Below are 55,384 nucleotides of genomic sequence, written 5' to 3'. Positions count from 1 at the left end.
ATGCTCGGCGACGGGGGCGTCCTGCCGTTGCATCGGGCGCTGTCGGTGCTCGGTGCCGCCGCGCTGCCGGTAGCGGCCGTCCTGTGGCACGTGCTGCCGTGGCGCGCGGGAGCACCGCTCCCGCGCCGGGCGGCGACCGCGGCGTTCCTGGTGCTGACCCTGCTGCTCATGCCGGGCGGCGGGCTCGTCTGCCTGCTGATCGTGAGCCTGGCCGTGGGGAACGCGCTCGTGGTCTTCGGGCTGCGCGGCGCCCTGGCGTACGCGGGCCTCGCGGGCCTGTACTCCTTCGCGCTCGGGGCGCTCAACCCGGCCAGGTCGGTGCTCGCGGCGGCCGTCGACGGCGCGCTCCTGCTGCTGCTCTGCCTGGTGATCCTCGTGGTCGTCGTCGCCATGGTCGACTCCCACGACCGCGCCGAGGAGACCCGCCGCCTGCTGGCCGAGCTCGAGCAGGCCCACGCCGAGCTGGAACGGTACGCGGCCCGCTCCCGCGAACTGGCCGTCGCCGAGGAACGCGCCCGGCTGGCCCGCGACATGCACGACTCGGTGGGCCACTACCTCACCGTCATCAACGTGGGCCTGCAGAACGCCCAGCGCTACCGCGTCATCCGCCCCGACGCCGCCTGGGACGAGGTGTGCCAGGCCCAGGCGCTCACCCTCGAAGCGCTCACCGACACCCGCCGCTGGGTCCGGGCGCTCAAACCCCTGCGCATGGACGGCCGCGCCGGCGTCGCCGGCCTGCGCGCCCTGGCGGAGTCGTTCGGTTCGGCCGACACCGGCGTCGTCTTCACCGTCACCGGCGCCTGGCCAGGGGTGGACGAGGCCAGGGAGCTGGTCTGCTACCGGGTCGTCCAGGAGGGGCTGACCAACGCCCTGCGCCACGCGCGCGCCCGCCGCATCGAGGTCGCGCTCGACTGCACCCCGCAACGGGTGCGGGTGACGGTCCGCGACGACGGCGAGGGCGCGCCGCCGGAAGCGCTGGACGGCGGGTTCGGATTGCGCGGATTGCGGGAACGCCTGGCGGCCGTGGACGGCGTGCTGGACGTCGTCCCGGCCCCCGGGTTCACCCTGCGGGCGATGGTGCCGGTGTGATGGGCGTGATCCGCGTCCTGCTGGTGGACGACCACATCCTCATGCGCGAGGGCCTGCGCAAACTCCTGGAGATCGAGCCCGGCATCGAGATCGCCGCGACCGCCGCCGGCGGCGAGGACGCCCTCGCCTGGCTGGCCGCGGCCGCCGAGCCGCCCCACGTCGCCCTCGTCGACGCCCGCATGCCGGGCATGGACGGCGTGGAGCTCGTCAGGCGGCTGCGCGCGGGGTTCCCCGAGATCGCGCCGGTGATCCTGACGACGTTCGACGACGACGACTACATCTTCGGCGGCCTGCGCGCGGGCGCGCGGGGCTACCTGCTGAAGGACACCCCGCCGGACGAGCTGGTGGACGCCATCAGACGGGGCGCCCGGGGCGAGACCGTGCTGGGCCGCGCGGCCACCGAACGGCTGGTGAGCGCCCTGCGCGAGGAGCCCGCCCCCGCGCCGCGCACGGGCCCGCCCTGCGGCCTGTCGGAACGCGAGTACGAGATCGCGCTGCTCATCGGCTCGGGCGCGTCCAACCGGGAGATCGCGCGGCGGCTGCACATCACTGAGGGCACGGCCAAGAACCACATCTCCAGCTGCCTGCGCAAACTCGGCCTGCGCGACCGCACCCAGCTCGCGGTCTGGGTCTCCAGGAACCCCTAGGTCTTCGCGCCGCCGCGCAGCCGGCGGGCGAGGCCGTACCAGGCCGGTATCTCGCGCTCGTCGTCGAACCAGCGGGCGACCACGATGTCGGTCGAGGAGTGCAGCAGGATCGACAACACGATCGTCACCGCGACGATCTGGAAGACCTGCTGCCCGGCCGCGATGCCGGAGGCCAGCACGATCAGCCCGTACACGACCGAGGCGAACCCCTTGGGGCCGAACCACGCCACCGCCGCCTGCTCGCGTACCGACAGGCCGGAGCCGAGGAAGGACAGCCAGATCGCCAGCGGGCGGGCCAGCACGAGGGCGAGGATCGCGAACGCCCAGCCCTGCCAGCCCACCGAGCCGAGCAGCGACGGCGTGATCAGCGCGCCGAACAGCAGCAGCGCCGCCAGCTTGAACAGCTCGGCGATCAGCTCGCCGAAGTGCTCGAACGACTCGCGCTGCCGCGCCCCGAACGTGGCCACCGTGATGCCCGCCGAGAACGCCGCCAGGAACAGGTTGCCGTGCGTGGCCTTGCCCAGCGCCAGCACGAGCAGCCCGATCGCCAGGGCGTTGAGCGGCTCGTACTGGGTGGAGGCGGAGAACAGGCGGGTCTGCTCCAGCTTGATCGCCAGCCACGGCACCGCGACGCCGATCAGCACGCCGAGGCCCAGCTCCAGCCCGAGCGCACCCAGATGCAGGTCGTCGGAGCCGGCCGCGACGGCCAGGAACACCATCACGAACGGCAGCGCCAGGCCGTCGTTGACACCCGACTCGACGTTCAGCAGCTGCCGCAGCCGCGGCGGCACCTTCTCGTTGCCGACGAGCGCCGAGGCGAACACCGGGTCGGTCGGCGCCAGGATCGCGCCGACCAGCAGTGACTCGACCCAGCCGAGGCCGAGCAGGAAGTGAGCGCCGGACGCGGTGACCGCGAGCGTCAGCGGCAACCCCCAGCCCAGCGCCCGGCCCGGCAGCCGCCACGCGGTGCGCAGGTCCGTCCAGCCGACGCGCATGCCGTCGGTGAACAGCACCGCGAACAGCGCCAGCTCGGCCAGCGTGCCCACCAGCTCGTCGCCGGGCCGTACCGACAGCACGCCGAGCGCGCCGTCGCCCAGTACGAACCCGGCCACCAGGAACAGCGCCGCGGTGGACAGGATCGTACGGTTGGCGAGGCTGGAGACGAGAACGGCGAGCAGCAGCACGCTCGCGAAGGCCGTCAGCAGGGCCATGGGGGGAGCCTCCTCCTCGACCCGCCCGATCGGCGGGTGACGGGATTACAGGTAACGCAGCCAGAGGTACGGCACGCACAACGCGATCGTGACCGAGGCGACCACCAGGCCGTACTTGGTGAACTGCCAGAAGCTGATCGGCGTGCCGTTGCGGGCCGCGATGCCGAGCACGACGACGTTGGCCGCCGCGCCCACGGCCGTGGCGTTGCCGCCCAGGTCGGCGCCGAAGGCCAGCGCCCACCACAGCACCTGCGCCGCGTCGTTGCCGCCGTTGGCCTGGACGAGCTCGGCGACGATGGGGCTCATCGTGGCGACGTACGGGATGTTGTCCACGATCGCCGACAGGACGCCGGACGCGCCCAGCAGCAGCATCGTGGTCAGCCCGAGCTGCCCCTGGGTGGCGTTCGCCGCCGCCTCGGAGATCTGGCCGATGACGCCGGTCTCGACGAGGGCGCCGACCATGACGAACAGGCCGGCGAAGAACACCAGGGTCGGCCACTCGACCTCGCGGATGGCGTCCTGGGTCGTCACCTTCGTGGCCGCGACCAGCACCCCGGCGCCCAGCAGGGCGACCACGGAGGGCTCGTAGTGCAGCACCGGGTGCAGCACGAACGCCGCCATCACCAGCGCCAGCACGGCCAGCGACTGCCACAGCAGCCGCCGGTCGGCGATGGCCTCGCGCTCGTTCAGCGCCATGACCTCCGCGGCCCGCTCGGGGTCGTACCGGAACGACTTGCGGAACAGCCACCGGCACATCCCGATGAACACCACCATCAGGATGACGACCATCGGCGCCATGTGGACGAGGAAGTCGTTGAAGCTGAGCCCGGCGCGGCTGGCGATGATGATGTTCGGCGGATCGCCGACCAGCGTCGCCGCGCCGCCGATGTTGGAGGCGAGGGCTTCGGCGATGAGGAACGGCGCCGCGGACAGCGCCAGCCGTTCGCACACCAGGAACGTCACCGGCGCGATGAGCAGCACGGTCGTGACGTTGTCCAGCAGCGCCGAGGCGAACGCCGTGATGACCACCAGCAGCACCATGAGCCGGTAGGGATGACCCTTGGCGCGTTTGGCGGCCCAGATCGCGAGGTATTCGAACACCCCGGTCTGCTTGAGCACGCCGACGATGACCATCATGCCGAGCAGCAGGAAGATGACGTTCCAGTCGATGCCGGAGTGCTCGTTGAAGAACGCCGCGCCCGAGTCGGTGGCGTGGATCAGCAGCATGATCCCCGCCCCGCCGAGCGCCGCCGCGACGCGGTGGACCTTCTCCGTGGCGATCAGGGCGTACGCCGCCAGGAAGACCGCCACCGCGATCCATGCGGTGACGCTCACGTGCCCACCCTCCGGTACGGCGAGGGCAGGGCGGCGGAGCCGAGGGGGAGATCCGGCGCAGCGAAGCACGCACGCATGGCGGGGGCCTCTTTCGAGATCGACAACAGGGACCGCCGACCAGACTTCCCGGCACACCTGTCAACAACCTATCAACGATCGTCAAAACGCCCAATGGGCGCATGAGCCACACGGGTCGTATCGTGACCTCATGGCTGACGCGATCTTCGAACACCCCCGCCTCGCGGCCGTCTACGACCCCCTCGACCCCGACCGCGGCGACCTGGACGTGTACGCGGCCATCGCCGAGGAGCTGGGCGCGCGCCGCGTGCTGGACGTCGGCTGCGGCACGGGCACGTTCGCGCTCCTGCTGGCCGGGCGCGGCATCGAGGTGACCGGGGTCGACCCGGCCGCGGCCTCGCTCGACGTCGCCCGCGCCAAGCCCGGGGCCGAGCGGGTGCGCTGGATCCACGGCGACGCCCGAGCCGTGCCGCCGATGGAGGCCGACCTCGCCACCATGACCGCGAACGTCGCCCAGGCCGTCGTGGAGCCGGACGACTGGCGGGCCACGCTGAGCGCCGTCCGCGACGCGCTGCGGCCCGGGGGACACCTGGTGTTCGAGACCCGCGATCCGGCCCGCCGCGCCTGGCTGGAGTGGAACAGGGAGAGCACCTACCAGGTCAGGGACCTCCCGGGCGTCGGCCGGGTGGAGACCTGGACCGACCTGCTCGACGCCCGCCTTCCGCTGGTGACCTTCCGCGGCACATGGGTGTTCGCCTCCGACGGCCAGGTGCTGACGTCGGAGTCCACGCTGCGCTTCCGCGAGCGGGACGAGGTCGAGGCGGACCTGGCGGCGCACGGCTACGTCCTGCGGGAGGTCCGCGACGCCCCCGACCGGCCTGGCCGGGAGTTCGTCTTCCTCGCCGCCCGGCCCGAGGAGTGACCGTGCGGCGGCTTTGGGGATGTCTTGACGGCCGAGGGCTTCCCGCGCGGCGCCGGTCGCTGGTGAAGTGGCTCCATGAGCAGAGGCCACCGTACGATCCCGCACACCGCCGACATCGCGCTGGAGGCGTGGGCCGACAGCCGCGAGGCGTGCCTGGCCGAGGTCGTCAAGGCGCTGGTGGAGAGCTTCGCCGACGCCGGCTCGGCGGCCCCCGGTGAGAGCGTCGCCTTCACGGCCCCGGAGGAGGGCGACGAGGAGCTGCTCGCCGCTCTCCTGGAAGAGGTGATCTACCAGCTGGAGGTGCACGGACGCCTGACGGTGGACGTGCTCCCCGGCCCCGCGGGGACCGGGCTCCGGCTGGTCACCGTCCCGGCCGAGGCCGCCGAGCAGGTCGGCGCCACCCCCAAGGCCGTCACCGGGCACGACGTCCGCTTCGGCCAGGAGAACGGCCGCTGGCACGCCCGCGTCGTCGTGGACGTCTGATCAGCCCTTGACCACGCCGATGGGCACGAGCCGCGCCACCTTGCGGGCCAGCCCGGCCTGGTGGCACGCCTCCACCACGGCCCCCACGTCCTTGTACGCCTGCGGCGTCTCCTCCGTCAGCCCCCGCGCCGAGGCGCCGCGCACCGCGATCCCGGCCCGCTCCATCTCCTTGCGCAGCGCGGCCGCCGAGGTGGTCTTGACGGCCTGGTGCCGGCTCAGCCGCCGCCCGGCCCCGTGGCAGGCCGACGCGAACGCCGGCGCCCCCGGCACACCGGCCAGCACGTACGACCCGACGCCCATCGACCCCGGCACCAGCACCGGCTGCCCGACCGGGCGCAGGTCGGGTGGCAGGTCCTCGTGGCCGGGCGGCAGCGCCGGGGTGGCGCCCTTGCGGTGCACACACAGACGCCGCTCGCGCCCGTCCACCCGATGGGTCTCGATCTTGGCCAGGTTGTGCGAGACGTCGTACAGCAGGGCAAGGTCGCCGTCGCCGGTGGCCTGTTCGAAGGCGCGGCGGGCCGCCTCGCCGAGCAGCTGCCGGTTGGCCCGCCCGTAGTTGGCCGCGGCGGCCATCGCCCTCAGGTACGCCCGCCCCTCGGGCGAGCCGACGGGCGCGCAGGCCAGCTGCCGATCGGGGACGCTGATGCCGTACCTGCTCATGGCCGCCCGCATCGCCCGCACCGCGTCCGTGCACACCTGGTGGCCCAGCCCCCTGGAGCCGGTGTGGATGAGCACGCACACCCGTCCCGGCCACAGCCCGTACGCCCGCGCCGCCTCCTCGTCGTACACCTCGGCGACCGCCTCCACCTCCAGGAAGTGGTTGCCGGAGCCGAGGCTGCCGACCTGGCCGAGCCCGCGTTCCCTGGCCCGCTCGCCGATCACGGCCGGGTCGGCGTCGGCGACGGCGCCGCGGTCCTCGCAGCGCTCCAGGTCGCGGGGCTCGCCGTGGCCGCGCTCGACGGCGTACCGCGCGCCGCCCGACAGGATCTGCTCCAGCTCGCCCCTGTCGTGCAGCCGCCACACCGCGCCCTTGCTCATGCCACGCGGGACGGCCGCGTCGAGGGCGTCCATGAGCCGGTTCAGGAACGGCCGCAGCCGGTCGACGTCGAGCCCGGACATCAGCAGCCGGACGCCGCACGAGATGTCGAACCCCACCCCGCCCGGCGACACCACCCCGTCCTCGTCGACGTCGGTCGCCGCCACCCCGCCGATGGGGAACCCGTAACCCCAGTGCATGTCGGGCATCGCGTACGACGCCTCGACGATTCCCGGCAGCGTGGCCACCGCCGCGACCTGGCCGAGAGCCTGGTCCTCGGCGGGGTCGGGCAGCAGCTCCCGGCTCGCGAACACGATCCCGGGCACCCGCATCGCCCCCTCCGGCTCGATCCGCCACCGGTAGGGACTCTCCTCGACCAGCTTCGTCATCCCCTCAGCCACCTCTCGCCCTGCGCCTACCCCACCCACCCGCACCGAATCCGGGCGCCGGGACGCGCCGGGACGCCGCAGGACGTGCGGCGGGGGCGGGTGGCGTCTAGGGTCTCGGGAAAGGCCGCTCCTCGCCGGGCGGCCTCGGGCGGGCGGGAGGAGGGTGACGTGCGGGCTCGCTGGTCTGCCGCCTTCCTGCTCCTTCTGTCCTGGTTCCTGCCGGCCGGCGCACAGGCCCAGGTCGTCCCGCAGGTCGTCCGCCAGATCTCCGTCGCGCAGGCCGGTCCGCAGACCGCCGCGCGGCCGGCGCCGCAGACGGCCGGCCTGCCGGACGCCGCCCGGCAGCAGGCGCAGTCCGGGGTGCGGCAGGCGCCGCACCAGGCGCCCGACGCCCGTGCCTGGGCGGGCGCGTACGGGCCGGCCGGGCCTGGGACGGCGGGGGTGCTCGGGAGCGGGGCCACCGGGTTCCGGGCGGCTTGGGTGGTGGTCGTACCGGCGGTGGCCGGTGACGAGCCTCCGGTGCGGGCGCCGTCGTCGGCGGCGGCGCGGGCTCCTCCCTCCACAGGGTTCTGACGACTCTTTTCGCACGTTCCAGCCTGTGGAGGCTTTCCCATGTTCCGTGCGCCCTTCTGGCGTGCGGTGGCGGCGTGTGCCGTCACCGCGATCTCGATCATCGTGACACTTTCCGCGGCTCCCCGGCTCGGCCTGGACCTGCGGGGCGGCACCCAGCTCGTCTTCGAGACGAGAGACGCACCGACCGTCAAGGCCGACGCGGCCGCCACCGACCGCGCCCTCAGCGTGCTGCGCCAGCGGGCGGACGCCCTCGGCGTGGTCGATCCCACCCTGGTCCGCTCCGGCGAGCGGCGGATCATCGTCGAGCTGCCCGGCGTGCTCGACCCGCGGCAGGCGGCCGAGATCATCGGCCGTACCGCCCAGCTCACGTTCCATTCCGTGCTCGGCGCCGCCGGGGAGGGGGACGAGGGCGCCGTACGCGACGACATGGGCGGCTGGGTGCGGCTCGGCCCGGCCGTCATCACCGGCGACGGCGTCCGCGACGCCGCCGAACGCAGCGACCCCCAGCGCGGTCCCGGCTGGTGGGTGGGCCTCGACTTCCGCGAGGAAGGGCCCTGGCGGAAGCTCACCGCCGAGGCGGCCTGCCACCCGTACGACGACCCGCGCCGCCGCGTCGCCATCGTGCTCGACCAGGAGGTCATCTCCTCGCCGCCGGTCGACCCGTCCATCCCCTGCGGCAGCGGGATCCCGGGCGGCAGCTCCGAGATCACCGGCTCCTTCACCCACGAGGAGGCCCGCGACCTGGCGGTGCTGATCAAGGGCGGCGCGCTGCCGGTGCCGCTCGACCTGGTCTCGCAGCGTACGGTCGGCCCGACCCTCGGCGAGGCGGCCATCGAGGCCAGCGCCAAGGCGGCGGTCGCGGGGCTGATCCTGACCGCCGTGTTCATCGTCGCCGTCTACCGCCTGGCCGGGCTGCTGTCGGTGATCGCGCTCGTCTGCTACGGCCTCATCTCGTACGCGGCCCTGGTGGCCATGGGCGCGACGTTCACGCTGCCGGGACTGGCCGGGTTCGTGCTGGCGATCGGCATGGCGATCGACGCCAACGTCCTGGTCTACGAACGCACCAGGGAGGAGTACGGACGGGCGCCCCGGCGCGGCCTGCGGGCCGCGCTCCGCCAGGGGTTCAGGAAGGCGTGGAGCGCCGTCGCCGACTCCAACGTCACCACCCTGATCGCCGCCGGGCTGCTGTTCTGGCTGGCGTCCGGCCCGGTCAAGGGGTTCGGTGTGACGCTGGCCGTCGGCGTGCTCGCCTCGCTCGTGTCGGCCATGCTGATCACCCGGGTGCTCACGCACGCCGTCATGGGCCGGGTCGGGCCGCGCCTGTCCGGTCTCGCCACGACCGGAACCGTCAGGACGTGGCTGGCGCGCAGGAACCCGCAGCTCATGCGGCGCCGCACGCTGTGGCTGGCGATCGCCGGCGGGCTGGCCGCGGTGGCCGTGGCCGGTCTGCTCGTCCGCGGGCTGAACTTCGGTGTCGAGTTCACCGGCGGGCGGCTCGTGGAGTTCGGCACCGCCCGGCCCGTCGCCGCCGACGCCGCGAGCCAGGCCGTCACGCGGGCCGGGGTGCCGGCGGCGGTCGTGCAGTCCACCGGCGACGGCGTCTCCGTACGCGCCGCCGGTCTCGGGCTGGAGGAGGTGGCCAGGATCGAGCAGGAGCTCGAACGCCAGGCGGGTGAGGTGACGAAGCGGCGCGAGGAGTTCATCGGCCCCAGCCTCGGCGAGGAGCTGCGCCGCAACGCGCTCATCGCGCTCGGCGTGGCGGTGGCGATGCAGCTGCTGTACCTGGCCGTGCGCTTCCGGTGGACGTTCGGCGCCGCGGCCGTCCTCGCGCTGGTCGTGGACGCGACGCTGGTGGTGGGGATGTTCGCCTGGTTGGGCAAGCCCGTCGACGGCGTGTTCCTGGCCGCGATGCTGACCGTGGTCGGTTACTCGGTCAACGACAAGGTGGTGGTGTTCGACCGGGTCAGGGAGCTGTGGGCGGCCCGCCGCCGGGAGCCGTTCGCGGCGGCGGTGAACGGCGCGATCCTGGAGACCATGCCGCGTACCGTCAACACCGGCCTCGGCGCGCTGTTCATCCTGCTCGCGCTGACCGTCTTCGGTGGCGACTCGCTGCGCGACTTCGCGATCGCGCTGGTGGCGGGCATCGTGTTCGGCACGCTGTCGTCGGCGTTCGTGGCCGGTCCGCTGGCGATCTGGCTGGGCCGCTTCGACCGTCGCCCGCCGCCCGAGCCCGCCCGGCCCCGTACCGACCGCGCTCCTCGCGGCACGGGCGCGGTCGTGTGATCACGTGACGGTCGGTCGCCGCGCTTGCGGCGATCGACCGGCTGCGGTACCTGTGCTTGAGTGATCACATGGCGCCGGGTCGGCGAGCCGGACTTCCCGCTGCTGCGCACGTGGCTGGAGCAGCCGCACGTGGCGCGGTGGTGGAACCACGAGACCTCGCCGGAGGCGGTGGCGCGCGACTTCGGGCCCGCCGCCAGGGGCGAGGAACCGTCGGAGGACTTCCTCGCCCTCCTCGACGGTGAGCCGCTCGGCCTCCTCCAGCGGTCCCGGCTGGACGACTACCCCGAAGAGCGCGACGAGCTGGCGGCCATCGTCCCCGTGCCGTCGGGCGCGGTCACCATCGACTACCTGATCGGTGACCCGCGGCGGGCCGGGCGCGGCCTCGGCACGCTGATGATCTCCTCGATGATCGAGCGGACCTGGGACGACCTGCCGTCCGCGCCGTGCGTCATCGTCCCGGTCGCCGCGGGCAACCCCGCCTCGTGGAACGCGCTGCGCAAGGCTGGGCTGCGCCGGGTCGCGCAGGGCGAGCTGGAGCCCGACAACCCGATCGACGGCCGCGAGCACTACGTCTACCGCATCGACCGGCCGCGCTGATTCCCCGTTAGGGGGCCGGGGAACAGGTCCGGCATGGAAGTGCTGAGCAGCCGTGTGTTGCTGCGTCCCCGTGACCCGGCGCGCAGCCGCCGCTTCTACGCCGACACGCTGGGCCTCGCCGTCTACCGCGAGTTCGGCCCGCCGGAGCAACCGGGCGTGGTCTTCTTCCTCGGGCACGGGTTCCTGGAGCTGTCCGGGCGGTCCGACGACGGGCCCGCCGCCGCGGTGCCACTCTGGCTGCAGGTACGCGACGTGGCCGCCGAGGAGGAACGGCTCACCAAGGCCGGCGTCACCGTGCTGCGCGAGGCCCGCACGGAGCCGTGGGGCCTGGTGGAGCTCTGGATCACCGACCCCGACGGCCACCGGATCGTCCTCGTCCAGATCCCGGACGACCACCCCCTGCGCCGCGACACCCGCTGAACCGGCAGGCTGATCGACTTACAATCCCCATAAGTCGGACATAGTGGGGCCGCGCCCCCGCCTGAGGAGCCCGCCATGACCGCGTACCGGATCCTCGCCGTGGACGACGACCAGACGATCCAGCGCGCGTTGTGGCGCGGGCTGCGGCTGGAAGGCTTCGCCGTCGACACCGCCGGGTCGGGGCCGCTCGCCCTGGAGAGCTTCGACCGGATACGGCCGGACGCGCTCGTGCTGGACCTCTCTATGCCCGGCATGTCGGGCATAGAGGTCTGCCGGCGATTACGCGCGGCCGGCACGCAGGCGCCGGTGCTCATCCTGTCCGACCGCGACGAGGTGGACGAACGCGTCGCCGCGCTCGCCGCCGGCGCCGACGACTACGTGGTCAAACCGTTCGACCTGTACGAGCTGGCCCTGCGGCTGCGCGCCCTCCTGCGCCGCAACGGCCCCGCCTCCGGCGCCGCGGTCAGCGTCGGGCCGCTGACCGTCGACCCCGCCGCACGCCGGATCACCCTCGACGGGCGGGAGATCGACGTGACGCGGCGGGAGTTCCGCCTGCTGGAGGAGCTGGCGCGCAACGCCGGCATCGTGATGTCCCGGCCGCTGCTGCTGGAACGCGTGTGGGGCTACGACTTCGAGGTCACCGCGAACGCTGTGGACGCGCTGGCCGGCCACCTGCGGCGCAAGCTGGAGGCCGGCGGACGGCCCCGCATGCTGCACGCCGTACGCGGGGCCGGGTTCGTGCTGCGCGAGCCGCCGCCCTGAGCCTCATGGGCCGTCCTCCAGCAGCTCGAGGTCGGGCGGGACGAGCGTCGTCGACTCCACCAGCCCCCGCAGCAGGTTGTGCAGGAGGTCGCCGGAGGGGCCGCCCGCCGACTTGTCGTGCGTCAGCGGGTACGGGAAGCCGCCGGCGTGCAGGCGGCGGCGTACGGCCTCGATCCGGTGCTCGATCCGGCGCTCCCGCCAGTCGTCGCCGGGCCTGAGGTAGGCGAGCTGCTCGGCGGCCTGACGGTACGACAGCGGGCGCGGCACCTCCTCGTACAGCAGGTAGCGCTGGCCGAGGACCACCAGCAGGAGGCGTTCGTCGTCGTCGAGCGGCCACCTGCGCGGCGGCAGCGTGACGGCGCGCCGACGGGGGACACGTTCGTCGTCGTGGCCCGTGACGTACAGCTCGACCAGGTGCTCGCGGAAGCCCGAGCCGCGGACGAACACCGGCGTGTACCCCACCGCCAGCGGCACCGGCTCGGTCGTCGCGTGCATCAGCCGGTCGCGCGGCAGGCGCAGGAGCTGGCGGCCGGTGTTCCGCAGCCACCAGCGGCGCCTGCGGTAGAAGAGCTCGCCGTGCCTGCGGCTCACCCAGAGGTCGTCCTCGCCCACGCACACGTCCACGCCGGGCCGCCGGCCGCGCCCGAACCTGATCGTCACGCCGAGCTCCGGGCGCGCCTCGACGCCGCCGTAGACCGTGCGCACGTGCAACGTGCCCGCGGGGGTGGGCGCGACGACGCGCGCACGGCTGTCAGTGCCGGTCATCGTCGCTCACGGGCGGGGCAGCCGGGCGGCGGCCGAACCGGCCAGACCGGCCGCCATCCGGCACAGCTCCTCCTCCGCCGCCGAACCGCTCGCCACCAGGCGCAACGACTCGGCCGCGGTCTGGCCTGTGCGCCCGGCGTACGCACGGTAGGGCACCTCCACCAGGCACGTCTCGTCACCGTCGCCGCCCGGGCGGACGAAGGCGCGCAAGCCGTTGACCTGCGTGGACGCGCCGCCCGCCGCGTCGGGCGGCGGCCCCCGGTGGAACCGGAGGCCGACCCGGACGTCGCCGGTGGTGCTCGCCCAGTCGCAGCCCCACCCGCCGAAGCCGCGGTCGGCGGCTGCGGCGTCGACGCCGGGGACGACCTCCAGCGCCTTCGCGTCGAGCAGGGTGCAGGCGTCCCGGTGCGCCAGCGAGTGGGACGGGGGAGGGGGGCGGCGGGCGATCACGCCCTGGTTGAGGGTGTTCGCGGCGTCGCCGGTCGCCGCGTCGGCGATCTCGCAGAGCGGGGCGGTGCCCGTACTGTCGCGTTCGGCGGTGATGGTGACGGTGGTGCCGATGACGCCGGCCACGGTGAGCGTACGGGTGCAGGCGTGGCTCTGGGCGGGGCCCTCCACGACGGCGACGTCGCCCGTCACCCGGGCCGGGGGCGCCTGCTCGGGCGGGGGGTCGAGGTCGAAGCCGACCTCGACGTCCACGACCGGGCCGCCCGGGGGTCGGACGAGGGCGTGGCAGCGGTCGAAGTTGCCGAGGTCGGGGTCGAGCTCGGCGGGACCGAACCGGCCCAGCGTGGCGGGTCTCAGCAGGGCGCACGGGTCAGCCGTACGCCGGTCGCCGATCACGTCGGCGCCTCGTCGCGCCTCGTCGCTCGGCGGCGCCGTCCGCTCGCGGTAGCCGTCCTCCCAGGCGAACAGGGGGTCTCCCTCGTCGGAGGTGGCGAAGCCGCCGTCCCCCCAGCTCGGCATGGGGCCGCTGCCGTCCCAGGCCGCCGTGGTGCCCTCGTCACGCCACGCCACCAGACCGAGGGGAACGAGGATGGCCAGCACCACGACGCTCACCGCCACGGCCACCCGCCCCCGCCCCCACGCCCCGAACCACCCTGCCCCGCCCCCACCACCGACGCCATGAACGGTGGGGGCGCCGGGACCGGCCGGCGTACCGGGAACGGCGACCCCATCCGGGGCGGCTGTGTGGTCCGGGGCGGCCTGTGCGTCCAGGACGGCCCTCGTGTCCTGGCCGGCCGTGACGCTCGAATCGACGGTCGTGCCCGGCATGGACGCTGTGCTCTGGTCGGTCGTGTCAGGAGGAGACGTCTTCTTCGCAGTGGCCGCCGGGTCTGTGGCGGGTGTGCTGTCGGTGGTGGGTGCTGCCGGGTCTGTGGCGGGTGTGCTGTCGGTGGTGGGTGCCGCTGGGTCTGCGGGGGGTGCGCTGTCGGTGGTGGGTGCCGCTGGGTCAACGGCGGACGCGCCGTCCGTGGTGGGTGCCGCCGGGTCCGCGACCGACGCGCCGTTCGCGGCGAACCCGGGATGCGAGGTGGCCGCCCTTGGGGCCGGCACGCCCTCGGCGACCGCCGCGGCATCTGAAACGGATGCGTCCTCCAGTGCCGCCGCTCGCGAAACGGGTGCCGGGTACGCCGTGGCGTCCGGGGCGATCGGCGCGCTGGCCGCCTCCGGGGCGGGGGCGGGGGCGGGGATGGTCCACGGGATGGAGGGCGGGCGGGGGGCCGGCCTTGTCGCCGCTCCATCGAGGAGGCGTCGGGTCTCTGCCGCGTCTGGGCGGTCGGCGGGATTCCGCCGCAGCATGGCGGCCAGGACCTCACGCAGCGGGCCGCCGTCGGCGTCCAGGGTGCGGCTCAGCCGGGCGTCAGCGTCAGCGGCGTCCAGGGTGCGGCTGGACCGGGCGTCAGCGTCAGCGGCGTCCAGGGTGCGGCTGGGCCGGGCGTCAGCGTCGCCGGCGGTGGGAAGGTGCGGGGTGTCGGTCGGGTTGCCGATGAGGAGGGTGTGGAGGGTCGCGCCCAGGGAGAAGACGTCGGACCTCGGTTCAGGCCGGCCGCGTACGACCTCGGGGGCGGCGTAGTCGGGGGTGTAACTGACGGCGCCGTTCGGGGTGAGCGTGTCGGAGCCGCCCACGCGGTACGCGGCCCCGAAGTCGGTCAGCTTCGCCGTGCCGTCGCCGGTGAGGACGACGTTGCCCGGCTTGACGTCGCAGTGCACGATGCCCTCGGCGTGCAGGGCGGCCAGCGCGCCCGCGATCTGGGCTCCGATTCGGGCCGCCACCACGGGGGACATCGCCGGGCACCCCTCCAGGCTCCCGCCCGGCGCATGCTCCATGACCAGCCACGACAGGCCGCCACGCGGCCGGCTCGCGCGTACGGCGTGGTAGAGCGTGACCACGTGGGGATGGCTGAACCGGGCCAGTGCCCGGGCCTCCGCCCACGCCCGCTCGGCGTCGGCCGCGTCACGAGGGACGGGCCGCTTGAGCACGACCTCACGGTCGAGCTCCACGTCACGCGCCAGCCACACCTCCCCTGACCAGCCCCTCGCGAGGCTGCTCACCAGCCGGTAACGCCCGTCCACGGTCATGCCCGGGCGTACCGTCACTCCCTTCACCTGTGGGTCGGAACGCAGTTGCAGGAAGCGCACCACCCGAATGTATCCAGTGACAGATCGGTCACGCAGCGTTTCCGCGGGACCGGTCCCCGGGCCGCGTACGCAGACTGGGCGGCGGCCGCCACCACCACGAAGTCCACGAGTCACGAAAGCAGGGAGGACCATGCCCCGCACCATCGCCACCGCCCTCGCGCTGGCCGCCTCCGTCGCCGTCATCCCCGTCGCCGCCCCGCCGGCCGTCGCGAAGCCCGCCGCCGTCAAGGCGTGTCACGACGGGCGGTGCAGGCTCACCCTCACCAGGTCGGCGACGTTCCCGGTCGATCCCCGGTTCGGCATCACCCGGCTGACCGTCGACTTCACCGCCGACATCGTGCGGGTCACCGGCACCGGCACCCGCGTGACGTCGCGGACGCAGATCGGCAAGGGCGCGTCCGGGTCGGTCAACGGCATCGGCGTACGGGTGGAGTCGCTGTCGGCGAGCAAGGCGGTGGTCGTCCTGACGCCCGAACGGTGATCAGGTGAGGGCCTCGCGCAGGAGGAGCACCGCGATGTCGTCCGAGCGTTTGTCCAGGGTGGCCGGCTCGATCAGCGAGTCGGCCAGCTCGAGCAGGGGGAGCCCGCAGGAGGGGTTGAACCGGCGGGCCAGGCGGTCGATGGCCTCGTCCAGCGGCAGCCCCGGCTCCTCGATGAGCCCGTCGGTGTAGAGGGCGAGGACGGACCCGGGCGGCAGCCGCATGTTCGTGGTGGCGTACTCCGCGTCGGCGTCGACACCCAGCAGCAGCCCGGGTGAGGTCTCGATGACGCGGGCCGGCCCGCCCGGCATGCCGAGCACCGGCGGCAGGTGCCCGGCACTGGCCAGGCACGCGACGCGCCGGCGCAGGTCCAGGCTGACGTACAGACAGCTGGTGAAGCGGTCGGGGGCGAGCTCGGTGAGCAGCCGGTTGGTGTGCGCGAGCACCTCGCCCGGGCTGGCCCCGGCGGCGGCGTGCGCGCGGACGGCGGTGCGCACCTGTCCCATGAGGGCGGCGGCCGTCATGTCATGGCCCTGTACGTCGCCGATGACCGCCGCGACCATGCTGTCGTTGAGCCGGATGAGATCGTAGAAGTCGCCGCCGATGTCCATCCCGGGAGTGGCGGGTACGTACCGCGCGGCCACGTCCAGTCCGGGCATGCGGGGCAGGGTGTGCGGCAGCAGGCTCGACTGGAGGCACTTGGCGAGCTGGTGCTTGGTGTCGTAGAGCCGGGCGCGCTCGAACGCCTGGGCGATCAGCCCGGCGAGCGCGGTGAGCGAGGCCCGCTCCTCGGCGCCGAACGTGTGCGGGTGGTCGTAGCCGAGCACGCACGTGCCGATGGGCCGCCCCGAGGTGACCAGTGGCAGGAACGCCCACGCCTGCATGCTGCCGCGCACCGCGTCGGGGTACGCCTGCCGCATCTCCTCCCAGGTGGAGAAGAACCCCGTCCTGCCGCGGCGGATCAGGTCCGCCGAGACGGGCGCGGCCGGGACGCGGCCTTCGAGCTCGTCGATGACCTCGCGGCTGTAGCCGCGCGAGCCGCTCACCCGCAGCCGGCCGCCCTCGACGGTGATGAGGGCCAGGGCCTGCGCGTCGTACACGGGCATGACATGGTCGGCGACCAGGTCGACGACGTCCTGGGCGGTGACCGCGCGGGCGAGCGTGGTGGCCAGCTGCAGCGTCTCGTGCACCGCGATCAGCCGCAGCGGCCGGCTCTGGCGGGCGGTCGGGCAGGAGCGGGGCTCGCGCGACATCGTGCCGGAGGTGATGCGCAGGGTGATGCCCGACAGCCCCGGATACATCCAGAACGACAGCTGCCGGCCCGCCGGGTTGCGGGCGATGAAGTGGGTGACCTGGCTGCCGACGATCGCGGCCCGGTAGCGGTCCTCGTACGCGGGGTCGGACAGCCACGGGAGCGCCTCCCACAGCCGCCGGCCGACGAGGTCGCGCGGGTGGCCGAGCAGGTCGGCGGCGGGCGCGCTGATCAGGGTCACGCGGCCTTCGGTGTCGAGCGAGCAGTAGCCCTCGGGCAGGCGGTTGAGGCTGTCCAGGGCCACCATGTCGGCGCGCGGGTTCCCGCTCGGGGACGGCGGGACGAGGATGCGGGGCCGCGGCGCGGGGCTGATCGGCTGCCCGCGCTCGGCCGCGCACCGCAGCACCTCGCCGATCTCGGCGCAGGTCTTGCTGAGGACGTCGAGCTGGCGCGGCGTGGGCTCGGTGAAACGCCCGGCCGGCCACACGAGCATGAACCCGCCCCAGGCCGCTTCGCCGACGCAGATGGGGGCCAGGGCGATGGAGAAGTGGTACGGCACCGCTATCGCCGCCCCCGGGAACGAGTGCGCCAGATGCTCCCGGTCGGCGATCCAGACGAGCCGCTGTTCGCGTACCGCCGTGGCGATCGGCACGGGGTCCTTCGTCCTGACCAGGGCCCAGGCGTTGGCGATGGGGGCCGGCATGCCGTACGCGCTCTCCATCCGGAGCACGTCTCCGCCCTCGTCGACCAGGTAGGTGGCGCCTATGTGCGCTCCCGCGTCGGACACGGCGCCGATCAGCAGCTCGTCGAGGCGAGACGAGCCGTTCACCGCACCGGGGGCCGGGACGCCCTCCTGCCACACGTCAGGACGTCCCGTTCACAGAAGGTGGAGGGGCAAACCACCCATCGCCTGTCATACGGGCAGAATACACGTACAAGTGAAACGGATCGTTTACGAAGGGTAATCGAATGGTCAGGGGGCGGCCAGCGGGGGCCGGGCCCGCCACTGGGGGAGCATCGGTTCGAGCATCCGGGACAGCTCCGGCATCCGTGGCGTGACCGCCAGGGCGGCCACCACCTGGAGCAGCCTGGCCCCTTCCATGAAATCCAGCAGCGCGGGGTCCGGCCGCCGCCCGCCGGCTCGTACGTACGTCTCGATCGCCTGCGGGCCCGCTCCGGCGAGGTCCCACTCCACGGGGGCGAGTGTCACGTCCTCGAAGTCGGAGAACAGGTACCCCTGCTCGATCCGCAGCACGTTGTAGTGCGGCGCGTCACCGTGCACGGCCTGGACGCGGGCTCCGGGGAAGGCGCCCGGCAGGTCGGCGGCCACGGCCTCGGCCACGGCGCACTCGTGTTCCATCCGGTCCAGGTCGGACGGGGTGAGTGGCCCCGGTCGCAGGCGCAGCTCGGCCAGGGCCTGCCGCGCGGCCGGCACCACCGGGGCCAGCGGCGTCAGCTCGCCGGGATAGCCGGCCATCGCCTGATGCAGCCCGGGCACCCAGCCGGCCTGCTCGGTGAGGCGCGCCTCCAGCGACTCCGGGGGAGCCGCGGCGATGGGGTCGCGCTCGTCGACGTACTGCCACAAGGTCAGCGAGGCGTCCTCGCACGTGACGGGCTCGGGCGGCACGAGTGGGCTGGGCGGCACGACGGGAGCGCCGCGCCCGGCCAGCCAGCTCACCACGGCGAGTTCGCGGCGCTGCCGTTCGGCCTGCTCCTCGGCCGAGTCGATGGTCAGGCTCGGCACGCGCGCCACCACCGGGTCGGGCGCGAGATGGACGAGCACGTTGAACACGTCGTGCAGGACGCGCGGCTCGGTGGCGCGCAGCCCGAGCCGCCGCCCGGCGGTCACCGCCAGCCGCACGGCCCGCCGCGCGCGCTCGGACCCGGTCACAGGGCCTCCGCCCGGCCGCCGGACAGGCCGGGCGCGCGGTCGAAGAGCAGGTGCAACTGCGCGCGGGAACGCCGCAGCTGCTCGGGGTCGGCCACGCCGCGCCGACGTCGGTCCACCAGTGTGAACCCGGGCATGCACCAGGCCGTCGTGTGCCTGGCGTACAGCGGGTCGGCGCCCGCCGGGGGCGCCGGCGCGGCGAGGTCGCCGGGGGTCTCGTCGATCAGCGGCTGCATGTGGCGTGACTCTACTTCCTGGATGTCACTGGCGTCCGCGGGCACCTCCGGATGCCGGCTGACTGCGGAGAAGAGCCTGGTCGCCGCCCGCAGGATCGACTCCCTGGCGCCGTCTTCATGAGATCCCATGAACGCGGCCTCAGGCGCGAGCGACCGGCAGACGTACGACGGGTAAAAGCCCCGCCCGATGGCGGTTTGTAGTAGTTCATCCGGTACGGTGCCGATGATCTGCGATGTTGGGAGGATCCATGGGTTGGGTCACCACCTGGACCGCGGCTCCTCAGCTCACCGAACCCGGAAACATGCCGCCCCCGCCGTACGCCGGGCAGGGCCGGGTCCTGGCCGGCGCCACACTGCGCCAGACCCTGCGGATCACGGCCGGCGGGCCCAGGATCAGGCTGCGGCTGTCGAACGCGTTCGGCGGCGCGCCGCTGCCTGTCACCCGCGCGGCCGTGGCGCTGCCGCGGGGCGGGGCGGTGGGAGTGAGCGGGATCCTGCCGGAGACCTCGCGGCCGGTGACGTTCTCCGGGCGGGGGTCGGCGGTCGTGCCCAAGGGAGCGCACGTCGTGTGCGATCCGCTGGACTTCGAGGTGGCCCCGGGCTCGGTGCTGACCGTGAGCGTCCACCTCGCCGAAGGGACGGCCTCCGGCGACCTCACCTCGCACCCCGGTTCCAGGACCACCTCGTACCTGGCCGCCGGCGACCTGGTCGAGGCCGCCGGCTTAGCCGGCGCGACCGCCGTCGACCACTGGTACCTGCTCAGCGGCGTCGAGGTGGCGGCCGGGCCCGGCACGGCCGCGATCGCCGTGCTGGGCGACTCCCTGACCGACGGCAGGGGATCCACGACGAACGGCAACGACCGCTGGCCGGACCAGCTCTTCGACCGGCTCCCGCCCGGCGTCGCCGTCGCCAACCAGGGCTTAGGCGGCAACCGGGTGCTCGCCGACGGCCTCGGCCCCAGCGCGCTCGCCCGGCTCGACCGCGACGTGCTCGCGCAGAGCGGCGTGCGCCGGCTCGTGGTCTTCGAGGGCGTCAACGATCTCGGCACCGCGGAGCCGGACGCCCGGTCGCGGGTCGCCGCCGACCTCGTCGCCGCCTACGAGCAGATCGTCGTCCGCGCCCAGGCCCGTGACCTGCTCGTGTACGGCGCCACCCTCACCCCCTTCGGCGGCCACGACTACGACGACCCCGAGGGCTGCCGCGAGGCCGCCCGGCAGCAGGTCAACGACTGGATCCGCACCGCCGGCCGGTTCGACGCCGTGATCGACTTCGACCGCGCCGTACGCGACCCGGCGGACCCGCGGCGGCTGCTGCCCGCCTACGACGAGGGCGATCACCTGCACCTGAGCCCGGCGGGCTACCGGGCGCTGGCCGAGGCCGTCCCGCTGGAGCTGTTCCGATAGGCGGCGACGCGCACAACGATAACGATTGGCTGTGAAACCAGGCCGCCGATGTGCCCGCGTTCGTTGACCCATGGAACGCTACGGTGCGGCATCGACACAACAAGGGGGAGAATCGGGTGTCATCGAGGATCGGGGGATCGATGTGGCGGCGGCTCGGCCGGCTGACCGCCACAGTGGCGGGGATCACCGTCACGGCGCTGACCGTGGCGAGCTGCGGCCCCGCCGAGCAGGCCGCGCAGCAGGCTCCACCGCCGCAGGAGACCTCCACGGCACGGGGGGAGCAGGCAAGCCCGATGGCCGCGCCGCCCAAGGTGGAGGCCGGGTGGCCGCGCTGGGGGTTCACCCACACGGGCGTCAGCGCCAACAACGTCACCCCGGAGTTCGAGCAGGCCGTGGCGGGCTCGCTGGCCCGTACGCCGATGCTGCAGAACCAGCACATCATGGGCTTCGGCGCGCTCAACCCCGAGCCGTACCCGGGGCGGTTCTACTGGGAGGACCTCGACAGCCGGCTCAACCTCATGAAGCAGTCGGGCGCCACGCCGGTCATCACGCTGTGCTGCGCACCCGACTGGATGAAGGGCGGCCCCCAGGGCCCCACGGAGGACTCCGCCTGGGACGAGCACCTGGAGGACGCGCCCTACCCGAAGCACTTCGACGACTTCGCCCGGCTGGCGGCGGAGGTCGCCAGGCGCTACGGCGACGTCAAGTACTTCATGGTGTGGAACGAGTTCAAGGGCTTCTGGCCCGACCACGCCAAGCCGGCCGACTACAAGGGCTACACCGAGATGTACAACAAGGTGTACGACGCGGTGAAGCAGGTCCGGCCGGACGCCCAGGTCGGCGGCCCGTACCTCGGGTTCGACAGCAACCGCGACGGGAAGACGGAGCTGCGCGGCGACTGGGGGGTCGTCAACCAGAACGTCCTCGACGCCTTCGACTACTGGTACGAGCACAAGAAGGGCGCCGACTTCGTCGTCGTCGACGGCGCCTCGCCCACCGACGCCCACGAGCTGGTGCCGGACGAGTTCGGCGCGCTGAGCAAGTTCGCCGACGTCACCGAGTGGTTGCGCAAGAAGACCGGCGACCTGCCGATCTGGTGGTCGGAGTGGTACTTCCAGCCCGAGGACGGCACCGAGTGGGCCGAACCCCACCGCCTGGCCGTGCAGGCCGCCTCGATGATGGAGTTCGCCCGCAGCGGCGCCGCCACCGCGCTCTACTGGAACCCGCAGGTGAAGGACGGCCCCTGCCAGGGCTGCCTGTGGGACCCGCGGACGGGGGCCGAGATGCCGACCGGGCGGCTGGTCGCCGAGTTCACGAAGTGGTTCCCCGCCGGGGTGCGGCTCGACCCGGTGACGTCCTCCGACCCGAAGGTACGGGTGCTGGCGCAGCCGGAGCAGCTGCTGCTGGTCAACACCACCGACGGCGCCGTCACGACCACCGTGGACGGCCAGGAGTTCGCCCTGCAGCCGTACGAGATCAGGTGGAGCGGCCGCTGATCCCGTCGATGCCCGCCAGCCGGTCGAAGGCCGCCTCGACGGCCGCCGGCAGCTCTTCCGGCCGGTCACCCGTGATCGTCCTGGCCGCGTGAAAGGCGGCGAGCGCCACCTCCGCGGCCAGGGCGGCGATCTCGTGACCGGCCCCCTTGCTCTCCAGCAGCCGTCGTAGCACCTCGGCGTGCCCGCGCTGCTTGATCAGGCTGCGCGCCCGCAGCTCCGGGTGGCTCTCCACGAGGCGTTCGTGCCGGTTGTAGGCCGCGGGGTCGGCGGTTACCCGCGTGATGTAGGACACCGCGACCGCCCGGCTGAACGCCAGCGCGGCCGGCAGCGAGTCGCCGATCGGGTCGTCCGCCCGCGGCCCGCCCGCCTCGGCCAGCACCTCGTCGAACGCGCCGCCGTCGGCGAAGACGACCTCCTGCTTGTCGCCGAAGTAGCGGAAGAACGTCGCCCGACCGATCTGGGCCCGCTCGGCGATGTCGGTGACCGTCACCTTCTCGAACCCGCGCTCGTCGAACAGCGCGAGCGCCGCCTCGGTGATCGCCTCCCGGGCGAGCCGCTGCTTGCGTTCGCGGAGTGAGCCCTCGGGTGCCTCGCGCCGATCCATGCCCCCGAGTGTATTGAGTTTCCCGTCGCCACTGAGTGATACTGAATCTCATCTGATATCCAGTATCTAAGGATGGCTCATGGAAACCCTGCTGAACGGCGTCGCCGAGACGGAGCGGCGCACGCGGGCGTTGATCGGCGCGTTCGAGCGCAAGGACCTCGCGGGAGTCTCGGCGCTGCTCGCCGACGACAGCACGCTGACGCTGCCGCTGTCGTTCTCCGGCAGGACGGAGGACGCCGCCCGCTTCACCGGCCGGGAGGAGGTGCTCGGCTATGCCCGCAACGCGTTCACGACCATGGGCAGGATCCGGTTCGCGAACGTCCGGATCAGCGTGGCGGACGGCGGGCGCACGTCGTTCGTCCGCGCCGACGGCGACTTCACCACCGCCGACGGCCGGCCGTACCGCAACGTGTACGTCTACAGCTTCGAGTGGCGCGGCGGCCGCATGGTCGACGGAGCCGAGTACGGCAACCCGGTCACCTTCAGCGCGACCTTCGCGCCGCCCGGGTCCGGGTGAACACCTGGTGATGAGCGGGACGGCCGGCGCCCGCGACTGCCAAGCTGGATCAGCGCCTCACGCCGGAACTCCGCTCAGGAGCTGATCGTTGAGGCGGTCGTCACATCATCGATCTTCGACAGGGAGAACAGAGCCGTGGTCTTCAAACGGATGCTGGGCGCGTTCGGTGTCGGCGCGCCCTCGGTGGACACCGTGCTGTCCACGCCGCGGACCCAGCCGGGCGGCACGGTGGAAGGAGAGGTGCGCCTCAAGGGCGGCGACTTCGACGCCGAGATCGAGCATGTCACGCTCGGCCTCGTAGCCCGGGTGGAGGTCGAGCACGGCGACGGCGAGCACGCCGGAGTCAGCGAGTTCTCCCGTGCCCAGGTCTCCGGCCCCTTCGCGCTGCGCAAGGGCGAGGAGCGCGTCCTCACCTTCCGCATCCCCGTGCCGTGGGAGGCCCCGATCAGTGAGATCGGCGGGCAGCCGCTGCGCGGCATGGCGGTGGGCGTCCGCACCGAGCTGGCCATCGCCAAGGCCGTCGACAAGGGCGACCTCGACATGGTCGCGGTGCAGCCGCTGCCGTCGCAGCTGCGCATCCTGGAGGCGTTCCTCGCGCTCGGGTTCGGCTTCAGGTCGGCCGACCTCGAGGCGGGCCGGCTCTACGGCGTCGACCAGTCGCTGCCGTTCTACCAGGAGATCGAGTTCCACCCGACCGGCCGGTACGCCGGCCAGGTGGGCGAGGTCGAGGTCACCTTCGTGGCCGACCCGAACGGGCTCACGGTGGTCCTGGAGGCCGACAAGCGCACCGGCCGCTACTCCTCCAGCGACGCCATCGGCCGCTTCCAGGTCAGCCACGACGACGCCCTGCGCACCGACTGGTCCGCCGAGCTCGGCCGCTGGCTCGACAACCTGTCCCAGCACTCCCACCCGGGCGCCCACCACGGCGGGCACGGGGGGCACCACGGAGGCCACCACGGGGGGCACCACGGCGCCGGCATGGGGGCGATGGCCGCCGGTGTCGCCGCGGGCGTGGTCGGAGGGCTCGTGGCGGGCGAGATCGTCGAGGAGATCTTCGAGGGAGACGAGGAGGACGGCGGCGAGTGGTGAGCGACCGCTGATTCCGCCCGGCCGCGGCGCTTCGGCGCGCGGCCGGGCGCCGCCCCCGCGTGACCTCTGCCGAAGGCCGGAGGCGCACGGGTTGACACCGCCCCGCGAACCCCCACAAACTCTGCCGGAACAACAGGCGCGTGAGGCGCGTACGGTAAACGTTTACAGGAGTGGCACATGCCCTTACCTCGATGGATCGCCGTCGGCGCGCCGGCCGTGCTGGTGTCACTGTCCCTGCTGAGCGGGCCGCTCACCGGGCCCGCCGAGACGGAGGTGCGGGCGGAGGGCACGATCACCACCGGCTCCGCGCCGTCGCCCGCGCTGGGGGAGGAGATCGCCTACAACGTCTACGTGCCGGCCGGCTACGAGCGGGGCGCCGACCGCCACCCCGTGCTCTACCTGCTGCACGGCCGCGGCGACACCATGCAGGCCTGGACGCGGGTCAAGACGGTGCTCGACGACATGATCGCCGCCAAGCGCATCCCGCCCGTCATCGCCGTCATGCCGGACGCTCCCTGGAGCGAGCGCGGCAGCTGGTACGTCGACTCCCGCTACACCGGCGACGGCTCGCCGGGACGCCCGGTCGAGACGGCGCTGACCCGCGACCTGGTGGCGCACGTGGACGCGACGTACCGGACGGCGCCCATCAGGCAGGCCAGGCTGGTCGGCGGGTACTCGATGGGCGGCGCGGGGGCGCTGCGGTTCGCGCTCGCGCACCAGGACCTCTTCGGCGCCGCCGCGGTGCTCAGCCCCGCCGTCTACACGCCGCTGCCGCCGTCCGACTCCTCGGCCCGCGACCACGGCGCGTTCGGCGACGGCGACGACACGTTCTCGGACGGGGTCTACCGCGATCTCAACTATCCGGCGCTGCTGCCCGAGCTCGACCCCGACCTGCCGGTGCGGCTGTTCGTGGCGGTCGGCGACGACGAGTACGCCAACCCCGACCCGGCCGACGCCCGCCACGACCTCGACTTCGAGTCCGCCGCCCTGTACAACGCCGCCCGCCGCTCGCCCGCGATCTCCGCGCAACTGCGCGTCCTCGACGGCGGCCACGACTGGACGGTGTGGACGCCCGCCTTCGAGCAGGCCATGTCCGACCTCGGCCCCGGGTTGAGCGTCACCCCGCCGGCCGGGCTGCCCGCTCCGTTGCACGGCACGGAGGCCACCGACTGGGCGGGCGGCGTCGCGGCCCATGCCGACGGCTCCCTCACCATCGGGTACGCGGCCGGCGGCCCCGTGAACGGTCAGGAGCACCAGGGCCGACTCGACGCCGTGGTCACCCGTACCGGCGGCTGGACCAGGCAGTTCGGCACGGAGGCCGACGAACGGCTGTACGGCGTCGCGGCGCTGCCCGACGGCGGCGTGCTGGCGGCCGGCTACACCAAGGGCGACCTCGACGGGAAACACGCGGGCAACGCGGCCGACGACGCGTTCGTGGCCCGGCTCGACGCGGCGGGCGACATCCGGTGGATCACCCAGTTCGGCGCCCCGGACGCCGCCGACCGCCTGTACGGCCTGACGGCCGCCCCCGACGGCGGCGCGTACGTGACGGGCTACACCAGAGGCGCGCTGGACGGCCCGAACCAGGGCGACAAGGACGCGATCCTCGCCCGGCTCACCTCGGCCGGCGAGCTGACCTGGGTCCGCCAGTACGGCGGCCCCGGCGAGGACAAGGCGTACGGCGTGGCCGTCTCCGGCTCCGCCCTCCACGTGGCCGGCAGCGCCACCGCGGCCATGCCCGGCACGACCCCGCTCGGCGGCCTGGACGCCTGGATCGCCGCGTACACCGCCGACGGCGCCAGGACGTGGGCCGCCACGGCGGGCGGCGCCGGCGACGACCGGTTCACCGCGGTCGCCGTCACCACCACCGGCCTCGCCGTCGCGACCGGCGCCTCGGACGGCGACGCGCTCACCGTCGCCTACACCGGCCGGGGCAAGCAGCGCTGGACGCACACGCTCGCCACCCCGTCCGCCGACGAGGGCGCCGCCGTGGCCGCGCTGCCGGGCGGCGAGGTCGAGGTCGTGGGCTACACGCGGGGCCTTGCCGGGGTCCAGGCGGGCGGCGCCGACGTGCTCAGCCTGCGCCTGGACGCCCGGGGCGGGCAACTCGCCGCCGCCCAGTTCGGCACCGCCAGGGACGACGCCGTCGACCCGTTCGCCGAGGCCAACCTGTACGCCACGGCCACGCCGTCCGGCCAGGTGGCCGTCACGGGCCTGACCTACGGCGCCGTCGGGGACGCTCCCGGCAACGGCGATGTCTTCCTGGCCACCGTGGACCCCGCCACCGGCCTGCCCGGCTGACCTTCTAGAACGTCACCAGCGGATCGCCGATGAAGTCCGCGATGAAGTTGACGAAGAAGAACCCGAAGAACAGGAAATTGAGGACGAGGATGACGTAGTGCCAGGGCCTGGGCCGGGCGGGACGCGGCAGCTTGCTGTTCAGGTACATGAGCATGAACGGATAGATCAGCGCCCCGAGGTTGGACATGTTCGCCGACCACTCGACCAGGCCCACCGGCAGCGACTGGAAGATGACGATCGAGATGATCACCAGCAGCACGATCATGAACGGGTAGTAGAAGCGCCGCGGGTCGCCCTCGATCAGCCGGCGCAGGCGCGGGCTCGTGGCGTTGGCCGCGTCGGTCGTCACCCGCACCATCGCCTCGAAGATGCCGAGCTGCGTCGAGAACAGCACCAGCACCCCCAGCACCAGCCCGATGTAGAACACCACGGGGCCGTACTCCGCGCCGAGCGCGCTCGCCACGAACGTCGGCACGTTCGCCCTGGTCGGCTGCTCGCCGACCATCTGGACGGCGTGCGACATGAGGATCGTGGGCAGCAGCATGCCGAGGATGGCTCCGACGAAGAACACGCCCCACATGTCGACCATCAGCAGCCGGTACCAGCGTCGCCACAGGCCGCGGTTACGCTCGTCGTCCGGGAAGGTGACGCCGCTGGCCAGGACCGTGGTCCGGTCGCCGCGCAGGCCGGAGATGTAGCCGACGCGGTGGCCCATGCCGTAGCCCTTGTCGCGGTAGTGGCCCATGACGTACCAGTTCAGGCCGGACGCGAGCGCGGTGAAGCCGGCCAGCCCGCCCAGCTGCGTCGCCGTGATCCCTTCCGGCGGCGCCGCAGGGGTGACGAACCCGCGGATGCCCTCCCACCACTGGCTGAACGGCACCACCAGCAGGCAGGTGACCAGCAGCGCGAGCAGGATCGTGCTGACCATCACCCAGTTGGCGAGCTCCAGCGCGCGGCTGATGCGCCGGGCACTCGCGGTGATGACGAACACCAGCACCAGCAGGCCGACCGCCCACCAGCGCGGCTCGGCGGCGTCGGCGGCCGGCGGCACGCCGTGGACCAGCGCGTACACGCCCTGTCCCGCCGAGGCGGCCCAGCCCCCGGCGATGAACGCGAAGATCACGATGAGGACGGACAGCGGCACCCAGAGCGGCCACCCGGGCGGCACCCGCCCCCAGCCCACCACCGGCGTCTCACCGGTCGCGATGACGTACCTGGAGCACTCGACGTTGTAGAACGTCTGCAGCAGCGCCGAGACCAGGATGACCCAGCCGACGCCGACGAACCCGTACTGGCCCACGCTGAGCGGGCCGAGCAGCCATTCTCCGCTGCCGATCGAGATACCGAGGGCGATCAGGCTGGGGCCCACCGCGTGTTTGAAAAGCTCCTTGGGGCCGATCTTGGAGACCTTGAAGACCTCCTCAGGCGTGGGCAGGTCGGTGACTTCGAGATCCGGACGGCTGACTCCGAGTGGGTGCGACATCTCACTGCCTCCTGACCATCAGCGTGATCCCGGAGGAGGGCCGCTACAAGGCCCAATTGCGCGCCGGGATCAGGCGTACCGGAGGTCGGCCCGGGCGATGCGGCCGTCGCCGATCGTGAAGCCGACCGAGACGACCCGCAGCGTCCCGCCGATCACCTCGTCGCCCGCAGGGCGGAGGGGCGGGGTCGGCGTCCATGGCGACGAGATGCGGGGGCGGCGGCGTACGCGTCCAAGACCTGGGGTCATAACCGACGGCTATGGCTCTGATCGGGGCGCACCAGGCGTGGCGTGCCGGAACTTCACACAGTCGCTACTTAGAGTGATGAAGCGTTGTCAGAACGTCCTTACTGGGGGAGATCATGAAAGTCACCCGCATAGCGGCGAGCTGTGTGTTCGCCGGCGCAGCCTCGCTGGCCGTCATGGCCGCTCCGGCCCACGCCGACCGCGCCTGCGAGCTGAACCTGTCCGACGTCACCCACACTCTGCGCATCGACCGCCACGGCGTCTCCGCGGGCAAGCGCGACGCCAAGGCCTGCAAGCTCGAGGACATGTTCTCGAGCCACGCCCGGCACCACGACGACATGCACCACGACGCCCGGCACCACGACGACATGCACCACGACGACATGCACCACGACGACATGCGCCACGACGACATGCACCACGAGGACGAGCACGGCGATTGGGAGGCGCCCGGCGCCTACCGCATGGCCTGGGACTGGCTGGCCCAGTAACGGCTCTCCATAGACTCGGCCGCCCGTAGCACGCCGGCCGCACCGGTCCCGGGGCCTCCACGCGAGGCCCCGGGACCTTTTCCATGCCCAGGGGCTGCCTGCCGGTCGCGCGCCTACCGGTCGACGATCTCGTTCTTGCCGATGACCACGACGCCGCCGCGCGTCAGCGCGAAGCGGGTGCGGTCGTATTCGAGGTCGAAGCCGATCCGGGCCCCGTCGGGGATCACGACGTTCTTGTCGATGATCGCCTTGCGGATGACCGCGCCCCGGCCCACCTTGACGTTCTCCATCAGCACGGAGTCCTCCACCAGCGAGTGGGAGTGCAGGACGACCCTGGGCGACAGGATCGACCTGATCGCCGTGCCGCCGGAGACGATCACGCCGGGGGAGACCAGCGAGTCGATCGCCCGCCCCACCCGGTCGCCGTCGTTGTGCACGAACTTGGCGGGCGGCAGCGGGTCGTGGCCGGTGAAGATCGGCCACTTGTCGTTGTAGAGGTTGAACACGGGGTGCGCCGAGATGAGGTCCATGTGGGCCTCGTAGTAGGCGTCCAGCGTTCCGACGTCGCGCCAGTAGCCGCGGTCGCGCTCGCTGGAGCCGGGCACGATGTTGTGGGCGAAGTCGTAGACGTCGGCGCCGCCCGACTTGACGAGCATCGGGATGATGTTGCCGCCCAGGTCGTGTTTGCTGGTCGGGTCGAGCGCGTCCTCACGCAGGGCGTCGATCATCGACTGCGTCTTGAACACGTAGTTGCCCATCGAGGCGAACACCTCGTCGGGCGAGTCGGCGAGCCCGACCGCGTCCTTCGGCTTCTCCCTGAACGCCACGATCCGGCGGCCCTGCGGGTCGGTCTCGATCACGCCGAACTGGTCGGCCAGCGACAGCGGCTGCCGGATCGCCGCCACCGTCACGTCGGCGCCCGACTCCTCGTGCTGCTCGACCATCTGCCGCGGATCCATCCGGTAGATGTGGTCGGCCCCGAACACGATCACGTGCTCGGGCATCTCGTCGTAGATCAGGTTCAGGTTCTGGAACAGGGCGTCCGCGGAACCGGAGAACCAGCGCGGCCCGAGGCGCTGCTGCGCGGGCACGGGGGTGACGTAGTTGCCGAGCATCGCCGACAGCCGCCAGGTCCGCGAGACGTGCCGGTCGAGGCTGTGGTTCTTGTACTGCGTCAGCACGACGATCTTCAGGAACCCGCCGTTCGCGAGATTGGACAGCACGAAGTCGACGAGCCGATACATCCCCCCGAACGGCACCGCCGGTTTGGCCCGATCCGCCGTGAGCGGCATGAGCCTCTTACCCTCTCCACCTGCCAGCACGACCGCAAGCACCCTCCGGGACCTCATGCCCTGGACGCTACCCCCAAATGGCCGATCTATCGACGAAACCCTGCACCGTCACCTCCCTGCGTGTCCGGTTTTGTGCGTACAAGGGGTTGGCGGGCGACACCCGGGTCGATGGTGGTCCGCCGCACGGCCCCGCCATAAGGTCGTGTCATGCGCGTTGATCTGCTCAGCAGGGAGTATCCGCCCGAGGTGTACGGCGGGGCCGGCGTCCACATGGAGTACCTCGCCAGGGAGCTGCGGAAGCTGGCCGACGTACGGGTGCGCTGCTTCGGGGCCGAGCGCGCCGAGCCTGGCGTCTCGGCCTACCGGGTGCCGGACGGCCTGGCGGGCGCCAACGCCGCGCTGCAGGTGCTCGGCGTCGACCTGGAGATGGCCGCCGCCTGCGAGGGCGCCGACGTCGTCCACTCCCACACCTGGTACGCGAACTTCGCCGGCCACGTCGCCAAGCTTCTCCACGGCGTCCCGCACGTGATCACCACGCACAGCCTGGAGCCGCTGCGCCCGTGGAAGGCCGAGCAGCTCGGCGGCGGTTACGCGATCTCGTCGTGGGCCGAGCGCACCGCCCTGCTCGCCGCCGACGCGGTGATCGCGGTGTCGGAGGGCATGCGGCGCGACGTCCTGGCCGCCTACCCGGAGATCCCGCCCGAGCGGGTCGGCGTGATCCACAACGGCATCGACACCGCCGAGTACGCCCCCGACCCGGCCACCCACGTGCTGGAGAAGCACGGCGTCGACCCCGGCAGGCCGTACGTCGTCTTCGTCGGCCGTATCACCCGGCAGAAGGGCCTGGTCCACCTGCTGCACGCGGCCCGCACCATCGACCCGGGCGCCCAGCTCGTGCTCTGCGCGGGCGCGCCCGACACCCCCGAGATCGCCGCGGAGGTGACCGAGCTGGTGCGCGGTCTCGGCCGCGACGGGGTGTTCTGGATCCGGGAGATGCTGCCCAAGCCCGAGGTCATCCAGCTCCTGACGCACGCCGCGGTGTTCGTCTGCCCGTCGGTCTACGAGCCGATGGGGATCGTCAACCTGGAGGCGATGGCCTGCGAGACGGCCGTGGTGGCCACGGCGACCGGCGGCATCCCCGAGGTGGTGGCCGACGGCGAGAGCGGCCTGCTGGTGCCCATCGACCAGGGGCCCGACGGCACGCCGCACGATCCCGGTCGCTTCGCCGCGGACCTGGCCGAGCGCGTCAACGCCCTGCTGGGCGACCCGGCCAGGGCGCGGGCGATGGGCGAGGCGGGACGGGCGCGGGCCGTCGAGCACTTCTCCTGGGAGCGCGTCGCCCGCCGCACGGCCGACCTGTACGCGAGGCTGCGCCTTTAGCCGGTCCGCCCTCGCCGGGTGTCTTCCGGTGGGGCGGACGGCGTCATTCGGCGCGTTCGAGGACGACCACAGGGATCGGCCGCTGCGTCTTCGTCTGGTACTCGTCGTAGGGGGGCCAGGTGGCCGTCATGACCCGCCACATCTCGGGCTTCTCCGCCTCGCCCGCCGTGCGGGCCCGGGCCTTGAACCGGTCGCCCTTGACCTGCACCTCGACGTCGGGATTGGCCACCAGGTTCTTGTACCACTCGGGGTGGTCGGGGTCGCCCCCCTTGGAGGCCACGACGAGGTAGTCGTCACCGAAGCGCTGGTAGATCAGCGGTGTCGTGTACGACTTGCCGGATTTACGGCCTTTGGTGGTGAGAAGGAGGGTTACGGTGTTGTTCCACTCGTGTCCCTCTGCGCCATCGGTTTCCTGATATCGCTGGACATGTTCCTTGCCGTAGAGCATGTCACCCATCATGCCCGTACGACGGGGGGTCATGAACGACGGCCCCGCCTGCCCGCCGGGGAGCCCAGGCCGTCGAGGACGCACACCAGCCCCGTCGTGCGGACACGGCACCGGCTCCACTTCGCCGGCGGCTGAGCCGTAACGGAGGCGGCCGGTGAGAGGGCAGGTCAGCCGGCCGTCCACTTCGAGTCGGGCATGAGCGTGACCAGCACGAGGTAGCCGAAGAAGCCGACGGCCAGGCCCACGGCGTAACCGCCGAACACCACCGGCTCGCCCAGCAGCGTCGTCACCAGGCCGCCGCCCACCGCCGCGAGCACCGCCGACAGGTCGCTCAGGCCCGGAGAGGACTGCCGCCGCCGCAGTGCCCCGTACGTGATCCAGCCGACCACCAGCCCGAAACAGATCGCGCCGAGCACCGCCATGCGGGAACCTCCAAAGCCGTTGGACAGATCGCCGTACGACCATGGCACGGGCACGCCCCGCTGGCTAGGGGGCGGCTAGAGGTAGGACCGGGCCGCGCTCACCAGCTCGGCGGCGGCGCCGGCCGTGTCGACGTAGAGGGCGGAGTCGGGCGTGCGCTCGCGGACGTCCTGGTCGCGGATCGCGAACACGGCCGGAGGGACGCCGACGTCGCCGTAGCGCGCGGTCACGGCCCGCCCGATCGCCCGGCGGGCGTCGGCGACCACCTCGCGCGTGGTGTGGCCGGGGCCGGAGGCGGCGAGATAGCCGAGCATGCCGGCGAAGCGCAGCTCGACGCGCGCCGCAGGACGCTGCTTCGGCAGCACAGGACGGTCGAGCCAGAACACCCGGCCCGCCAGGAACGCGGCATAGCCGGAGCCCTTGTCGCCGAGCTCGTCACTGAGCTCGTCACCGGGCTCGTCACTGAGCTTGTCACCGGGCTCGTCACCGAGCACGCGCGTCGTCCCGGCGAGCAGCTCCCCGAACTCGGCCAGCTCCGCCTCGGGCGGCAGGTCCGTGGTGACGAACAAGGGCACGATGAGCGAGTCGAGCATGTGAGTATCCCTCCGTGAGGAGGCTCATCGTAGGGTGCCCGACCGACAATCGCCGCCTTGGCCGCTGACCTGCTCCGTTGCGTCCTGATTCGCCCGCCCGGCAGGGGCTCCGGGTAGCATCCCGTCAATGCCGTCCGCCCTCCTGATCACCGGAACCGTCGGCGTGGGGAAGACGTCCGCGGCCGACGCCGCCGGAGACCTGCTCGCCGGCGCGGGCGTGCCGAACGCCGTCATCGACCTCGACCGGCTGCGCCGCGCCTGGCCGGCGCCTCCAGACGACCCCTTCCACGGCGCCCTGACCCTGCGCAACCTGCGTGCGGTGGCGGCCAACTTCCTGGCGGCGGGCGCGGAACGGCTCGTGCTGGCCGGCGTGATCGAGAGCCGCGACGAGCGCCTGCGCCACGAGGAGGCCCTCGCGGTGCCGCTCACGGTCTGCCGCGTCCGCGTGGCGCTCCCCGAAGTACGCCGGCGGCTGACGGCGCGGCACGCCGACGATCCCGCCGGGCTTGACTGGCATCTCGCGAGAGCGGAGGAATTGTCGTCCATCCTCGACGTGGCGGAGGTCGCCGACTACACCGTGGACGGCACGGGCGCCAGGGCGCGGGTGGCCGCACGCGTGCTCGACGGGTGGCGCCCTTAGCGGTCGCTCCACTCGTCCTCGAGGGCCGAGTGGACGATCGAGTCGCGCCAGCCGTCCGGAGTGCGCAGGTGGTGGCGGATGCGGCCCTCCTCGACCATGCCGGCGGTCAGCATCGCGAGCTGGGCCGGCAGGTTGGCCGGGGAGCGGGCGGCCCAGACGCGGTGCAGCCCGAGCTGTTTGAACCCGAACGACAGCAGCAGGCGGACGAGTTCGGTGCCGATGCCGCGGCCCCACTGGTGAGGATGGAGCCCGAACCCGATCTCCGCGCTGTGCGGGTTGTCGGCCTCGACACGCAGGCGGGCCACCCCGATGACGTCGCAGCGCCCTCGGTCGACGACGGCCAGCACGTACAGCAGGCGCGGCTCGGCCGCGGCCGCCTCGGTGGCCTCCTCCACCAGCCGGGCGACCTCGTCCAGGCTGCGCGGCGGGAAGGGCAGGTGCTGGGTGGCGGTGGGATCGCCGTAGACGGCGTGGAGCGCGGGCACGTCGGCCTCCGTGACGTCACGAAGGCCGAGCCGCTCGCCGTTGTGCACCACGGGACGCATGCGCCGACGGTAACGCGAGTCCCGTGATCTCAACAAGCCTGCGTCAAGTGGCGAGTTGACTTCCGTAAGCGCGGGCGACGAGTTCGGCGACGGCGCTGTGCGAGCCGAGCGGTTCCGCGTGCCCGGCGTTGATCGACGCGGCGGCCCGCTCGACGAGATCGCGCGGCGCCTCGTAGCCGATCACGCAGGGGGAGACGGCCAGCCGGTCGGCGCCGGCGGCGCGCAGCCGCTCGGCCGCGACGGCCACGCCGGGCTCGCTGTCGAGCGAGGCGGCCACCACGGGCAGCGTGAGTCTGGACGCAAGCAGCACGGCGGTCGCCTGAACGGCGTGCACCGCGCGCTCTCCGCCCACGGTCGCGAGGATGACGGCGTCGACGGGGCTGGAGACGTTCAGCAGGCGTACGCGGTCGGCGCGGGCCAGGCCGCGCTCGGCCAGCCTGATGTGCAGGGCCTCGGCCAGCAGGGGGTGAGGCCCGAGCGCCTCGGTCACGACGACGCCCTCGCCGCGGGCGGCGACAGTCTTGCCGATCTCCGCCAGGACGACGGGGTCGTCCCAGGTGAGCAGCGGCACGACGATGGCCTCGCGGCCGGAGGGCAGGGAGTCCGCCAGGCCGGCCACGCTCGTCAGGCGCACCTCGATCTGCGGGTTGTCGACGCGCACGACGGACGCGATCTCCTCGGCGACCCCGGCGGTGTCGCCCGGGGTGGCGAGCACGAGCACGGGCGCGTCTGGCGGCAAGGACGTGGGCACGGGGCGGCGGTGACGGCCACCGCCCGGCCGGCGGGAACGTTCTCGTACAGGCAGGCTCACAGGCGGGCAGTTTATGCCTAACAGGCGACGGTTGTTCTGTGAATCGGTGGCGATTGCGTTACAACGGTACGGGTGTGACTGAGATCACCGCCTAATGCGGATAAGTACGGACTTATCGCTACAAGGCGGGCGGCGGTGGCAGCCGCCGCCCGCGCCTTTCGCGGCGTCTCAGGCGTTCACGCGAAGGGGCCCACCTGGCCGGGCCGCGACGTCTTGGGGTCGTCGGCCGAGGCGGTCGCGAGGTCGAGGTCGCGGGTCTCCGGGGCGATGGCCAGGCCCACGGCGGTGACCGCCAGCGAGGCGACCACGTAGATCGACACCGCCACCGTGGACTGGAACGCCTCGAAGAGCTGGAGCGCGATGATCGGCGCCAGCGCGCCGCCCACGATGCCGGCGACCTGATAGCCCATGGAGGCCCCGCTGTAGCGCAGCCGCGTGCTGAACAGCTCGGCGATGAACGCCGCCTGCGGCCCGTACATCGCGGCGTGGGTGATCAGCGCCACGACCGCGGCCAGCGCGATGAGCGGGAACGATCTGGTGTCCAGCAGCGGGAAGAACGCGAACACCCACACCGCCGCCGCGATCACGCCGGCGAGGTAGACCGGGCGCCGGCCGTACCGGTCGGACATCGCGCCGGCGATCGGGATCAGCACGAGCTGCAGCGCCGACCCGATGAGCACGGCGTTCAGCGCGTACGACCGCGGCAGCTCCAGCTGCTGGGTGATGTAGACGATGATGTACGAGGTGAACGTGTAGAACGCCACGTCCACCCCGATCCGCGCGGTGAAGGCCGACAGCAGGGCGCGCGGGTGCGTGCGCAGCACCTCGACCAGCGGCATCTTCGCCTTGGCGCCCTTCTGCTCGACCTCGGCGAACAACGGCGACTCCGAGACCTTCAGGCGTACCCACAGGCCCACGAGGACCAGGACGCCCGACAGCAGGAACGGCACCCGCCAGCCCCACGACAGGAACGCCGCGTCCGACAGCGTGAACGACAGGATCGTCAGCAGGCCCGTGGCCAGCACATACCCCGCGGGCACGCCGACCTGCGGCCAGCTCGCGTTGAAGCCGCGGCGGCGGCTGTCGCCGTGCTCCAGCGACATGATCACCGCGCCGCCCCACTCGCCGCCCAGTCCCAGGCCCTGCACGAACCTGAACAGCGCCAGCAGGATCGGCGCCACGACGCCGATGCTCGCGTAGCCGGGCAGGACGCCGATGAGGAACGTCGAGACGCCCATGACCAGCAGCGTCACCACCAGCACGGTCTTGCGGCCCACCCGGTCGCCGAAGTGGCCGAACACGATGCCGCCGAGCGGCCGGGCGACGAACGCCACGGCGTTGGTGGTCAGCGAGGCGAGCGTGCCGGTGAACGGGTCGAGCGAGGGGAAGAAGAGCTGGGGGAAGACCAGGGTCGCGGCGGTGGTGTAGAGGAAGAAGTCGTACCACTCCAGCGACGTGCCGATCAGGCTGGTGAGGATCACCCGCCGGGTCTGTTGCGTGGAGCCTGCCATCCGATTGCTCCTTGGATCGAAGGGGGGATGGCTATCAACGTAAGGATCGTTGAACAATTCGACAAGAGTTTTGCTCCATGATTGTCTGCTGATTGTGGATAACGTGGTTGCTGATCTCTCCCAGGACCGCCCCCGCCTGGGGCGCAGCAGCACGGCGGAACGGGTGGCCGACATCCTGCGCGACCGCATCAGCGAGGGCTTCTTCCCGCCCGGCCAGCGCCTGTCGGAGGAGTCCATCTCCGAGGCGCTCGGCGTCTCCCGCAACACGCTGCGCGAGGCGTTCCGGCTGCTCGGCCACGAGCGGCTGCTCGATCACCGGCTCAACCGGGGCGTCTTCGTCCGGCTCCCCTCCGTCGAGGACGTCCGCGACCTCTACCAGGTGCGTCGCGTGCTCGAAGGGGCGGCCGTGCGGCGCGCCCCGTCCGAGGAGGCGCTGACCCTGATCAGGGAGGCCGTGCGCGACGCCGAGCGCGCCGCCGCCGAGGACGACTGGCAGGGCGTCGGCACCGCCAACATCCGCTACCACCAGGCGCTCGTCTCGCTCAACGGCAGCCGCAGGCTCGACGAGGTCATGCGCCAGCTCCTGGCCGAGCTGCGGCTCGTCTTCCACGTCATGGAGAATCCGCGGGCCTTCCACGAGCCGTTCGTCGACCGCAACCGCACCCTGCTCGCCCTGATCGAGGCGGAGGGGCCGGAGAAGGCCGCCGCCTATCTCGACGACTACCTCGACCATGCCGAACGCCTGCTCGTCCACGCCTACGACCCCAGCCGCTAACGTGAGCGCATGGACCGGATCTTCACCGTGGACGAGGCCCGTGCGCTGCTGCCCGCCGTCATCGAGGACGCCCGCGAGCTGATCGCCGCCCGCGCCGACCTGGCCGAGCTCGAGTTCGCGCGGCGTTCCGGCGTGCGGTCCGAGCTGGGCGGGCTGGCCGAGATCAAGGGGCTGCGGGCCCGCATCGAGGAGATCCTCGGCGGGTGGAGCGAGCAGGGCATCGAGGTGAAGGGCATCGCGCCGGTGCTCGTCGACTTCCCGTCCGTGCTCGATGGCGTGTCCGTACGGCTGTGCTGGATCGAGGGGGAGCGGGAGCTCGGCTGGTACCACCGCAGCGAGCTCGGGTTCGCCGGCCGCCGCCCGCTCTGACGCTCCTTGACGCGGGAGCCGCGCTGTGCTGTATTCAACCTATCCGTTGATAAACCGAGAGGTTGAATACGATGCTCCTCGAGAACAAGGTCGCGGTCGTGTACGGCGCCAGCGGCGCGATCGGCGGCGCGGCGGCCCGCGCGTTCGCCCGCGAGGGCGCCCGGGTCTTCCTCGCCGGCCGCACCCAGAAGACGCTCGACGAGGTCGCCCACGACATCCGCGCGGCCGGCGGCACGGCCGAGGCCGCAGTGGTGGACGCGCTCGACGAGACAGCGGTCGACGCGTTCACCGGCGCGGTGGCGTCGCGGGCGGGCGGCATCGACATCTCCTTCAACGTGATCGGCGTCCAGGACGTGCAGAAGCCGCTCACCGAGATCTCGCTCGCCGAGTTCCTGCGGCCGATCGAGCTCGCCACGCGCACGCAGTTCCTCACCACCAGGGCGGCCGTACGGCACATGATCCCGCGCCGTACGGGCGTGATCCTGCTGTTCGGCGGGGGCGGGCCGCAGACGGTGCCCGGCCTCGGCGGGTTCAAGGTCGCGCTGGACGCCATGGAGAGCATGCGCCGCCAGTGGGCGTGCGAGGCCGGGCCGTACGGCGTGCGCGTCGTCACCCTGGTGACCGGCGGCGTGCCCGAGAGCATCCCCGCCAGCGAGCCGGTCAAGGAGGCGATCGCGGCCTCGATCGCCGAGTCGGCTCTCCTCAAGCGCGCCGCCACACTCCAGGACGTGGGGGACGTCGCCGCGTTCGCCGCCTCCGACCTGGCCAGGAGCATGACCTCGGCGACGGTCAACATCTCCTGCGGTGCGATCGTGGACCACTGACGAAGTGATCGCGCGTACCCCGACAGGAAGATCGCCTGGATGTCCGACGACGAGCTCAGCCGCACCTTCGCCGCCCTGGCCGACCCGACGCGGCGGGCCATCCTCGCGCGGCTGGCCGAGGGCGAGGCGACGGTCAACGAGCTGGCCGAGCCGTTCGACATGAGCCTCCAGGCCGTCTCCAAACACCTCAAGGTGCTGGAACGCGCGGGGCTGATCACCCGGGGCCGCGACGCCCAGTGGCGTCCCTGCCGTCTGGAGAGCGCCCCGCTGGAGACGGCCTCCGCGTGGATCGACCGCTACCGGGCGCACTGGAGTGACCGCTTCGACCGCCTGGAGCGGGAGATCCGGCGCGTTCAGAGCGACAAGGACAGGAGCAGGCATGAGCAGGGCTGAGACCGAGTTCGTCATCGAACCGGGCCGGCAGGACATCATCATGATCCATCTCTTCGACGCGCCGCCCGACGTCGTTTTCCGGGTGGTCACCGACCCGCAGCTGATCCCGCGCTGGTGGGGGCCGACCTTCCTGGCCACCCGCGTCGACCTCATGGAGGTCCGGCCCGGCGGTCGCTGGCGCTTCGTCAACATCGACGCCGACGGCCGGGAGTACGCCTTCGGCGGCGTCTACCACGCCGTCGTGCCGCCGGAGCGGTTCGTGCGCACGTGGGAGTACGAGGGCACGCCCGGCGACGTCGCCCTGGAAACGGTCACCCTGACCCCGGTGGACGGCGCCACCCGGTACGTCGCCCAGTCGGTGCACCGGTCGGTGGAGGCCCGCGACGCCATCGTCCGCGCGAACGGGGCAAGGGGCGGCCGAGACTCCATGAACCGCCTGGCCACCCTCCTCACCGAACTCCGAGGCCCTTGATGTCCGAACAATGAGACAGCCTTCTCATCTCCTGGACAGTCAGGTACCTTCTACGAGTCGACACCGATCGGGAGGAACCGGCCATGGTGGAAGCACGGGCGCTGACAGCGCCGTATCAGGTCAGGTTCCGCGCGGGGCGGAACACGGCGTCGGCGGACACCGTCAAGAACGGTGTGGGTGGCTCGTCGGGTCCGCGACCGCACGAACTGCTGGAGGCGGCGCTGGCCACGTGCATGACCATCTCGGCCCGGATGGCGCTGGTGGACATGGGCCTGACCGACACCGGGGTGAGCGTCGTGGTGACGCTGGACCGCCAGGAGGCGGTCACGCGCTTCCGTTACGAGCTCGTCCTGGACCCGCCGGTGGACGAGGCCCAGTACCAAGCGGTGGCCGAACGGGTGCGGCAGTCCCCGGTGCGCCGGACGTTGGGCAGGGCACTGGAGTTCGAGCCTGCCTGACAGCTCACCTGCGAGCCGGAGCCGGAGGCGGTTGACGGCGGGTGTGGTCCCGGGCCCTCAGTGGGTGCGGGAGCGGTGGGCGGCGACGCGTTCGCGGGTGGCGCAGCGGGCGCTGCAGTAGCGGCGCGGGCTGCCGCCCCCGAAGTCCATGTACGGCCGGCGGCAGCCGGCCGACGCGCACAGTCCGCCGGGCACCCGCTGGTAGTCGGCCAGCAGCACCGCCAGTGCCATCGCCGACGAGGCGAGGAACCACTCCGCCCACGGCGCTTCGTCGCGGCTGTCGACGTGCAGATGCCAGGTGGTCGTGCCCCCGTGGCTGGTCAGCCGGGGCGCGCGAGCGGCTCTGGCGAGCAGTTCGTTCAGCAGCGCCGCCGCCTGGTCGGCGTCGGGTGCGGCCAGCACCTCGCGCAGGCGGGCCGCCGCCGCGCGCATCTGCGTCACGTCGTCCTCGCCCAGACCGAAGTCTCCGCTCTCGCCGTGCTCGCGCAGGATGCGCGTCACCGACTCGATCGACGGCTCCTCGTGCAGCAACGCCACGCACAGGTCGACGGCTCGTGCGGCCATCGCCTTGGTCGAGTGAACCTTCACCCAAGAAGCGTATGCCGGGACGCCGGGTACCGCCTCACCCCTTCATTCCCCGCGTCAGTCCGGCAACCGCCGTGGCGACGGGGCCGGGCTGCCCAGGTTGTGCCACACGTCCCGCATCTGCCCGGTGGCCGACCCCTCATGGTCTGCGCTGTGGTGCTTCCTTCTCGTTCGGGCGGTCACCGTGCGGGGAGGACACGCGTCGGGGCAGGAGTGCGGCGACGGCCGCAACCTGCAGGGCCGCGCCGGCGGCAAGGGCGGCTCCCGTCGAGTACGCCGCCAGCGGCCCGGCCAGCGCCGAGCCGAGCGCGAACGAGGTGATCTTGAGGCTGGCACCCGTGGTGAACACCTGGCCGCGCAGCCGGGCGGGCGCCTCACGGTGGCGCACGGCGAACAACGCCGTCAGCTGGGGCCCCTCGCCGGCGCCCACGACGGCGGCGGCGACCACGGCGATCCAGAACGCGTCCGCCACCGCCGCCAGCGCCATCCCGACGCCGAGCACCGCGGTCCCGCCCGCCTGCACCACGTCCCAGCGCCGCACCCGCCGCTGGTGAGCGGCCAGTACGGCGTTGACCGCAAGCCCGCACGCCGAGGCCACGGCCAGCAGCAGCGTGCCGTAACCGCTCTCCCCGGCGAGCCTGATCCCCAGCACCGGCGCCGCGACGACCAGCATGGGCAGCCCGGCACACGACACCATGGACCCGACCGTCGCCCGTCGAAGCGCACCGTTCCTGACGATGACCGTGAACCCCTCCCGCACTTCCCGCACAAGCCCCCGCACCGCGCCTTCACCGTCGCGGAACTCCTCGTGACCGCCTCCTCGGTCATCCGGCGCGACGTCCCGCACGGGGTTACGGGTCATGCCTTCGGCGTCCTGCCCGCGGACAGGAAGGGTCCAGGCGGCGGGTGATGCGGCGAGCAGGAAAACGGCGCACATCGGGAGGACCGCCGCGTTGCCCCCCACCGCGGCGACCACCCCCACCAGGGCGGGTCCGGCCAGGCCGGCCGCGTTGTAGCTCATGGAGTCCAGGGCCGTGGCCCGGCCGAGCCGCTCCGGCCCGGCGACCAGGGGGAGTTGCGCCGTCCAGCCGCCCGTGAGCGCCGGGCCCAGCAGGCCGGTGGCGACCGCCAGGGCGATCAGGGCCGCGTCCGGCACCCGGCCGAACCCGACCAGCACCAGCAGGAGGCCGGCCGCGTACCCGGCCAGGCAGTACGCCAGCAGCCGGCCCGGACGGCGCGATCGGTCGATCAGGACACCGAGGAGCGGCCCTCCGACGGCGGCCGACACGGTCAGCCCGGACAGCAGCCACGACGCGAGCACGGGCGACCCCGTGACGGCCAGCCCCGTGACGAGCAGCGCCGGTCCCGACATCTCGTCCCCGGTGCGGGCGGCCACTGCGCCGGTCATGTAACGGCGTAACACGAGAAAGACGTTACACGAGTGGGAGGCGACAGACCAGGCGCGTACGCCGGGCGGCTCGTTCGCCCCGGGGCAGGAGCCGCGGCCCGGCGCGACCCATGCCGACCGGCTGGCCGCGTACCTGGGGCGTTCCGTCTCCTGAGGAGACACACTCGAATGGATGTTTGAAGACTGGCGTACACTCGGCATCATGACAGCCGCGTTCCAAGCATCTTTGCTCGATCTTGACGAGGAGTCACGGCTCGGGCCGCTCGGCGGCACCGTCCGGCGCACCCACCTCGGCCGGGGCGCCTGGATCGACCTGCGGCCGGGCTGGCTGACGGGCGCCGACATCCTGTTCGAACGGCTGGCCGGGACCGTGCCGTGGCGGGCCGAGCGGCGGCGGATGTACGACAGGGTCGTCGACGTGCCCCGGCTGCTGAAGTTCTACGACGAGGGCGAGACCCTGCCCGAGCCGGTGCTCGACGACGCCAGGCGGGCGCTCGACGCCCACTACGGCCAGGAGCTGGGCGAGCCGTTCCGGACGGCCGGGCTCTGTTTCTACCGCGACGGCCGCGACAGCGTGGCCTGGCACGGCGACACCATCGGGCGGGGCAGCGCCGAGGACACCATGGTCGCGATCCTCTCGGTCGGCAGCCCCCGCCCGCTGCTGCTCCGGCCGCGCGGCGGCGGCCCCTCGATCCGGCGCGACCTCGGCCACGGCGACCTCATCGTGATGGGCGGCAGCTGCCAGCGCACGTGGGAGCACGCCGTCCCGAAGACGACCCGCCCGTCCGGCCCCCGCATCAGCATCCAGTTCCGCCCACGCGGCGTGCGCTGACGCGCGCGCCGCCGGTCAGGCGCGGCGGACGGCTGCGGCCGGGGTGATGGTGAGGCGGGCGAGTCGGCCCTGTTCGCCGGAGGCCCAGCAGGATCCGTCGCGCGCGCACGACACCGTGTCGTACGACCCGGTGTCGAACGTCTGCCAGCTCCGCCCGCCCGTGTACGTCACGTCGCTTCCCGAGGGCCCGACGGCGACGGCGGCCGAAGGCAGGTGGGGCAGCCAGGCGACGCCCGAGCGGTACGCGGGGGGAGGCGCGTCGGCCGGCTGCCAGGTGGCTCCGCCGTCCCCGGTCACCGCCGCCGCCGTGGGCGAAGGCTGGTCGGCGCGGAAGTCGCCGCCGACCGCGAGGCCGTGGCGCGGGTCGCGGAAGGCGAGCCCGAAGACGCCGCGCGCCGGGTCGTCCGCCGGGATCGGCGTGCCGGACACCGTCCACGTACGGCCCCGGTCGGAGGAGTGGAACACCCGCGAGCGCTCCGCCCCTCCGGTGGCCAGCCACGCGTCCCGCCCGCCGGCCGTCGCCAGACACTGCCCGCCGGCCGCGAACCCGGCCTCGCCCCGCAGCGCCGGCGGCATCCCGGTGGCGGGCAGCACCCGCCACGTCCAGCCCGCGTCGTCGGTGGCCAGGATGCGGAACCTGCCGTCCACAGGGTCGCTCATCGCCAGCCCGTGTCGCCGGTCGAAGAACGCCACGCAGTCGTAGAACGCCTGCGGCTCGTCGTTCCTGAACACCTCCGTCCAGGTGCGCCCGCCGTCGTCCGTCCGGTAGACGCGCGAGTCGGGGCCCGCCCCGATGGACAACGCGACGGCGTTGTCCGCGTCGAACGCCTCGATGTCGCGGAAGTCCAGGGCGGACGCGCCGGGCGGGGAGACGTCCTGCCAGTTCCATCCGCCGTCCTCGGTGCGCAGGACGGTGCCTCCGGAGCCGGAGGCCCACGCGACGTCCCGGCTGACGGGCGCGAGGCCGCGCAGGCGCGCGCTCGCCCCGGTGTGCTGGGCCTCCCAGCCGAGCTTGGGCTGCGGCCCGGCATGTGCGGGCAGCGGAGCGGCGAGGACGAGCGCCGCTGACAGCGTGCCCCACGCGATGCGAAGCCTCATGTCAGGACAAAATAGTCCGAACGATCACACGGGCGCTAGAGGGCGCTAGAGGTCCTGGTGGATGGAAGCACCCCACGACAGCAGGTTCCCGGCCGTCGAGAAGCGCCGGCTGGAGACCGACTCGTCGAGCAGCACGCCGACCAGCAGCCGCCCGCGCGACTCGCCCGCGAACGCCAGGCAGTAGCCCGCCGCTCTGGTGAAGCCCGTCTTCAGCCCCACCGCGCCGGACGTGCCGAGCAGCCGGTTGGTGTTGCGCCAGCTGTACGAACGGTGCCCGTCACCGGCCGGCAGGCGGTGGAACCGGGTGCCGGCGACCTCCTTGATCAGCGGCACCTGCAGCGCCTTGGCGGCCAGTACCGCCTGGTCCCTGGCGGTGGAGTAGCCGTCGCTGCCCGGCATGGGCAGGCCGTCGGCGTTGACGTACTGGGTGTCGTTCATGCCGAGTTCGCGGGCCGTGGCGTTCATCTTGGCCACGAACCCGGGCACGCCGGGCCCGTACGTGCGGGCGAGGGCGTGAGCGGCGTCGGCGCCGGAGGGGAGCAGGAGGCCGTAGAGGAGCTGGCCGACCGTGATGCGGTCGCCGGGGCGCAGGTTCGCGGTGGTGCCGCCGCCGTCCACGGCGTACTTCACGTCCTCCCGCTCGATCCGCACCACGTCGGTCGGCTTGGCGGTCTTCAGCACGACGTACGCCGTCATGGTCTTGGTCAGGCTCGCGATCGGCATCCGCTCGGTGCCGGCCTTCTCGAACAACACGTCGCCCGACGCGGCGTCCATCAGGTACGCGGCCTTGCCGTACACGGTGGGGGAGTCGGTCGCCGACAGGGGAGCGGCGGCAGCGGTGGTGGCGGTGGTCGCCTGTGCATACGCGGGTCCCGTGAGCCCCGTGACCAGAGCAAGGGCGCCTGCCGCGGCTGTCGTAAAAGCTTTCCGGTTACGCATGCGGTTCAGAGTGCCGCGCATCTTGGGGAGATGTTGGCGAAATGTCCGAAATATCCTGACTCGCAACCCCGAAAACCCTGACAGACCAGGCAAAACGGAAAAGAGTAAATCTTTTAGCCAAATATGCCGCAAATCTGGTTAGTAATCACCCTGAGTGCCATGAGTCACGTGATACACGACGATCACGAAACAAATCAGTGAACAACTGCTCCCACAGCGGCATCACCCGTTCCGCGGCGTAAAGCTTCGCCGTCTCGGCCGCCGCCGCCCCCAGGCGCACCCGCAGCTCCCGGTCCGCGATGACCCGGTTGAGCGCCGCCGCCAGCCCGTCCACGTCCCCGGGCGGCACGAGCACCCCGTCCACGCCGTCGGTCAGCACGTCACCGGGCCCCGTCGGACAGTCGAACGCCACCACGGGCAGCGCGTGCGCCATCGCCTCGATCATCACCATCGGCAGCCCCTCGAACCGCGAGCTCAGCGCGTACACCGACGCCCCGGCCATCTCCTGCTCCAGCCGCCGGGTGCGGCCGGGCAGCGACACGTGTCGCCCGAGCCCGTGCCGCTGGACCAGCCCGGCCAGCTCGCCCCGGCGCGGGCCGGTGCCGAAGACACGCAGCCGCCACTCCGGATGCTCGGCCACCACCTGCGCGAACGCCTTGATGAGCAGGTCGAACCCCTTCTGCGGCACCAGCCGCCCGGCCGCGACGACCACGGGGTTCACCTGCTGTGAGCGCATTCCGCGGGTCCTCGGGACGGCGTTCGGGATGTGCACGACCGGCGTGCCGGGCAGCAACTGCTCGTACTCCGCCCGGTTGCCGCGCGTCAGCACCGTGACAGCGTCGAAGCTGCCGTAGTGACGGGCGATCTCCCTGCGGATGGTCACCGGGTAGGCCGACAGGTTCATGTGCTCCTGGGCGACCCGGATCACCGACGCCGGCGCACGGCGGGCGGAGATCAGGTTCAGCGCCGGCCGGGTGGTCACCAGGATGCCGTCACGCAGACCCGCGACGTAGCGCATCGTGGCCCGCTCCACCCGCTCGGTGAAGTAGCCGGCCGCGAACTCGCCCTTCGGCACGACCTTCCCGCGCATCCGGCGCCACATTCGGCGGGCGACGGAGTCGGGCCGCCGGCCGCCGCGCTCGTCCACCAGCGTGGTCAGCGTGACGCCGGGATCGGGCGCGAACTGGGGCGCGTCGCGCCGCCGCACCACGCTGACCAGCTCGACGTCGTGTCCGGCGGCGGCCATCGCGTTGGCCTGGCCGATCACGGTGCGGATCGTGCCGCCCGTCCCGTACGCGTGCAGCAGCATGTAACGGATCTTCACGTGAGGTACCCCCAGGCGCGGGACTGACTGCTCACCGTACCGGAGCATCCGCGGCTCCCCCTCCAGGCCGAGAGACCAGCAGCTCTCGCGGGTCACCGCTCCGGCTCGGCGCCGAGCCCCTGCCCGTTCATGCCGAGGCGGGTCTCTCGGACCTCGCCCTCCAGGATCGCCGTCGCGATGATCAAGGTCGGATAGTCTGGCCGACGGCGGGATCCGATCAAGGAGTGGGAGCATGGACGGTCAGCGGCTCGCGGACGACGTGGTGCTCGGCATGGTCGCCGAACGCCTCAGCGCGGCCATGGGCAAGCCCTGGGAGGTCCGCGACGGCATGGCCAAGGGACCGGGCACGCTCGCGGTGCTGCTCGGCGCCGACCACACCGGCCACCCGGCCCACCTCGACCTCGACTTCGTGCTCAACGCCGAACGCCCCGCCGAGACCACGATCAGCGACTGCACCTCCGGGTACGGCGCCACCGTCGAGGAGGCCGTCGGCCGGGCCGTCCGCTCATGGCTGGACACCACCGGCAGCGCGCTGCTCGAACTCCTCGTCCAGGACGGCACGCACGCCGCCCACTTCGCTCCCGGCGACCCCGACGGCCTCCCCGGATGGCACGCGATCCACGGCGGCATCACCGGCTGGGGCACCGGCGACCACCACGACGCGGTGCAGCGCTGGGCCGTCCAGCACGTGCTGCTGCCGCGTCTCGCCCCGGCGCTGCAGGGCGCGTTCGACCGCGAGCACCTGATCGGCGTCAAGGTGTTCTTCGGCGGCGGGGAGGGCGCCGAGACGGCCGAGGTCCGGGTCGGCGGCGCCTGCCACGAGGCCGCCTCCCGGGTGCTGGCCGCCCTCGACTGGCCCCGCCCGGCCGCGGGCGTCTCCTACGCCCGCACGTTCGTCCTCCTGGTCCACCCGGGCGACGGCGGTTAATGCCCGAGCGGTTGGTCCCAGCTCCTGTTAGCGTTTCCGCTGAGGGGGTGAGCTCGCGGTGAAACCGAAAGCCAGTCGGCCTGCGGTGCTCATGGACGTCGCCGCCCGCGCCGGCGTCTCCACCATGACCGTCTCCCGGGTGCTCAACGCGCCCGACCTCGTACGCGCCGAGACCAGGGCCCGGGTGCTGGCCGCCGTGCGCGAGCTCGACTACCGGCCCAACCAGGCCGCCCGCCAGCTCGTCACCGGCCGCTCCGGCGTGCTCGGCGTGGTCAGCATCGACACCACGCTCTACGGCCCGGCGACCATGCTCTACTGCATCGAGCAGGCCGCCCGGCAGGCGGGCTACAACGTCAGCATCGTCAGCCTCGGCTCCCTCACCCGCCGTTCGATGGAGGAGGGCGTGGGGCGGCTGCGCACCCAGTCGGTCGACGGTGTGATCATCGTCGCCCCGCACGAGTCGGCCGCCGACGGGCTGCGCCACCTGCCGTCCGAGATGCCGGTCGTCGCCGTCGACGCCGGCGACGACATCCCGGTGCCGGTGGCCAAGGTCGACCAGCGCGCGGGCGCCGCCCTCGTCACCCGCCACCTGCTCGACCTCGGCCACGAGAGCGTCCTGCACGTCGCGGGACCGGCCGACTGGCTCGACGCCAACGGCCGCATCGACGGCTGGCGCGACGTCCTGGAGTCCGCCGGCCGGCCGGTGCCCGAGGTGCTGCGCGGCGACTGGAGCTCGCGCTCGGGCTACGAGCTGGGCCGCCGCCTGGCCGAGGACGCCGGGGTCACCGCCGTGTTCGCGGCCAACGACCAGATGGCACTCGGCGTGCTGCGCGCGCTGCGCGAGGCCGGTCGGCGGGTGCCCGAGGACGTCAGCGTGGCCGGGTTCGACGACATCCCCGAGTCCGCCTACTTCTGGCCGCCGCTCACCACCGTCCGGCAGGACTTCCGCGAGGTCGGCCGGCACGCCTTCCGGCTGCTGCTGGACCGGATGGCGGGCGCCGGGCCGCAGGCCCGCGTCCTGGTCCAGCCGGAGCTCGTCGTCCGCGAGAGCACCATCAGGCGGGCCTGACCAGCGGCACCGTCACGCGAGTCTGATCACGTTCCAGGAGACCGGGGGCAGCAGGACGCGCAGCGGGTCGGCCTCGACGTCGGGGTTCGCCCGGGGCGCGATCCGGTCGGGCTCGTCGGCGGTGTTGCGGGCGTAGACGTCCGGGTCGGTCAGCGTGGTGGCCTCGACCACGCGCACGCCGCCGAGCGCCCGCGCGTCGATCTCCAGCGACACCGGCCGGTCCGCCGAGCGGTTCACCGCGAACACCGTCGTGCCGTCCTCGCCGTGCGTGGCCACCGCGTCCATCACCGGCACCTCGCCGTACGCCTTGGTCTCGTACGACGGCGTGACCGGCTCGACCCGCAGCACGTCGCCGGCCGCGTGCCGGGAGGCCTGCGCGAACGGGTGGAACGTGCTCTGCCGCCACACCCGCCCGCCCGGCTCCGTCATGATCGGCGCGATCACGTTCACCAGCTGGGCCAGGCACGCGGCGGTCACCCGGTCGCTGTTGCGCAGCAGCGTGATCAGCAGGCCGCCGAACGCCACCGCGTCGGCCAGGTGGTACTGGTCCTCCAGCAGCCGCGGCGCGACCGGCCAGTCCGTCAGCGGCTCGGCGTCGCGGTTGCGCGTCTGGTACCAGATGTTCCACTCGTCGAAGGAGACGTCGATCCGCTTGCGCGACTTCAGCCGGGCCCCGACGGAGTCGGCGGTGGCCACGACGGAACGGATGAAGTACTCCATGTCGGTCGAGCAGGCCAGGAAGCTGCCGAGGTCGCCGTCGTGCTCCTGGTAGTAGGCGTGGCAGGAGATGTAGTCGACCACGTCGTACGCCTCCTCCAGCACCGTGGCCTCCCACGCGCCGAAGGTCGGCATGCCGGAGCCGGAGCTGCCGCAGGCGACCAGCTCCAGCGCTGGGTCGATCGTGCGCATGGCGCGGGCGGTCTCGGCGGCCAGCCGGCCGTACTCGTGGGCGGTCTTGTGGCCGGTCTGCCAGGGGCCGTCCAGCTCGTTGCCCAGGCACCACATGCGGATGCCGTGCGGCTCCTTCGAGCCGCCCGCGACGCGCAGGTCGGACAGCGCGGTGCCGGACGGATGGTTGCAGTATTCGAGCAGGTCCAGGGCCTCGGCGATGCCGCGCGTGCCGAGATTGACGGCCATCATGGGCTCGACGCCGGCCTTGCGGCACCAGCGGACGAACTCGTCGACGCCGACCTCGTTCGTCTCGGTGCTGTGCCAGGCGAGGTCGAGCCGGCGGGGCCGCTGTGAGACCGGGCCGATGCCGTCCTCCCACCGGTAGCCGGAGACGAAGTTGCCGCCCGGGTAGCGGACGACGGACACGCCGAGCTCCCTGGTGAGGTCGAGCACGTCACGGCGGAAGCCGTCCTCGTCGGCCGTCGGGTGGCCCGGCTCGTAGATGCCGGTGTATACGCATCGTCCGAGGTGCTCGACGAACGTGCCGAAGGTCCGCCGGCGTACCGGTGCGATCGTGAACGCGGGATCGAGCGTGAGCTTGGCCTGGTGCACGAGGCGACTCCTGGTCTGCGGGGGCGTGAACCAGATTGTTAGCGTTATCACCCGGACCGGTCAAGAGGTGTGCGATCGCAGGTTCGCGGACTCTTGACAGTCAGTGTGTTACCGCTAACACTCGGGTAACCCCGGCGAAACGCCGGGCCTTCGAGCGGCGCGTCCGTGACCCGGACGTTCGCCATGTCGGCCGTCGCGCCGCAGCGACAGGCCCCATTCACGCCTGCCCTGAGATCCCTCTGACGTTAGCGAGAAATGACCAAGCGATAGCTCGGTGAAGGAAGAGGCCCCCGTGCACGATCCCCCTGACATCTCCCGCCGGCACCTCCTCGGCGGCAGCCTCGCTCTGCTCGGCGCCGCCGCCACGGGCTGCGCCCTCCCCGTCGGTCTCGGCTCCTCAAAGACCCACGTCCAGTACTGGCATTTCCTCGGTGCGAGCGACGGCCTCGTCATGAAGGAGATGGTCGGAGCGTTCGCCCGCGACAACCCCGATGTCTTCGTCGAGGAGAACGTGCTCGCCTGGGGCGAGCCGTACTACACGAAGATCGCGATGGCCGGCTCCGGCGGGCGCTCGCCCGACCTGGCCACCTTCCACCTGGCCCGGCTCGCCGGGATCGGCGCCGGCCAGATCCTCGACCCGATCGACGTCACGCTCATGGAGGAGGCCGGGCTGCGGGGCGCCGACTTCAGCCCGCCCATCTGGGAGCGCGCTCACATCGACGGCGTCCTGTACGCGATCCCGTTCGACGCCCACCCGATGGTGCAGTACTACAACACCGACATCTGCGGCAGGGCCGGGCTGTTGGGGCCGGACGGCAAGCTGCGCCCCACGACCGGCGTCGACGAACTGATCGCCATGCTCACCGAGGCCAAGAAAGTCATGGGCGGCCGCCCGCCGCTCGCCTTCGACGCGCTCGGCCTCGGCACCGTCGGCCCCTGGCGCGTGTGGTGGTCGCTCTACCCGCAGAGCGGCGGCACCCTGCTGTCGGAGGACGGCACCCGGATCACCATCGACGACGCCAAGGCGCTGGAGGCGCTGCGGCTCATGGCCCGGCTCGGGCAGGAGGGGCTGTGCGACTGGCGCACCGACTACGGCGCCTCCGTCGCCAACTTCACCAACGGCCAGGCGGCCTTCCTGTGGAACGGCGACTGGGAGATCGCCGGCCTGAAGGAACGCGGGACGCCGTTCAGCATGACGCGCTTCCCCAGCGTCTTCGGCGGCCACCAGGCGCAGGCCGACTGCCACGCGTTCGTGCTGCCGCACCAGCGCGACCGTGACCCCGAGGTGGAGCGGGCCACGTACCGGTTCATCGCCCACATCGTGAAGAACAGCGCCGACTGGGCCGTGGCCGGGCACGTGCCCGCGTACCTGCCGGCGCTGGAGCGGCCGGAGTACCTGGCGCTGCAGCCGCAGTCGGAGTACCGCACGGTCATCACCGAGGTCGCGCTCGACCCGCAGGTGTGGTTCGCCGGGTCGGCCTCGCGGATGTGGATCGAGTTCGGCGAGGCGTTCTCGCCGGTGATCTCCGGCGAGCGCACGCCGGAAGAGGGGCTGGCCGCCGCCAAGGCGTCGCTGACCCGGCTGCTGTCGGCCCCGAACCCCTTCCCCGACGAGGAGCGATGATGACCACCACCGTCGCGGCCCCCGCGACCGCCGCCCCCGTCGCCAAGGCCAAGGTGCGGCGCGGCTGGACCCAGCACGGGCTGCTGTTCGTGGCCCCCTTCCTCGTCGTCTACGCGCTCTTCCTGATCTGGCCGACCCTGCTCGGCCTGCAGATGAGCTTCTCCAGCGTCAACATCGCCGGCGGCAACGACCGTTTCGTGGGGTTCGACAACTACGCGGAGGCCTTCTCCGACCCGCGCATGTGGCGCTCGTTGTGGAACACGCTGGTCTTCACCGTGCTGAGCACCATCCCGCTGGTCTTCCTCGGCCTGGTGTTCGCGCTGCTGGTGCACAACCTGCGCTTCATGCAGTGGCTGTGGCGGCTGTCGTTCTTCGGGCCGTTCCTGCTGCCGTCGGCCGTGGTGTCGCTGCTGTGGCTGCAGATGATCTACCCGCCCGACTTCGGCCTGCTGAACGGCACGCTCGGCACCGACGTCCTGTGGCTCGGCGATCCCTCGGTGGCCATGTGGTCGGTGGTGCTGACCACGGTCTGGTGGACGGTCGGCTTCAACTTCCTGCTCTACCTCGCCGCCCTGCAGTCCATCCCCCAGCACCTGTACGAGGCCGCCGCCATCGACGGAGCCACCGCCTGGGACAAACTCCGCTCGATCACCCTGCCGCTGCTGCGCCGCACCACCGCCCTCATCGTGGTGCTGCAGCTCGTCGCCTCGCTGAAGGTCTTCGACCAGATCTACCTGATGACCGGCGGCGGCCCCGAGGACGCCACCCGCCCGATCATCGAGTACGCCTACGACGTCGGCTTCACCGGCTATCGCGTCGGCTACGCCTCGGCCGTGTCGTACATCCTGTTCGTCATCATCGTCATCGTGTCCCTGGCGCAGCTCCGGCTGTTCCGCAAGCGCGAGGAGGCCGCGTCGTGACCAAGCGGTTCAGCATCAGCCAACTCGTCCTGCTCGTGGTGACGCTGGCACTGGCGGTCCTGTGGCTGGCGCCGCTCGCCTGGGCGGTGGCGACGTCGCTCAAGCCCGAGTCGGAGACCACGAAGCTCCCGCTGGAGTGGATCGGCAGCGAGATCACCTTCGACGCGTACGCGCTGGTCCTCGGCACCGGCGGCATCGTCAAGTGGGCGATCAACTCGACCGTCACGGCTCTCGTGGTGACGTTCATGACCGTGCTGTTCTCGGCGATGGCCGCGTACGGGTTCGCGCGCACGCAGTTCAAGGGGCAGCGGGTGCTGCTCGGGCTCGTCCTGGCCGGGATCATGGTGCCGCCGCAGGTGCTGATCGCGCCGCTGTTCGCCGAGATGGTGTCGTTCGGCCTGGTGGACACCTGGTGGGCGATCATCCTGCCGCAGGTGGCCGCGCCGCTGATCGTCTACATCCTGTTCAAGTTCTTCCAGGACGTGCCGGCCGAGCTGGAGCAGGCGGCGTTCGTGGACGGCGCCGGCCGCTGGCGGGTGTTCTTCCAGATCGTGCTGCCGCTGTCGCGGCCGGTGCTGGGGGCGGTGTCGATCTTCACGTTCATCAGCACGTGGAACAACTTCCTGTGGCCGTTCCTCGTCTCCACCGACCCGAACACGATGACCCTGCCGGTGGGCCTGGCCAACGTCGTGCAGGGCACCTTCGGCCTGCGTTACGCGCAGATCATGGCCTCGGTGGTGCTGGCCGGCCTGCCGCTGCTGGTGGTGTTCGTGCTCTTCCAGCGGCAGATCATCCGCGGCGTCGCCCACACCGGACTGGCCGGGCAGTGAAAAGGCCCGCGCCTCGCGGAGGAGGAGGCGCGGGCCGACCGGTGTCAGCGCCGGGATTCCGTCAGGAGACGGTCACCCGGGTGGCAGAACTCGCCGGTGAAGAAGGCGCTGCCGGGCACGCAGCGCCACATGCTGGGGTTGGTGTGGCTCGGCGCCTGGCGGACGCCGGTCGCCTGCTCCAGGGCGTAGGCGCCGGCGAGGAGGGTGGCCTCGCTGTACGCCGTGCCGACGAACGTGACACCGACCGGGTTGCGGCCGGCCGAGGTGGTCGTCGCGCCGTACCCGGCGGGGATCGTCAGCGCCGGGTAGCCCGCCCGGTCGGCGTGGCCGACGAGGGCGTCGCCGCTCGGCACCATGACGGCGTCGAAGTCGTCCGACGGCTCCGGGGTGCCGTTGGTCAGGATGCCGTCGATCAGCGCCCGCGTGGACGCCCGTCCCGCCTCCAGGTCGGTCCGGTAGGCCTCGGCGGTGGCAGGGTCGGACAGGTCGACGGCCTCGGCCTCGATCAGCTGAGCCTGCTGGTACTTCAGTCCCTCCACGGGGTTGGCGGCGTTGTAGTCGATGATCTCCCGCAGTGAGCCGGCGCCGCGGCGCCCTTCGGACAGGTACGCGTTCAGATCACGCTCGAACTCCCGCTGCACCACGCCCGCCGGGTCCGGGCTCGGGGCGCCGACCTCCACCTGGGTGGCGGTGGCGCCGAGCGACTCCAGGGCCGAGACCATCGCCCGGTACGGCTCCGCCCCGCCGGCGACGACGGCGATCCGCTTACCCCGCAGGGCGTCGTCCGACAGCCCCGCGGTGTAGTCCTTGACCGGCGCGTCCGCGGTCGCCGGGTCGGACCGGTCCGGCCCGGCCATCGCCGTGAGCGCGCCCGCGGCGTCGTACACGGTGCGGGCGATCGGGCCTGGTGTGTCCTGCGACCTGGCGACCGGCAGCACGCCGGCCCGGCTGACCAGGCCCGTCGTGGGCTTCAGCCCGACGACGCCGGCCACGTCCGCCGGTGCCAGCAGCTGCGCCGTGTCGGTCGAGGACTCCATGCCGACGGTGAACGCCGCCAGCCCCGCTGCCGTGGCCGCCGCCGAACCGGCGGATGAGCCCGCCGGGGTCTTGTCGGTGTCGGACGGCAGCAGCACCTGGCCGCCGAGCGAGGAGTACCCTTCCGGCAGGTCGGTGTCGAAGAGGCCGTTCAGCTCGGTGATGTTGGTCTTGCCGAGGATGATCGCCCCGGCCTGCCGCAGCTTGGCGACCACGGTCGAGTCGCGGCGCGGCTCGTGGTCCTGCAGCGCGATCGAGCCGCCCGTGGTCTCCATTCCGGCCACGTCGAAACCGTCGTTGAGCAGCACCGGCACGCCGTACAGCGGCCCCACCCGGGTCTTCTTCCTGCCGCGCTCCCGGTCGAGCGCCCGGGCCTCCTTGACCGCGTCCTTGTTGATCGCGCGTACGGCCTGGACGGCCGGGCCCTCGGCGTTGGTCAGGGCGATCCGGTAGAGGTAGGCCTTGACGAGCTGCTCCGAGGTGAGCGTGCGGGCGGCCAGCCGCTCCGACAGGCTCCGCGCCGACTCCGTCTCCAGCGAGAACGGCAGCGTCACCGGCTTGCCGCCGATCAGCTTCATGACGGCGTCATAGTCGGGGTTGCAGGCACCGCGCCTGGAGTACGGCGGCGCGGGCACGGTCGCCGCGCACCGGTACATGCTCGGGTTCACCTGCGAGGCGGGCTGCCGCAGCCTGGTGGCCCGCTCGATGACGTACGCGACGCCGAGCAGGTCGAGCTCGTCGTACGCGCCGCCGTGCACCTGCACCGCCTGAGCGCGGCGGTTCGTGGCGTTGTATCCCATCGGGACGGTGATCGCGGGGTACCCCGCCTGCGCCCCGCTCGGCACGCTGCCGAGGATCGCGATGACCGGATCCGCCGGCTGCGCCGGGTCGGAGCCGGGGTAGGTCAGCATCGTGTCGATGGCCTTGTGGTAGGCCGCCTTGCGGACCTTCAGGTTCTCCCGGTACGCCGTCTCGTTGGCCCCGCCGGACGTGATGTCGGACTCCACGGCACTGAGGTGGCGGCTGTTGCCGTACTTCAGGGCCTGGTGGGCGTTGGCCTGGTTGTCGGCCACCTCCTCGGCCAGCGACTTGATCGGCGCCTGCGGGCCGAGCCGCGCGTAGTACTCGTCGATCGTCTTGTGCTGCTCGTAACCGGAGGGCAGGCTCGGGATCTCTCCCACCGCCACCGTCGGCCGCGGCACCATGATCGCGCCCGCCGCCACCAGCGCGTCGTACGCCGTCTTGAGCGGGCTGCCCTCCGTGAGGTTGCCGTTGTAGCCGATCTTCTTGCCCCGGACGAAGTTCGCGTCCAGCGCCTTCAGGTAGTCGGGCAGCTCCGCCGGAGGCGGCGGGACGACCCCCGACTCCAGGTAGTCGGGCCCGAAGACCGCGGCGTACGCGGCGTCGTTCTCGGGGTCGGTCCCGGCGATCGAGGCCAGCGTCAGCGCCGCGTCCGACACCGTACGCGTCATCGGTCCCGCGGTGTCCTGCGAGGCGAGGATCGGCGCGATGCCGGCCGCCGGCACCAGCCCCACGGTCGGCCGGAGCCCGACCAGGCTCTGCGCGTTGGACGGGCTGATGATCGAGCCGGACGTCTCCGTGCCGATGCCGAGCGTGGACATGGCCGCCGCCATGGCGGTGCCCGTGCCGGAGGAGGAGCCGCTCGGGTTCTGGTCGGTGTCGAGACCGTGCAGCACCTGCCC

The 55,384-nt window shown here is 72.5% G+C and carries 55 protein-coding genes (2 of these 55 cut by a window edge); 30 read left to right on the top strand and 25 right to left on the bottom strand.

Features of this window, described 5'->3' with window-relative positions; translation table 11 throughout:
- A protein-coding gene (locus ACIBP6_RS25095; RefSeq protein ID WP_397055844.1) for a sensor histidine kinase crosses the window boundary here: on the top strand, positions 1-1,089 show its 3' portion. 135 nt of this gene lie to the left of the window's left edge; 1,089 of the gene's 1,224 nt are visible here — the last part of the coding sequence; the start codon falls outside the window, past its left edge; it ends in the stop codon at positions 1,087-1,089.
- Complete coding sequence (locus tag ACIBP6_RS25090) at positions 1,089-1,736, top strand: response regulator (RefSeq protein ID WP_397055842.1); 648 nt, start codon at positions 1,089-1,091, stop codon at positions 1,734-1,736. Before ACIBP6_RS25095 ends, ACIBP6_RS25090 begins: the two co-directional genes overlap by 1 nt.
- On the opposite strand, the gene ACIBP6_RS25085 is transcribed toward ACIBP6_RS25090, so the two are convergent.
- Entirely contained in the window at positions 1,733-2,947 is a 1,215-nt protein-coding gene (locus ACIBP6_RS25085; protein ID WP_397055841.1) for a cation:proton antiporter, read from the bottom strand. The two genes, ACIBP6_RS25090 and ACIBP6_RS25085, sit on opposite strands and share 4 nt — an antisense overlap.
- Before the next feature lie 45 nt (positions 2,948-2,992).
- The gene (locus ACIBP6_RS25080) at positions 2,993-4,282 is read right to left on the bottom strand and encodes an ArsB/NhaD family transporter (protein WP_397055839.1); all 1,290 of its coding nucleotides are present in this window, start codon (positions 4,280-4,282) and stop codon (positions 2,993-2,995) included.
- A 208-nt stretch (positions 4,283-4,490) separates the two neighbouring features.
- Between ACIBP6_RS25080 and ACIBP6_RS25075 the strand changes: the two genes are divergently transcribed.
- Positions 4,491-5,222, top strand: coding sequence for a class I SAM-dependent methyltransferase (locus ACIBP6_RS25075; RefSeq protein ID WP_397055837.1), 732 nt, complete (start codon positions 4,491-4,493; stop codon positions 5,220-5,222).
- A gap of 75 nt (positions 5,223-5,297) precedes the next feature.
- Entirely contained in the window at positions 5,298-5,705 is a 408-nt protein-coding gene (locus tag ACIBP6_RS25070) for an archease (protein WP_397055835.1), read from the top strand.
- On the opposite strand, the gene ACIBP6_RS25065 is transcribed toward ACIBP6_RS25070, so the two are convergent.
- Positions 5,706-7,130: an RtcB family protein gene (locus ACIBP6_RS25065; protein ID WP_397055833.1), complete on the bottom strand. Its 1,425-nt coding sequence runs from the start codon at positions 7,128-7,130 to the stop codon at positions 5,706-5,708.
- A gap of 168 nt (positions 7,131-7,298) precedes the next feature.
- Between ACIBP6_RS25065 and ACIBP6_RS25060 the strand changes: the two genes are divergently transcribed.
- The 5 genes from ACIBP6_RS25060 (at position 7,299) to ACIBP6_RS25040 (ending at position 11,765) form a co-directional block, all read left to right on the top strand.
- The gene (locus ACIBP6_RS25060) at positions 7,299-7,703 is read left to right on the top strand and encodes a hypothetical protein (RefSeq protein ID WP_397055831.1); all 405 of its coding nucleotides are present in this window, start codon (positions 7,299-7,301) and stop codon (positions 7,701-7,703) included.
- 39 nt (positions 7,704-7,742) lie between these two features.
- Positions 7,743-9,986, top strand: a complete 2,244-nt coding sequence (gene secD / locus ACIBP6_RS25055; RefSeq protein ID WP_397055829.1) for a protein translocase subunit SecD — start codon at positions 7,743-7,745, stop codon at positions 9,984-9,986.
- Positions 9,987-10,046: 60 nt separating this feature from the next.
- Positions 10,047-10,583 (top strand): GNAT family N-acetyltransferase, encoded by a 537-nt coding sequence (locus ACIBP6_RS25050; protein WP_397055827.1) that lies wholly within the window; start codon positions 10,047-10,049, stop codon positions 10,581-10,583.
- Between the two features lie 33 nt (positions 10,584-10,616).
- Positions 10,617-11,003 carry a VOC family protein gene (locus tag ACIBP6_RS25045; RefSeq protein WP_397055825.1) on the top strand — a complete coding sequence of 129 codons (387 nt, stop codon included), beginning with the start codon at positions 10,617-10,619 and terminating at the stop codon, positions 11,001-11,003.
- A 75-nt stretch (positions 11,004-11,078) separates the two neighbouring features.
- On the top strand, positions 11,079-11,765 hold the full coding sequence (locus tag ACIBP6_RS25040; protein WP_397055823.1) for a response regulator transcription factor: 687 nt from the start codon (positions 11,079-11,081) through the stop codon (positions 11,763-11,765).
- Positions 11,766-11,768: 3 nt separating this feature from the next.
- Here ACIBP6_RS25040 and ACIBP6_RS25035 read toward each other — a convergent pair whose 3' ends face one another.
- Together ACIBP6_RS25035 and ACIBP6_RS25030 are read right to left on the bottom strand one after the other, a co-directional pair.
- Positions 11,769-12,530, bottom strand: coding sequence for a hypothetical protein (locus ACIBP6_RS25035; protein ID WP_397055821.1), 762 nt, complete (start codon positions 12,528-12,530; stop codon positions 11,769-11,771).
- Between the two features lie 6 nt (positions 12,531-12,536).
- Positions 12,537-15,173 (bottom strand): serine/threonine-protein kinase, encoded by a 2,637-nt coding sequence (locus tag ACIBP6_RS25030; RefSeq protein WP_397055819.1) that lies wholly within the window; start codon positions 15,171-15,173, stop codon positions 12,537-12,539.
- A gap of 130 nt (positions 15,174-15,303) precedes the next feature.
- On the opposite strand from ACIBP6_RS25030, the gene ACIBP6_RS25025 reads away from it, so the two are divergent.
- Positions 15,304-15,654, top strand: a complete 351-nt coding sequence (locus tag ACIBP6_RS25025) for a hypothetical protein (RefSeq protein WP_397055817.1) — start codon at positions 15,304-15,306, stop codon at positions 15,652-15,654.
- Here the strand turns inward: ACIBP6_RS25025 and ACIBP6_RS25020 are convergent, their stop codons facing one another.
- From ACIBP6_RS25020 to ACIBP6_RS25010, 3 genes are all read right to left on the bottom strand, one after another.
- Positions 15,655-17,733 carry a SpoIIE family protein phosphatase gene (locus tag ACIBP6_RS25020; RefSeq protein ID WP_397055815.1) on the bottom strand — a complete coding sequence of 693 codons (2,079 nt, stop codon included), beginning with the start codon at positions 17,731-17,733 and terminating at the stop codon, positions 15,655-15,657.
- A gap of 144 nt (positions 17,734-17,877) precedes the next feature.
- Complete coding sequence (locus tag ACIBP6_RS25015) at positions 17,878-18,795, bottom strand: phosphotransferase (protein WP_397055813.1); 918 nt, start codon at positions 18,793-18,795, stop codon at positions 17,878-17,880.
- On the bottom strand, positions 18,792-19,157 hold the full coding sequence (locus ACIBP6_RS25010; RefSeq protein WP_397055811.1) for a hypothetical protein: 366 nt from the start codon (positions 19,155-19,157) through the stop codon (positions 18,792-18,794). Before ACIBP6_RS25010 ends, ACIBP6_RS25015 begins: the two co-directional genes overlap by 4 nt.
- Before the next feature lie 119 nt (positions 19,158-19,276).
- Here ACIBP6_RS25010 and ACIBP6_RS25005 point away from each other — a divergent pair, with 119 nt between their 5' ends.
- Together ACIBP6_RS25005 and ACIBP6_RS25000 are read left to right on the top strand one after the other, a co-directional pair.
- Positions 19,277-20,431: an SGNH/GDSL hydrolase family protein gene (locus tag ACIBP6_RS25005; RefSeq protein ID WP_397055809.1), complete on the top strand. Its 1,155-nt coding sequence runs from the start codon at positions 19,277-19,279 to the stop codon at positions 20,429-20,431.
- Between the two features lie 116 nt (positions 20,432-20,547).
- Entirely contained in the window at positions 20,548-21,927 is a 1,380-nt protein-coding gene (locus tag ACIBP6_RS25000) for a GH39 family glycosyl hydrolase (RefSeq protein WP_397055808.1), read from the top strand.
- Here the strand turns inward: ACIBP6_RS25000 and ACIBP6_RS24995 are convergent.
- The gene (locus ACIBP6_RS24995) at positions 21,908-22,531 is read right to left on the bottom strand and encodes a TetR family transcriptional regulator (protein WP_397055806.1); all 624 of its coding nucleotides are present in this window, start codon (positions 22,529-22,531) and stop codon (positions 21,908-21,910) included. The two genes, ACIBP6_RS25000 and ACIBP6_RS24995, sit on opposite strands and share 20 nt — an antisense overlap.
- A gap of 79 nt (positions 22,532-22,610) precedes the next feature.
- Between ACIBP6_RS24995 and ACIBP6_RS24990 the strand changes: the two genes are divergently transcribed.
- From ACIBP6_RS24990 to ACIBP6_RS24980, 3 genes are all read left to right on the top strand, one after another.
- Positions 22,611-23,048, top strand: a complete 438-nt coding sequence (locus tag ACIBP6_RS24990; protein WP_397055804.1) for a nuclear transport factor 2 family protein — start codon at positions 22,611-22,613, stop codon at positions 23,046-23,048.
- A 135-nt stretch (positions 23,049-23,183) separates the two neighbouring features.
- A complete protein-coding gene (locus ACIBP6_RS24985) occupies positions 23,184-24,137 on the top strand; it encodes a sporulation protein (protein WP_397055802.1) in 954 nt (317 codons plus the stop codon).
- A gap of 177 nt (positions 24,138-24,314) precedes the next feature.
- Positions 24,315-26,438 carry an alpha/beta hydrolase-fold protein gene (locus ACIBP6_RS24980; protein WP_397055800.1) on the top strand — a complete coding sequence of 708 codons (2,124 nt, stop codon included), beginning with the start codon at positions 24,315-24,317 and terminating at the stop codon, positions 26,436-26,438.
- Positions 26,439-26,442: 4 nt separating this feature from the next.
- Here the strand turns inward: ACIBP6_RS24980 and ACIBP6_RS24975 are convergent, their stop codons facing one another.
- Together ACIBP6_RS24975 and ACIBP6_RS24970 are read right to left on the bottom strand one after the other, a co-directional pair.
- Positions 26,443-27,921, bottom strand: coding sequence for an Nramp family divalent metal transporter (locus tag ACIBP6_RS24975; RefSeq protein ID WP_397055798.1), 1,479 nt, complete (start codon positions 27,919-27,921; stop codon positions 26,443-26,445).
- Between the two features lie 69 nt (positions 27,922-27,990).
- Positions 27,991-28,167 carry a hypothetical protein gene (locus tag ACIBP6_RS24970; RefSeq protein ID WP_397055796.1) on the bottom strand — a complete coding sequence of 59 codons (177 nt, stop codon included), beginning with the start codon at positions 28,165-28,167 and terminating at the stop codon, positions 27,991-27,993.
- 113 nt (positions 28,168-28,280) lie between these two features.
- Here ACIBP6_RS24970 and ACIBP6_RS24965 point away from each other — a divergent pair, with 113 nt between their 5' ends.
- Positions 28,281-28,655 (top strand): hypothetical protein, encoded by a 375-nt coding sequence (locus tag ACIBP6_RS24965; RefSeq protein WP_397055794.1) that lies wholly within the window; start codon positions 28,281-28,283, stop codon positions 28,653-28,655.
- 113 nt (positions 28,656-28,768) lie between these two features.
- Here the strand turns inward: ACIBP6_RS24965 and glgC are convergent, their stop codons facing one another.
- Positions 28,769-30,004 (bottom strand): glucose-1-phosphate adenylyltransferase, encoded by a 1,236-nt coding sequence (gene glgC / locus ACIBP6_RS24960; RefSeq protein WP_397055792.1) that lies wholly within the window; start codon positions 30,002-30,004, stop codon positions 28,769-28,771.
- Between the two features lie 150 nt (positions 30,005-30,154).
- Here glgC and glgA point away from each other — a divergent pair, with 150 nt between their 5' ends.
- Positions 30,155-31,327, top strand: a complete 1,173-nt coding sequence (gene glgA, locus ACIBP6_RS24955) for a glycogen synthase (protein WP_397055790.1) — start codon at positions 30,155-30,157, stop codon at positions 31,325-31,327.
- Positions 31,328-31,370: 43 nt separating this feature from the next.
- Here glgA and ACIBP6_RS24950 read toward each other — a convergent pair whose 3' ends face one another.
- The 3 genes from ACIBP6_RS24950 to ACIBP6_RS24940 form a co-directional block, all read right to left on the bottom strand.
- Complete coding sequence (locus ACIBP6_RS24950) at positions 31,371-31,775, bottom strand: nitroreductase family deazaflavin-dependent oxidoreductase (protein WP_397055788.1); 405 nt, start codon at positions 31,773-31,775, stop codon at positions 31,371-31,373.
- Positions 31,776-31,942: 167 nt separating this feature from the next.
- Positions 31,943-32,251 (bottom strand): hypothetical protein, encoded by a 309-nt coding sequence (locus tag ACIBP6_RS24945; RefSeq protein WP_397055786.1) that lies wholly within the window; start codon positions 32,249-32,251, stop codon positions 31,943-31,945.
- Between the two features lie 21 nt (positions 32,252-32,272).
- Complete coding sequence (locus ACIBP6_RS24940; RefSeq protein ID WP_397055784.1) at positions 32,273-32,788, bottom strand: hypothetical protein; 516 nt, start codon at positions 32,786-32,788, stop codon at positions 32,273-32,275.
- 127 nt (positions 32,789-32,915) lie between these two features.
- Between ACIBP6_RS24940 and ACIBP6_RS24935 the strand changes: the two genes are divergently transcribed.
- Complete coding sequence (locus tag ACIBP6_RS24935) at positions 32,916-33,428, top strand: hypothetical protein (protein WP_397055783.1); 513 nt, start codon at positions 32,916-32,918, stop codon at positions 33,426-33,428.
- Here ACIBP6_RS24935 and ACIBP6_RS24930 read toward each other — a convergent pair.
- The 3 genes from ACIBP6_RS24930 to ACIBP6_RS24920 all read right to left on the bottom strand — a co-directional run bounded on the left by ACIBP6_RS24930 (position 33,425) and on the right by ACIBP6_RS24920 (position 36,295).
- Positions 33,425-33,973 (bottom strand): GNAT family N-acetyltransferase, encoded by a 549-nt coding sequence (locus tag ACIBP6_RS24930; protein ID WP_397055782.1) that lies wholly within the window; start codon positions 33,971-33,973, stop codon positions 33,425-33,427. The genes ACIBP6_RS24935 and ACIBP6_RS24930 overlap by 4 nt on opposite strands.
- Positions 33,974-34,016: 43 nt before the next feature.
- Positions 34,017-34,724: a sirohydrochlorin chelatase gene (locus ACIBP6_RS24925; RefSeq protein WP_397055780.1), complete on the bottom strand. Its 708-nt coding sequence runs from the start codon at positions 34,722-34,724 to the stop codon at positions 34,017-34,019.
- 236 nt (positions 34,725-34,960) lie between these two features.
- Complete coding sequence (locus ACIBP6_RS24920) at positions 34,961-36,295, bottom strand: MFS transporter (protein ID WP_397055778.1); 1,335 nt, start codon at positions 36,293-36,295, stop codon at positions 34,961-34,963.
- A gap of 103 nt (positions 36,296-36,398) precedes the next feature.
- Here ACIBP6_RS24920 and ACIBP6_RS24915 point away from each other — a divergent pair, with 103 nt between their 5' ends.
- The 6 genes from ACIBP6_RS24915 (at position 36,399) to ACIBP6_RS24890 (ending at position 39,586) form a co-directional block, all read left to right on the top strand.
- The gene (locus ACIBP6_RS24915) at positions 36,399-37,070 is read left to right on the top strand and encodes a GntR family transcriptional regulator (protein ID WP_397055776.1); all 672 of its coding nucleotides are present in this window, start codon (positions 36,399-36,401) and stop codon (positions 37,068-37,070) included.
- A gap of 9 nt (positions 37,071-37,079) precedes the next feature.
- Positions 37,080-37,439, top strand: a complete 360-nt coding sequence (locus tag ACIBP6_RS24910; RefSeq protein WP_397055774.1) for a DUF2203 domain-containing protein — start codon at positions 37,080-37,082, stop codon at positions 37,437-37,439.
- 71 nt (positions 37,440-37,510) lie between these two features.
- Positions 37,511-38,263 carry an SDR family NAD(P)-dependent oxidoreductase gene (locus tag ACIBP6_RS24905; protein WP_397055772.1) on the top strand — a complete coding sequence of 251 codons (753 nt, stop codon included), beginning with the start codon at positions 37,511-37,513 and terminating at the stop codon, positions 38,261-38,263.
- 39 nt (positions 38,264-38,302) lie between these two features.
- The gene (locus ACIBP6_RS24900) at positions 38,303-38,656 is read left to right on the top strand and encodes an ArsR/SmtB family transcription factor (RefSeq protein WP_397055770.1); all 354 of its coding nucleotides are present in this window, start codon (positions 38,303-38,305) and stop codon (positions 38,654-38,656) included.
- Entirely contained in the window at positions 38,643-39,128 is a 486-nt protein-coding gene (locus tag ACIBP6_RS24895) for an SRPBCC domain-containing protein (protein WP_397055768.1), read from the top strand. The genes ACIBP6_RS24900 and ACIBP6_RS24895 overlap by 14 nt, the downstream gene beginning before the upstream one ends.
- Positions 39,129-39,211: 83 nt before the next feature.
- Positions 39,212-39,586, top strand: a complete 375-nt coding sequence (locus ACIBP6_RS24890; protein ID WP_397055766.1) for an OsmC family protein — start codon at positions 39,212-39,214, stop codon at positions 39,584-39,586.
- A 57-nt stretch (positions 39,587-39,643) separates the two neighbouring features.
- Here ACIBP6_RS24890 and ACIBP6_RS24885 read toward each other — a convergent pair whose 3' ends face one another.
- Together ACIBP6_RS24885 and ACIBP6_RS24880 are read right to left on the bottom strand one after the other, a co-directional pair.
- The gene (locus ACIBP6_RS24885; RefSeq protein ID WP_397055764.1) at positions 39,644-40,174 is read right to left on the bottom strand and encodes a CGNR zinc finger domain-containing protein; all 531 of its coding nucleotides are present in this window, start codon (positions 40,172-40,174) and stop codon (positions 39,644-39,646) included.
- A 136-nt stretch (positions 40,175-40,310) separates the two neighbouring features.
- On the bottom strand, positions 40,311-41,594 hold the full coding sequence (locus ACIBP6_RS24880) for an MFS transporter (protein ID WP_397055762.1): 1,284 nt from the start codon (positions 41,592-41,594) through the stop codon (positions 40,311-40,313).
- 187 nt (positions 41,595-41,781) lie between these two features.
- Between ACIBP6_RS24880 and ACIBP6_RS24875 the strand changes: the two genes are divergently transcribed.
- Positions 41,782-42,411, top strand: a complete 630-nt coding sequence (locus ACIBP6_RS24875) for an alpha-ketoglutarate-dependent dioxygenase AlkB (RefSeq protein ID WP_397055760.1) — start codon at positions 41,782-41,784, stop codon at positions 42,409-42,411.
- Between the two features lie 15 nt (positions 42,412-42,426).
- Here the strand turns inward: ACIBP6_RS24875 and ACIBP6_RS24870 are convergent, their stop codons facing one another.
- The 3 genes from ACIBP6_RS24870 to ACIBP6_RS24860 all read right to left on the bottom strand — a co-directional run bounded on the left by ACIBP6_RS24870 (position 42,427) and on the right by ACIBP6_RS24860 (position 45,772).
- Positions 42,427-43,509, bottom strand: a complete 1,083-nt coding sequence (locus tag ACIBP6_RS24870) for a WD40/YVTN/BNR-like repeat-containing protein (RefSeq protein ID WP_397055758.1) — start codon at positions 43,507-43,509, stop codon at positions 42,427-42,429.
- Positions 43,510-43,554: 45 nt separating this feature from the next.
- The gene (locus ACIBP6_RS24865) at positions 43,555-44,448 is read right to left on the bottom strand and encodes a D-alanyl-D-alanine carboxypeptidase family protein (protein WP_397055756.1); all 894 of its coding nucleotides are present in this window, start codon (positions 44,446-44,448) and stop codon (positions 43,555-43,557) included.
- A gap of 145 nt (positions 44,449-44,593) precedes the next feature.
- On the bottom strand, positions 44,594-45,772 hold the full coding sequence (locus tag ACIBP6_RS24860) for a glycosyltransferase family 4 protein (protein WP_397055754.1): 1,179 nt from the start codon (positions 45,770-45,772) through the stop codon (positions 44,594-44,596).
- Positions 45,773-46,004: 232 nt separating this feature from the next.
- Between ACIBP6_RS24860 and ACIBP6_RS24855 the strand changes: the two genes are divergently transcribed.
- Both ACIBP6_RS24855 and ACIBP6_RS24850 read left to right on the top strand, forming a co-directional pair.
- The gene (locus ACIBP6_RS24855; RefSeq protein WP_397055752.1) at positions 46,005-46,700 is read left to right on the top strand and encodes a DUF6348 family protein; all 696 of its coding nucleotides are present in this window, start codon (positions 46,005-46,007) and stop codon (positions 46,698-46,700) included.
- A 58-nt stretch (positions 46,701-46,758) separates the two neighbouring features.
- A complete protein-coding gene (locus ACIBP6_RS24850) occupies positions 46,759-47,769 on the top strand; it encodes a LacI family DNA-binding transcriptional regulator (protein WP_425464760.1) in 1,011 nt (336 codons plus the stop codon).
- A gap of 12 nt (positions 47,770-47,781) precedes the next feature.
- Here ACIBP6_RS24850 and arfA read toward each other — a convergent pair whose 3' ends face one another.
- Entirely contained in the window at positions 47,782-49,272 is a 1,491-nt protein-coding gene (arfA, locus tag ACIBP6_RS24845) for an arabinosylfuranosidase ArfA (protein ID WP_397055750.1), read from the bottom strand.
- Between the two features lie 292 nt (positions 49,273-49,564).
- Between arfA and ACIBP6_RS24840 the strand changes: the two genes are divergently transcribed.
- The 3 genes from ACIBP6_RS24840 to ACIBP6_RS24830 are packed head-to-tail and all read left to right on the top strand — an operon-like array spanning position 49,565 to position 52,646.
- The gene (locus ACIBP6_RS24840; protein ID WP_397055748.1) at positions 49,565-50,896 is read left to right on the top strand and encodes an extracellular solute-binding protein; all 1,332 of its coding nucleotides are present in this window, start codon (positions 49,565-49,567) and stop codon (positions 50,894-50,896) included.
- On the top strand, positions 50,896-51,816 hold the full coding sequence (locus tag ACIBP6_RS24835; RefSeq protein ID WP_397055746.1) for a carbohydrate ABC transporter permease: 921 nt from the start codon (positions 50,896-50,898) through the stop codon (positions 51,814-51,816). The genes ACIBP6_RS24840 and ACIBP6_RS24835 overlap by 1 nt, the downstream gene beginning before the upstream one ends.
- Positions 51,813-52,646 carry a carbohydrate ABC transporter permease gene (locus ACIBP6_RS24830; protein WP_397055745.1) on the top strand — a complete coding sequence of 278 codons (834 nt, stop codon included), beginning with the start codon at positions 51,813-51,815 and terminating at the stop codon, positions 52,644-52,646. The genes ACIBP6_RS24835 and ACIBP6_RS24830 overlap by 4 nt, the downstream gene beginning before the upstream one ends.
- A gap of 44 nt (positions 52,647-52,690) precedes the next feature.
- On the opposite strand, the gene ACIBP6_RS24825 is transcribed toward ACIBP6_RS24830, so the two are convergent.
- A protein-coding gene (locus ACIBP6_RS24825; protein WP_397055744.1) for an amidase family protein crosses the window boundary here: on the bottom strand, positions 52,691-55,384 show its 3' portion. 540 nt of this gene lie beyond the right edge of the window; 2,694 of the gene's 3,234 nt are visible here — the last part of the coding sequence; the start codon falls outside the window, past its right edge; the stop codon is at positions 52,691-52,693.

This window comes from Nonomuraea terrae, from assembly GCF_044465245.1.
Classification (GTDB): domain Bacteria; phylum Actinomycetota; class Actinomycetes; order Streptosporangiales; family Streptosporangiaceae; genus Nonomuraea; species Nonomuraea terrae.
The sequence above is the reverse complement of the archived record's forward strand: the minus strand, read 5'-3'. Positions and strand labels throughout refer to the sequence as shown.

Excerpts from the sequence above, each read along its gene's own strand:
- ACIBP6_RS25085 (WP_397055841.1), bottom strand. The coding sequence starts at position 2,947 with ATGGCCCTGCTGACGGCCTTCGCGAGCGTGCTGCTGCTCGCCGTTCTC.
- ACIBP6_RS24875 (WP_397055760.1), top strand. The coding sequence starts at position 41,782 with ATGACAGCCGCGTTCCAAGCATCTTTGCTCGATCTTGACGAGGAGTCA.
- ACIBP6_RS24905 (WP_397055772.1), top strand. The coding sequence starts at position 37,511 with ATGCTCCTCGAGAACAAGGTCGCGGTCGTGTACGGCGCCAGCGGCGCG.
- ACIBP6_RS24940 (WP_397055784.1), bottom strand. The coding sequence starts at position 32,788 with ATGCTCGACTCGCTCATCGTGCCCTTGTTCGTCACCACGGACCTGCCG.
- ACIBP6_RS24935 (WP_397055783.1), top strand. The coding sequence starts at position 32,916 with ATGCCGTCCGCCCTCCTGATCACCGGAACCGTCGGCGTGGGGAAGACG.
- ACIBP6_RS24965 (WP_397055794.1), top strand. The coding sequence starts at position 28,281 with ATGAAAGTCACCCGCATAGCGGCGAGCTGTGTGTTCGCCGGCGCAGCC.
- ACIBP6_RS24980 (WP_397055800.1), top strand. The coding sequence starts at position 24,315 with ATGCCCTTACCTCGATGGATCGCCGTCGGCGCGCCGGCCGTGCTGGTG.
- ACIBP6_RS24950 (WP_397055788.1), bottom strand. The coding sequence starts at position 31,775 with ATGCTCTACGGCAAGGAACATGTCCAGCGATATCAGGAAACCGATGGC.
- ACIBP6_RS24990 (WP_397055804.1), top strand. The coding sequence starts at position 22,611 with ATGGAAACCCTGCTGAACGGCGTCGCCGAGACGGAGCGGCGCACGCGG.
- ACIBP6_RS24975 (WP_397055798.1), bottom strand. The coding sequence starts at position 27,921 with ATGTCGCACCCACTCGGAGTCAGCCGTCCGGATCTCGAAGTCACCGAC.
- glgC (WP_397055792.1), bottom strand. The coding sequence starts at position 30,004 with ATGAGGTCCCGGAGGGTGCTTGCGGTCGTGCTGGCAGGTGGAGAGGGT.
- ACIBP6_RS24920 (WP_397055778.1), bottom strand. The coding sequence starts at position 36,295 with ATGGCAGGCTCCACGCAACAGACCCGGCGGGTGATCCTCACCAGCCTG.
- ACIBP6_RS24900 (WP_397055770.1), top strand. The coding sequence starts at position 38,303 with ATGTCCGACGACGAGCTCAGCCGCACCTTCGCCGCCCTGGCCGACCCG.
- ACIBP6_RS25005 (WP_397055809.1), top strand. The coding sequence starts at position 19,277 with ATGGGTTGGGTCACCACCTGGACCGCGGCTCCTCAGCTCACCGAACCC.
- ACIBP6_RS24855 (WP_397055752.1), top strand. The coding sequence starts at position 46,005 with ATGGACGGTCAGCGGCTCGCGGACGACGTGGTGCTCGGCATGGTCGCC.
- ACIBP6_RS24970 (WP_397055796.1), bottom strand. The coding sequence starts at position 28,167 with ATGACCCCAGGTCTTGGACGCGTACGCCGCCGCCCCCGCATCTCGTCG.
- ACIBP6_RS25070 (WP_397055835.1), top strand. The coding sequence starts at position 5,298 with ATGAGCAGAGGCCACCGTACGATCCCGCACACCGCCGACATCGCGCTG.
- ACIBP6_RS24910 (WP_397055774.1), top strand. The coding sequence starts at position 37,080 with ATGGACCGGATCTTCACCGTGGACGAGGCCCGTGCGCTGCTGCCCGCC.
- ACIBP6_RS24865 (WP_397055756.1), bottom strand. The coding sequence starts at position 44,448 with ATGCGTAACCGGAAAGCTTTTACGACAGCCGCGGCAGGCGCCCTTGCT.
- ACIBP6_RS25090 (WP_397055842.1), top strand. The coding sequence starts at position 1,089 with ATGGGCGTGATCCGCGTCCTGCTGGTGGACGACCACATCCTCATGCGC.
- ACIBP6_RS25065 (WP_397055833.1), bottom strand. The coding sequence starts at position 7,130 with ATGACGAAGCTGGTCGAGGAGAGTCCCTACCGGTGGCGGATCGAGCCG.
- ACIBP6_RS24895 (WP_397055768.1), top strand. The coding sequence starts at position 38,643 with ATGAGCAGGGCTGAGACCGAGTTCGTCATCGAACCGGGCCGGCAGGAC.
- ACIBP6_RS25025 (WP_397055817.1), top strand. The coding sequence starts at position 15,304 with ATGCCCCGCACCATCGCCACCGCCCTCGCGCTGGCCGCCTCCGTCGCC.
- ACIBP6_RS24870 (WP_397055758.1), bottom strand. The coding sequence starts at position 43,509 with ATGAGGCTTCGCATCGCGTGGGGCACGCTGTCAGCGGCGCTCGTCCTC.
- ACIBP6_RS25045 (WP_397055825.1), top strand. The coding sequence starts at position 10,617 with ATGGAAGTGCTGAGCAGCCGTGTGTTGCTGCGTCCCCGTGACCCGGCG.
- ACIBP6_RS24995 (WP_397055806.1), bottom strand. The coding sequence starts at position 22,531 with ATGGATCGGCGCGAGGCACCCGAGGGCTCACTCCGCGAACGCAAGCAG.
- ACIBP6_RS24890 (WP_397055766.1), top strand. The coding sequence starts at position 39,212 with ATGGTGGAAGCACGGGCGCTGACAGCGCCGTATCAGGTCAGGTTCCGC.
- glgA (WP_397055790.1), top strand. The coding sequence starts at position 30,155 with ATGCGCGTTGATCTGCTCAGCAGGGAGTATCCGCCCGAGGTGTACGGC.
- ACIBP6_RS25075 (WP_397055837.1), top strand. The coding sequence starts at position 4,491 with ATGGCTGACGCGATCTTCGAACACCCCCGCCTCGCGGCCGTCTACGAC.
- ACIBP6_RS25040 (WP_397055823.1), top strand. The coding sequence starts at position 11,079 with ATGACCGCGTACCGGATCCTCGCCGTGGACGACGACCAGACGATCCAG.
- secD (WP_397055829.1), top strand. The coding sequence starts at position 7,743 with ATGTTCCGTGCGCCCTTCTGGCGTGCGGTGGCGGCGTGTGCCGTCACC.
- ACIBP6_RS25035 (WP_397055821.1), bottom strand. The coding sequence starts at position 12,530 with ATGACCGGCACTGACAGCCGTGCGCGCGTCGTCGCGCCCACCCCCGCG.
- ACIBP6_RS25010 (WP_397055811.1), bottom strand. The coding sequence starts at position 19,157 with ATGGGATCTCATGAAGACGGCGCCAGGGAGTCGATCCTGCGGGCGGCG.
- ACIBP6_RS24930 (WP_397055782.1), bottom strand. The coding sequence starts at position 33,973 with ATGCGTCCCGTGGTGCACAACGGCGAGCGGCTCGGCCTTCGTGACGTC.
- ACIBP6_RS24835 (WP_397055746.1), top strand. The coding sequence starts at position 50,896 with ATGACCACCACCGTCGCGGCCCCCGCGACCGCCGCCCCCGTCGCCAAG.